At 66.4% G+C, this 55,058-nt stretch carries 58 protein-coding genes, 1 tRNA gene and 1 pseudogene (2 of these 60 cut by a window edge); 14 read left to right on the top strand and 46 right to left on the bottom strand.

The annotated features are described in order from the left end of the window. Positions 1–480 carry the end of an efflux RND transporter permease subunit gene (locus ACN9MV_RS15245; RefSeq protein ID WP_093173904.1) on the top strand. The gene continues 2,601 nt to the left of window position 1, outside the view, so 480 of the gene's 3,081 nt are visible here — the last part of the coding sequence; its start codon lies off the left edge, out of view; the stop codon is at positions 478–480. 122 nt (positions 481–602) lie between these two features. Beyond that, positions 603–1,628, top strand: a complete 1,026-nt coding sequence (locus ACN9MV_RS15240; RefSeq protein ID WP_426393170.1) for a DMT family transporter — start codon at positions 603–605, stop codon at positions 1,626–1,628. 55 nt (positions 1,629–1,683) lie between these two features. Here ACN9MV_RS15240 and chrA read toward each other — a convergent pair whose 3' ends face one another. Beyond that, positions 1,684–3,054, bottom strand: coding sequence for a chromate efflux transporter (chrA, locus tag ACN9MV_RS15235; protein WP_426392963.1), 1,371 nt, complete (start codon positions 3,052–3,054; stop codon positions 1,684–1,686). Between the two features lie 98 nt (positions 3,055–3,152). Between chrA and ACN9MV_RS15230 the strand changes: the two are divergent. Next, positions 3,153–3,278 (top strand): annotated as a pseudogene (locus ACN9MV_RS15230) (manganese efflux pump); the annotation flags it as partial. 53 nt (positions 3,279–3,331) lie between these two features. Here the strand turns inward: ACN9MV_RS15230 and ACN9MV_RS15225 are convergent. The 5 genes from ACN9MV_RS15225 to tolB form a co-directional block, all read right to left on the bottom strand. Continuing rightward, a tRNA-Lys gene (locus ACN9MV_RS15225) sits at positions 3,332–3,407 on the bottom strand. Between the two features lie 52 nt (positions 3,408–3,459). Continuing rightward, on the bottom strand, positions 3,460–4,308 hold the full coding sequence (locus ACN9MV_RS15220; protein WP_093074640.1) for a tRNA threonylcarbamoyladenosine dehydratase: 849 nt from the start codon (positions 4,306–4,308) through the stop codon (positions 3,460–3,462). Between the two features lie 19 nt (positions 4,309–4,327). Beyond that, positions 4,328–5,077: a tol-pal system protein YbgF gene (gene ybgF, locus ACN9MV_RS15215; RefSeq protein ID WP_093054675.1), complete on the bottom strand. Its 750-nt coding sequence runs from the start codon at positions 5,075–5,077 to the stop codon at positions 4,328–4,330. Next, positions 5,077–5,592 (bottom strand): peptidoglycan-associated lipoprotein Pal, encoded by a 516-nt coding sequence (gene pal, locus ACN9MV_RS15210; protein ID WP_093054673.1) that lies wholly within the window; start codon positions 5,590–5,592, stop codon positions 5,077–5,079. The genes ybgF and pal overlap by 1 nt, the downstream gene beginning before the upstream one ends. 28 nt (positions 5,593–5,620) lie before the next feature. Continuing rightward, positions 5,621–6,847 carry a Tol-Pal system beta propeller repeat protein TolB gene (tolB, locus tag ACN9MV_RS15205; RefSeq protein ID WP_218132221.1) on the bottom strand — a complete coding sequence of 409 codons (1,227 nt, stop codon included), beginning with the start codon at positions 6,845–6,847 and terminating at the stop codon, positions 5,621–5,623. A gap of 254 nt (positions 6,848–7,101) precedes the next feature. On the opposite strand from tolB, the gene msbA reads away from it, so the two are divergent. After that, positions 7,102–8,886: a lipid A export permease/ATP-binding protein MsbA gene (gene msbA, locus ACN9MV_RS15200; RefSeq protein ID WP_093054669.1), complete on the top strand. Its 1,785-nt coding sequence runs from the start codon at positions 7,102–7,104 to the stop codon at positions 8,884–8,886. 3 nt (positions 8,887–8,889) lie between these two features. Here the strand turns inward: msbA and rng are convergent, their stop codons facing one another. From rng to ACN9MV_RS15155, 9 genes are read right to left on the bottom strand one after another with little or no spacing between them, the layout of a single operon-like run. Then, positions 8,890–10,416 carry a ribonuclease G gene (gene rng / locus ACN9MV_RS15195; RefSeq protein WP_093054667.1) on the bottom strand — a complete coding sequence of 509 codons (1,527 nt, stop codon included), beginning with the start codon at positions 10,414–10,416 and terminating at the stop codon, positions 8,890–8,892. A gap of 7 nt (positions 10,417–10,423) precedes the next feature. Next, positions 10,424–11,026, bottom strand: coding sequence for a Maf family protein (locus ACN9MV_RS15190; protein WP_426392960.1), 603 nt, complete (start codon positions 11,024–11,026; stop codon positions 10,424–10,426). A 3-nt stretch (positions 11,027–11,029) separates the two neighbouring features. Next, on the bottom strand, positions 11,030–11,734 hold the full coding sequence (locus ACN9MV_RS15185) for a phytanoyl-CoA dioxygenase family protein (RefSeq protein ID WP_426392959.1): 705 nt from the start codon (positions 11,732–11,734) through the stop codon (positions 11,030–11,032). Further along, positions 11,731–12,198, bottom strand: a complete 468-nt coding sequence (gene rlmH / locus ACN9MV_RS15180; protein ID WP_426392957.1) for a 23S rRNA (pseudouridine(1915)-N(3))-methyltransferase RlmH — start codon at positions 12,196–12,198, stop codon at positions 11,731–11,733. Before rlmH ends, ACN9MV_RS15185 begins: the two co-directional genes overlap by 4 nt. After that, positions 12,195–12,857 carry a ribosome silencing factor gene (gene rsfS, locus ACN9MV_RS15175; RefSeq protein ID WP_426392955.1) on the bottom strand — a complete coding sequence of 221 codons (663 nt, stop codon included), beginning with the start codon at positions 12,855–12,857 and terminating at the stop codon, positions 12,195–12,197. The genes rlmH and rsfS overlap by 4 nt, the downstream gene beginning before the upstream one ends. Next, on the bottom strand, positions 12,857–13,489 hold the full coding sequence (gene nadD / locus ACN9MV_RS15170) for a nicotinate (nicotinamide) nucleotide adenylyltransferase (protein ID WP_426392953.1): 633 nt from the start codon (positions 13,487–13,489) through the stop codon (positions 12,857–12,859). Before nadD ends, rsfS begins: the two co-directional genes overlap by 1 nt. Next, positions 13,486–14,412 (bottom strand): oxygen-dependent coproporphyrinogen oxidase, encoded by a 927-nt coding sequence (gene hemF / locus ACN9MV_RS15165; RefSeq protein WP_426392952.1) that lies wholly within the window; start codon positions 14,410–14,412, stop codon positions 13,486–13,488. The genes nadD and hemF overlap by 4 nt, the downstream gene beginning before the upstream one ends. Next, entirely contained in the window at positions 14,412–15,710 is a 1,299-nt protein-coding gene (gene purD, locus ACN9MV_RS15160) for a phosphoribosylamine--glycine ligase (protein ID WP_093054657.1), read from the bottom strand. Before purD ends, hemF begins: the two co-directional genes overlap by 1 nt. Before the next feature lie 41 nt (positions 15,711–15,751). Continuing rightward, a complete protein-coding gene (locus tag ACN9MV_RS15155) occupies positions 15,752–16,477 on the bottom strand; it encodes a YebC/PmpR family DNA-binding transcriptional regulator (RefSeq protein ID WP_093054655.1) in 726 nt (241 codons plus the stop codon). Positions 16,478–16,595: 118 nt separating this feature from the next. Between ACN9MV_RS15155 and ACN9MV_RS15150 the strand changes: the two genes are divergently transcribed. Genes ACN9MV_RS15150 through ACN9MV_RS15135 form a run of 4 tightly spaced genes read left to right on the top strand, consistent with a single transcriptional unit; the run spans position 16,596 to position 20,007 of the window. Next, the gene (locus ACN9MV_RS15150; RefSeq protein WP_426392950.1) at positions 16,596–17,384 is read left to right on the top strand and encodes a class I SAM-dependent methyltransferase; all 789 of its coding nucleotides are present in this window, start codon (positions 16,596–16,598) and stop codon (positions 17,382–17,384) included. Between the two features lie 2 nt (positions 17,385–17,386). Continuing rightward, positions 17,387–18,424, top strand: coding sequence for a hypothetical protein (locus tag ACN9MV_RS15145; RefSeq protein WP_426392948.1), 1,038 nt, complete (start codon positions 17,387–17,389; stop codon positions 18,422–18,424). A gap of 42 nt (positions 18,425–18,466) precedes the next feature. Further along, positions 18,467–19,264 (top strand): lysophospholipid acyltransferase family protein, encoded by a 798-nt coding sequence (locus ACN9MV_RS15140; protein ID WP_093074666.1) that lies wholly within the window; start codon positions 18,467–18,469, stop codon positions 19,262–19,264. Continuing rightward, positions 19,231–20,007: a glycosyltransferase family 2 protein gene (locus ACN9MV_RS15135; RefSeq protein WP_093074668.1), complete on the top strand. Its 777-nt coding sequence runs from the start codon at positions 19,231–19,233 to the stop codon at positions 20,005–20,007. Before ACN9MV_RS15140 ends, ACN9MV_RS15135 begins: the two co-directional genes overlap by 34 nt. 38 nt (positions 20,008–20,045) lie before the next feature. On the opposite strand, the gene ACN9MV_RS15130 is transcribed toward ACN9MV_RS15135, so the two are convergent. Genes ACN9MV_RS15130 through macA form a run of 3 tightly spaced genes read right to left on the bottom strand, consistent with a single transcriptional unit; the run spans position 20,046 to position 24,578 of the window. Beyond that, entirely contained in the window at positions 20,046–21,404 is a 1,359-nt protein-coding gene (locus ACN9MV_RS15130; protein WP_426393169.1) for an efflux transporter outer membrane subunit, read from the bottom strand. 19 nt (positions 21,405–21,423) lie between these two features. Further along, positions 21,424–23,415: a macrolide ABC transporter ATP-binding protein/permease MacB gene (macB, locus tag ACN9MV_RS15125; protein ID WP_097199363.1), complete on the bottom strand. Its 1,992-nt coding sequence runs from the start codon at positions 23,413–23,415 to the stop codon at positions 21,424–21,426. After that, a complete protein-coding gene (gene macA, locus ACN9MV_RS15120; protein ID WP_426392946.1) occupies positions 23,412–24,578 on the bottom strand; it encodes a macrolide transporter subunit MacA in 1,167 nt (388 codons plus the stop codon). Before macA ends, macB begins: the two co-directional genes overlap by 4 nt. Positions 24,579–24,833: 255 nt before the next feature. On the opposite strand from macA, the gene ACN9MV_RS15115 reads away from it, so the two are divergent. Next, positions 24,834–25,160 carry a hypothetical protein gene (locus ACN9MV_RS15115; protein ID WP_426392944.1) on the top strand — a complete coding sequence of 109 codons (327 nt, stop codon included), beginning with the start codon at positions 24,834–24,836 and terminating at the stop codon, positions 25,158–25,160. Positions 25,161–25,218: 58 nt separating this feature from the next. Here the strand turns inward: ACN9MV_RS15115 and ACN9MV_RS15110 are convergent, their stop codons facing one another. The 8 genes from ACN9MV_RS15110 to ACN9MV_RS15075 form a co-directional block, all read right to left on the bottom strand. Continuing rightward, positions 25,219–25,722 carry a disulfide bond formation protein B gene (locus ACN9MV_RS15110; protein ID WP_097199365.1) on the bottom strand — a complete coding sequence of 168 codons (504 nt, stop codon included), beginning with the start codon at positions 25,720–25,722 and terminating at the stop codon, positions 25,219–25,221. Continuing rightward, positions 25,719–26,816: a sulfate/molybdate ABC transporter ATP-binding protein gene (locus ACN9MV_RS15105; protein ID WP_093173932.1), complete on the bottom strand. Its 1,098-nt coding sequence runs from the start codon at positions 26,814–26,816 to the stop codon at positions 25,719–25,721. The genes ACN9MV_RS15110 and ACN9MV_RS15105 overlap by 4 nt, the downstream gene beginning before the upstream one ends. A gap of 16 nt (positions 26,817–26,832) precedes the next feature. Continuing rightward, a complete protein-coding gene (cysW, locus tag ACN9MV_RS15100) occupies positions 26,833–27,735 on the bottom strand; it encodes a sulfate ABC transporter permease subunit CysW (RefSeq protein ID WP_093054633.1) in 903 nt (300 codons plus the stop codon). A 1-nt stretch (position 27,736) separates the two neighbouring features. Further along, complete coding sequence (gene cysT / locus ACN9MV_RS15095) at positions 27,737–28,624, bottom strand: sulfate ABC transporter permease subunit CysT (protein WP_258355121.1); 888 nt, start codon at positions 28,622–28,624, stop codon at positions 27,737–27,739. Then, positions 28,625–29,641, bottom strand: coding sequence for a sulfate ABC transporter substrate-binding protein (locus tag ACN9MV_RS15090; RefSeq protein WP_093054629.1), 1,017 nt, complete (start codon positions 29,639–29,641; stop codon positions 28,625–28,627). Next, a complete protein-coding gene (locus tag ACN9MV_RS15085) occupies positions 29,638–30,213 on the bottom strand; it encodes an RBBP9/YdeN family alpha/beta hydrolase (RefSeq protein ID WP_426392942.1) in 576 nt (191 codons plus the stop codon). The genes ACN9MV_RS15090 and ACN9MV_RS15085 overlap by 4 nt, the downstream gene beginning before the upstream one ends. Before the next feature lie 20 nt (positions 30,214–30,233). Beyond that, positions 30,234–30,875 (bottom strand): peroxiredoxin, encoded by a 642-nt coding sequence (locus ACN9MV_RS15080; protein ID WP_093054625.1) that lies wholly within the window; start codon positions 30,873–30,875, stop codon positions 30,234–30,236. 102 nt (positions 30,876–30,977) lie between these two features. Further along, on the bottom strand, positions 30,978–31,892 hold the full coding sequence (locus ACN9MV_RS15075; protein WP_093054623.1) for a LysR family transcriptional regulator: 915 nt from the start codon (positions 31,890–31,892) through the stop codon (positions 30,978–30,980). A gap of 136 nt (positions 31,893–32,028) precedes the next feature. Between ACN9MV_RS15075 and ACN9MV_RS15070 the strand changes: the two genes are divergently transcribed. After that, positions 32,029–32,676 carry an FMN-dependent NADH-azoreductase gene (locus ACN9MV_RS15070; RefSeq protein ID WP_093054621.1) on the top strand — a complete coding sequence of 216 codons (648 nt, stop codon included), beginning with the start codon at positions 32,029–32,031 and terminating at the stop codon, positions 32,674–32,676. Between the two features lie 72 nt (positions 32,677–32,748). Here ACN9MV_RS15070 and ACN9MV_RS15065 read toward each other — a convergent pair whose 3' ends face one another. Further along, entirely contained in the window at positions 32,749–33,303 is a 555-nt protein-coding gene (locus ACN9MV_RS15065) for an NADPH-dependent FMN reductase (protein ID WP_093054619.1), read from the bottom strand. A 150-nt stretch (positions 33,304–33,453) separates the two neighbouring features. Between ACN9MV_RS15065 and solA the strand changes: the two genes are divergently transcribed. The 3 genes from solA (at position 33,454) to ACN9MV_RS15050 (ending at position 36,365) form a co-directional block, all read left to right on the top strand. Then, a complete protein-coding gene (solA, locus tag ACN9MV_RS15060; protein WP_426392940.1) occupies positions 33,454–34,692 on the top strand; it encodes an N-methyl-L-tryptophan oxidase in 1,239 nt (412 codons plus the stop codon). 72 nt (positions 34,693–34,764) lie between these two features. After that, a complete protein-coding gene (gene panE / locus ACN9MV_RS15055) occupies positions 34,765–35,697 on the top strand; it encodes a 2-dehydropantoate 2-reductase (protein WP_426392939.1) in 933 nt (310 codons plus the stop codon). A 5-nt stretch (positions 35,698–35,702) separates the two neighbouring features. Next, the gene (locus ACN9MV_RS15050) at positions 35,703–36,365 is read left to right on the top strand and encodes an Asp/Glu/hydantoin racemase (protein WP_426392938.1); all 663 of its coding nucleotides are present in this window, start codon (positions 35,703–35,705) and stop codon (positions 36,363–36,365) included. Here the strand turns inward: ACN9MV_RS15050 and ACN9MV_RS15045 are convergent. Then, complete coding sequence (locus ACN9MV_RS15045; RefSeq protein WP_426392937.1) at positions 36,352–37,710, bottom strand: NAD(P)/FAD-dependent oxidoreductase; 1,359 nt, start codon at positions 37,708–37,710, stop codon at positions 36,352–36,354. The genes ACN9MV_RS15050 and ACN9MV_RS15045 overlap by 14 nt on opposite strands. 143 nt (positions 37,711–37,853) lie before the next feature. Here ACN9MV_RS15045 and ACN9MV_RS15040 point away from each other — a divergent pair, with 143 nt between their 5' ends. Then, positions 37,854–38,849 (top strand): alpha/beta hydrolase family protein, encoded by a 996-nt coding sequence (locus tag ACN9MV_RS15040; protein WP_093054936.1) that lies wholly within the window; start codon positions 37,854–37,856, stop codon positions 38,847–38,849. Here ACN9MV_RS15040 and ACN9MV_RS15035 read toward each other — a convergent pair. The 18 genes from ACN9MV_RS15035 to ACN9MV_RS14950 all read right to left on the bottom strand — a co-directional run. After that, complete coding sequence (locus ACN9MV_RS15035) at positions 38,846–40,726, bottom strand: family 2A encapsulin nanocompartment cargo protein cysteine desulfurase (protein ID WP_426393168.1); 1,881 nt, start codon at positions 40,724–40,726, stop codon at positions 38,846–38,848. The two genes, ACN9MV_RS15040 and ACN9MV_RS15035, sit on opposite strands and share 4 nt — an antisense overlap. Positions 40,727–40,792: 66 nt before the next feature. Beyond that, on the bottom strand, positions 40,793–41,725 hold the full coding sequence (locus tag ACN9MV_RS15030; RefSeq protein ID WP_093054609.1) for a family 2A encapsulin nanocompartment shell protein: 933 nt from the start codon (positions 41,723–41,725) through the stop codon (positions 40,793–40,795). 64 nt (positions 41,726–41,789) lie between these two features. Next, positions 41,790–42,059, bottom strand: coding sequence for a helix-turn-helix domain-containing protein (locus ACN9MV_RS15025; protein ID WP_081269389.1), 270 nt, complete (start codon positions 42,057–42,059; stop codon positions 41,790–41,792). Next, a complete protein-coding gene (gene epsC / locus ACN9MV_RS15020; RefSeq protein WP_093054607.1) occupies positions 42,056–42,973 on the bottom strand; it encodes a serine O-acetyltransferase EpsC in 918 nt (305 codons plus the stop codon). The genes ACN9MV_RS15025 and epsC overlap by 4 nt, the downstream gene beginning before the upstream one ends. 37 nt (positions 42,974–43,010) lie before the next feature. Beyond that, on the bottom strand, positions 43,011–43,493 hold the full coding sequence (locus ACN9MV_RS15015; protein WP_426392935.1) for a rhodanese-like domain-containing protein: 483 nt from the start codon (positions 43,491–43,493) through the stop codon (positions 43,011–43,013). A gap of 128 nt (positions 43,494–43,621) precedes the next feature. Beyond that, complete coding sequence (locus ACN9MV_RS15010) at positions 43,622–44,569, bottom strand: TauD/TfdA dioxygenase family protein (RefSeq protein WP_093174171.1); 948 nt, start codon at positions 44,567–44,569, stop codon at positions 43,622–43,624. 45 nt (positions 44,570–44,614) lie between these two features. Next, entirely contained in the window at positions 44,615–45,436 is an 822-nt protein-coding gene (locus ACN9MV_RS15005) for an ABC transporter ATP-binding protein (RefSeq protein ID WP_426392934.1), read from the bottom strand. A gap of 20 nt (positions 45,437–45,456) precedes the next feature. Further along, entirely contained in the window at positions 45,457–46,248 is a 792-nt protein-coding gene (locus tag ACN9MV_RS15000) for an ABC transporter permease (RefSeq protein ID WP_258355135.1), read from the bottom strand. Next, positions 46,248–47,087 carry an ABC transporter permease gene (locus ACN9MV_RS14995; protein ID WP_426392932.1) on the bottom strand — a complete coding sequence of 280 codons (840 nt, stop codon included), beginning with the start codon at positions 47,085–47,087 and terminating at the stop codon, positions 46,248–46,250. Before ACN9MV_RS14995 ends, ACN9MV_RS15000 begins: the two co-directional genes overlap by 1 nt. Then, a complete protein-coding gene (locus tag ACN9MV_RS14990; protein WP_093173953.1) occupies positions 47,084–48,448 on the bottom strand; it encodes an LLM class flavin-dependent oxidoreductase in 1,365 nt (454 codons plus the stop codon). Before ACN9MV_RS14990 ends, ACN9MV_RS14995 begins: the two co-directional genes overlap by 4 nt. Further along, entirely contained in the window at positions 48,445–49,539 is a 1,095-nt protein-coding gene (locus tag ACN9MV_RS14985) for an ABC transporter substrate-binding protein (protein ID WP_093174173.1), read from the bottom strand. Before ACN9MV_RS14985 ends, ACN9MV_RS14990 begins: the two co-directional genes overlap by 4 nt. 178 nt (positions 49,540–49,717) lie before the next feature. Continuing rightward, complete coding sequence (locus ACN9MV_RS14980) at positions 49,718–50,281, bottom strand: hypothetical protein (protein ID WP_426392929.1); 564 nt, start codon at positions 50,279–50,281, stop codon at positions 49,718–49,720. Further along, positions 50,278–50,940, bottom strand: coding sequence for a peptidoglycan recognition protein family protein (locus tag ACN9MV_RS14975; protein ID WP_426392928.1), 663 nt, complete (start codon positions 50,938–50,940; stop codon positions 50,278–50,280). Before ACN9MV_RS14975 ends, ACN9MV_RS14980 begins: the two co-directional genes overlap by 4 nt. 269 nt (positions 50,941–51,209) lie before the next feature. Continuing rightward, a complete protein-coding gene (locus ACN9MV_RS14970; RefSeq protein WP_007829250.1) occupies positions 51,210–51,425 on the bottom strand; it encodes a TOBE domain-containing protein in 216 nt (71 codons plus the stop codon). Positions 51,426–51,479: 54 nt separating this feature from the next. Beyond that, a complete protein-coding gene (locus tag ACN9MV_RS14965; RefSeq protein ID WP_093054585.1) occupies positions 51,480–52,076 on the bottom strand; it encodes a malonic semialdehyde reductase in 597 nt (198 codons plus the stop codon). A gap of 17 nt (positions 52,077–52,093) precedes the next feature. After that, on the bottom strand, positions 52,094–53,383 hold the full coding sequence (locus ACN9MV_RS14960) for an O-acetylhomoserine aminocarboxypropyltransferase/cysteine synthase family protein (protein WP_426392926.1): 1,290 nt from the start codon (positions 53,381–53,383) through the stop codon (positions 52,094–52,096). A gap of 38 nt (positions 53,384–53,421) precedes the next feature. Next, the gene (locus tag ACN9MV_RS14955; protein ID WP_426392925.1) at positions 53,422–54,252 is read right to left on the bottom strand and encodes an ATP-binding cassette domain-containing protein; all 831 of its coding nucleotides are present in this window, start codon (positions 54,250–54,252) and stop codon (positions 53,422–53,424) included. A gap of 5 nt (positions 54,253–54,257) precedes the next feature. Beyond that, on the bottom strand, positions 54,258–55,058 hold the 3' portion of the coding sequence (locus ACN9MV_RS14950) for an aliphatic sulfonate ABC transporter substrate-binding protein (RefSeq protein ID WP_426392924.1). Its footprint extends 168 nt past the window's final position; the window shows 801 of its 969 coding nt (coding positions 169–969); the start codon falls outside the window, past its right edge; it ends in the stop codon at positions 54,258–54,260.

Raw genomic sequence — 55,058 nt, 5'->3', positions numbered from 1 at the left:
GACCCGGTGGTGATCCTGGTGTCGGTGCCGCTGGCCCTCTTCGGCGCAATGATCTTCATCTTCTGGGGCTTTGCCTCGATGAACATCTACACGCAGGTGGGGCTGGTCACGCTGATGGGGCTGATCAGCAAGCACGGCATCCTGATCGTCGAAGTGGCGAACCGGCTGCAGAAACAGGGGCTGAGCAAGCTCGACGCCATCGTCGAGGCGGCCGGCACGCGGCTGCGCCCGATTCTGATGACGACGGCGGCAATGGTCTTCGGCGTGCTGCCGCTGGTCATTGCCTCGGGCGCCGGCGCGGCCGGGCGCAAGGCGATGGGCATCGTGATCTTCAGCGGGCTGTCGATCGGCACGCTGTTCACCTTGTTTGTCGTGCCTGCGATGTACCTGTTCATTGCGGCGCGGCATCAGAAGGAAGAAAGCGCGGAGAGCCCGCCGGAACAGCCGGCGTTGCCGGGGGCGGTGGCGCCGGAGGCCTGAGCCTTCGGGCCAGGTCGCACCGGTCGAGCCCGCTGCCGTGGAAGCAGCGGGCTTTTTCGTTTCAGAATTGCAGCAACGACTCTTAAAGGACTGAAGACGTGCCCCTCTTCCATCTCCCGGCAATGCGCGGCGGCCTGCTGGCCCTCGCGGCCGCGGCACTCTTCGGCATCAGCACGCCGTTGGTCCAGCGTGCGGGTGCGGAACTCGGCGCCTTCACCACTGCTGCCCTGCTCTACGCCAGCGCCGCGTTCATGGGCGCCTGGCTGCGCCAGCCGGTGGAGCGCGAAGCGGCACTGCGCCGCGCCGACCTGAAGCGGCTGTCGTGGATGGCGCTGTTCGGCGCCGTCATCGGCCCCGTGGCGCTCGCCTGGGGCCTGCAGCACACCAGCGGCACCAGCGCCTCGCTCATGCTCGCGCTCGAAGCGCTGTTCACCGCGGTGCTGGCGCGTACGCTCTACCGCGAAGTGATGGACCGCCGGGTGTGGAGCGCGATGCTGTTGCTGCTCGCGGGCGGCATGGTGCTGGTGATCGACCGGGGCCTGAGCGGCGGCGTGCAGCTGCTGGGCCTGCTCGCAGTGCTGGCTGCCACGGCTGCCTGGGGCATCGACAACACCCTGTCGCGCGCGCTGGCCGAGCGCGATCCCGGCCAGGTGGTGCTCGGCAAGTCGCTGCTGGGCGCGGGCGCGACCGCCCTGCTCGCAATTGCGACCGGCGAACCGCTGCCCGGCTGGACCGCGGCCCTGGCACTGCTCGCCATCGGTGCCAGCGGCTACGGGCTCAGCTTGCGGCTCTACCTGCTGGCGCAACGTGCCTTCGGCGCGGCGCGCACGGGCTCAGTGTTCGCCTTTGCACCGTTCATCGGCGCAGTGGTCGCCATCGCGCTGGGGGACCGTGCCTTGAGCTGGGGCATGGCGACCGGCGGCTTGCTGATGCTTGCAGGCGTTGCCTTGCACCTGGCCGAATCCCACGGCCATGCGCACGACCACGAGGCGCTCGACCACGAACACGCGCACCGGCACGACGACGGGCATCACGACCATACGCACGACCCGATGCCGGTAGGCGAGCACAGCCACCCGCACCACCACACGCCGCTGCACCACACGCATGCGCACGTGCCGGACGCGCACCACGCGCATCCGCACTGAAGAAGAACCCTCGGGCTCGATGAAGCGCATAGACCAGCCGGCCGCGCGCAGCTCCTCAGCGCAGCCCGGGCACCAGGGTCGCCAGCAGCCCGACGGCCGCGCAGGCGCCGAGCAGCGGCATCACGCCGACCTTGAAGCGAAAGAGCGCCACGGCCGCCGCCACCGCGATGACCGCGGACAGCGCGTCGAAGCGCCCACCGAAACCCTGCGGCCACAGCACGTGGTACGCGAAGAACAGCGCGAGATTCAGGATCACGCCGACCACCGCTGCCGTAACGGCCGACAGCGGCGCGGTGAACCCGAGCCTGCCGTGCGTGGCCTCGATCAGCGGCCCACCCGCGAGGATGAAAACGAACGACGGCAGGAAGGTGAAGAAAGTCACCACCGTGGCCGCCAACGCCCCGCCGACGAACAAGGCGCCCGGCCCCGCGACCTGCTGCAGCCAGCCGCCCACGAAGCCGACGAAGGCCACCACCATGATCAGCGGCCCGGGCGTGGTCTCGCCGAGCGCCAGGCCGTCGATCATCTGCGTGCCGTTGAGCCAGTGGTAGTGCTCGACCGCCCCCTGGTACACATAAGGCAGCACGGCGTAGGCGCCGCCGAAGGTCAGCAGCGCAGCCTTGGTGAAGAACCAGCCCATCTGCGCCAGCGCGCTCTGCCAGCCCTGCGTGGCCACGAGCACGCCCATCGCCAGGGCCCACAGGCCGAGTCCCACTGCCAACACCTTGGCAAGGCGGCCACGCGTGAAGCGGGCATGCGCAGGGGTCGGCGTGTCGTCATCGATCAGCGCCGGTCCGTAGCCCTGATTGGCGCCGCCATGGCCACCGCCCAGCGCGAACACGCCCGGCGCCCGGCGCGCCCCGAAATGGCCGATCAGCGCGGCCCCGATCACGATCGCCGGGAACGGTGTGTCGAAGGCGAAGATGGCCACGAAGGCCGCGCCCGCAATGCCCCACATCCACCGATTCTTCAGCGCACGCGTGCCGATGCGATGGGCCGCATGCAGCACCAGCGCAGTGACGGCCGGCTTGATGCCGTAGAAGATGCCGGCCACCGCGGGCACATTGCCGTAGGCCATGTAGATCCAGGACAGCGCGATCAGGATGAACAGCGACGGCAGCACGAACAGCGCGCCGGCAACAATGCCGCCCCAGGTGCGGTGCATCAGCCAGCCGATGTAGGTGGCCAGCTGCTGGGCCTCGGGGCCGGGCAGCAGCATGCAGTAGTTGAGCGCATGCAGAAAGCGCTTCTCGCTGATCCAGCGCCGCCGCTCGACCAGCTCGGTGTGCATGATCGCGATCTGCCCGGCAGGACCGCCGAAGCTGATGAAGCCGAGCTTGAGCCAGAAGCGGAATGCTTCAGCAAAGGAGACGGGCTGGATCGGCGCGGAATGCGCGGGAGAGGAGTCAGGCAGTACGGTGTCCACGGATAGCTCCGTTGTGAGTCGCCAGCGCTTGGACGGGACACCGTCTTACTTTGCAGACCGGGAGGCTGTTTCCCCGGGACGGAAATCGTAGCAGACTCATCGGCGTGATGGTGGGGCGCGTATTGGGCGCGGTGCTCGGCAAGCGAGCGGAGATCATTGGCGGCCTGGTGCTGATCGGGATCGGCGTGTTGATCCTCTATGAGCACCTGAACGGTCTGGCTTGATCGCGCAGAAAAAATCCCCGCGTGCACGAGGCAGGCGGGGATTCCTGAAAGTTTGGTAGGACGTACTGGATTCGAACCAGTGACCAACGGATTAAAAGTCCGCTGCTCTACCAACTGAGCTAACGTCCCAAACCTTTTTTATTCTTGCTCTTGCCGACGTTGAATCCGGCAAAGCCAAAGATTATAGCGCGACGTTTGACGCGATTTTGTCGAGCACCCAACCTGCAGCGCATTGACCGAAGGTTGCCGTCACGCTCACCACCGAGCCGTAGCCGTGGCAGTTGAGTGAACCGTCGCCTTCGATGGCGCACGACGCATCCGGCGGCGCCACGCTTTCGCGGCTGAAGACGCAGGCAACGCCGATCTTGCGGCCTTCACGCGGGGCACCATGCTCCTTGCGCAGGCGCTGACGCAACTGCGCAAGCAGCGGGTCGTGCGTGACGAGCGACAGATCGTCGATATCGACCTTGTGCGCCTGCCGCTTGCCACCCGCCGCGCCGACCGTGACGAACGCGGTGCGCGACGATGCACGCGCCCATGCCGCCATGGCCACCTTGGCCTTCACCTGGTCGCAGGCATCGATGACGGCCGTTGCCGGCCCGTTCGCAGCCTGTGCCGCGTCGAGCAGCGAGAGCCAGTTGCCGGGCTCGACGAACTCGTCGATCGCCTGCACCTTGCACTCGGGGTTGATCTGCGCGATGCGGTCGCGCATGGCTTCGACCTTGGCCTGTCCCACGGTCGCATCGAGTGCGTGGATCTGGCGGTTGATGTTCGACTCCGACACGTGGTCGAGGTCAATCATGGTCAGCCGCCCCACTCCGCTACGCGCCAGCGCCTCGACCGCCCACGAGCCCACGCCGCCGATGCCGACGACCAGCACGTGCGCATTGCGGATGCGCGCGGCACCGGCCACGCCATACAGCCGCTCGAGTCCGCCGAAGCGGCGCGCAAAGTCAGGCGCCGCGGTGTCGGTGACGACATCCGCGGCGGCAGGAGGAGTGGTGAACGCGGCAGCGATGATGGCGCTCAAGCGGAAAGCTCCGCCGGCATCAGCGCAGGCGCGAGAGGCGCTCGCGGCCGGCCTGTGCGGCTTCGGACTGCGGATAGGCCTTGGTCAGGTCTTCCAGCGTGCGGCGCGCGGCGCGCGTGTCCTTCAGCTCGATCTGGCAGTTCGCGATCGACAGCACGGCCTCGGGGGCCTTGGCATGGTCGGGCGCGAGCGAGAGCATGGAGCGGAAGTTCGCGATGGCCTCGTTGTAGTTACGCGTGGCGTACTGCGCATTCCCGAGCCAGAACAGCGCCGAGGCGTTGTAGCCGCTTTGCGGGTAGCGCTTGACGAACTCGGCAAACGCGGTCTGCGCCTGCGCGAACTGGCCCGAGCGGAACACGCCGAGGGCGGCGTCGAAGTCGGCCTTTTCCTTGGGATCGGCGGTGAACTCGCGGCCGTCCACCGACACCTTCGAAGGCTCGCTCTGCTTGAGCTTGTCGTCGATGGTGGTCTGGCGCGACTGCATCTCGCTCACCGTGCGGGTGAGCTGCTCGTTCTGGCCGGTCATGCGCGCCAGGTCGCCACGCATCTGCTCGATCTGGTTCTGCAGGTCGAGCAGGCTGCGGCGCAGCTGGCCGTTCTCGTCGGTCAGCCGCTGGTCGGTCTGCTGGCGCATGGCCTCGACGCGCTGGCGCAAGTCGAGGATGGCGCGGCGAGCCTCGTCATCCTCGAACAGTGCAGCCTGCGACCCCATCGAGACGCAGAGCAAGGCGGCAGCCAGCGCCGCGCCTCGCAGCATGGCGCGTGGCATCACCGGGTGTAGCGGATTTCGGCGCGGCGGTTCTGCGCCCACACTTCTTCACCCGAGCCCGTGACGGCAGGCTTTTCCTTGCCGAAGCTCACGGCTTCGATCTGGCTGTCGCTCACGCCCAGCAGGGTCAGCGCGCGGCGCACGGCTTCGGAACGCTTCTGGCCGAGTGCAAGGTTGTACTCGCGGCCGCCACGTTCGTCGGTGTGGCCTTCGATCGAGACGCGGCGTTGCGGGTTGGCCTTGAGGAACCTGGCGTGGCCGTCGATCAGCGATTGGAACTCGGGCTTGACCGTGTAGCTGTCGTAGTCGAAATACACGATGCGCTCGACGCCAATCGGACCTTGCGCGGTGCCCGCGGTCGGATCGATGGTGACAGGTGCCACGGTGCTGGCGCCTTGCTGGCCACCGGCCGTGCCGGAACGGTCGGTCACCGGCGTTTCGTTGAGCTTGGTGCCCGACGAGCAACCGGCGATGAGAGCCACGATGGCCAGCGAATAAATCGTACGTTTCAACATATTTTCAAACTCCTCAAATAAACCTTGGTCATTGCTTTTGAAACGGACCCCAGTCCGGTTCCCTGATGTCTCCCGCCTGTCCCGCCAGTCGTGCCTTTATTTTTCCATCGAGCGTGGTCGTCATCAGGGCTTCGCGGCCCTGCAATTGCGTTGCATAGACGATCAGCTTGCTGTTCGGGGCAAAACTTGGACTTTCGTCCGCGGAGGTGTCGGTGATTGCGCTGACGTTGCCGGTTGCCAACTCCATCACATGGAGTTTGAAGGCACCGCCCACTCGGGAGATGTAGGCCAACCACCGGCCATCGCCGCTGACAGACGGAGAAATGTTGTAGGTGCCGCTGAAGGTCACCCGCGTCGGGTTGCCGCCACCGGCGCTCATCTTGTAGATCTGGGGCGCACCGCCGCGGTCGCTCACGAAATAGATGGTGCCGCCGTCGGCCGAGTACACCGGCTCGGTGTCGATGCTGGAGCTTTGCGTCAGGCGGCGCGGTTCGCCGCCGCTGGCCGGAATGGAGAACAGCTGCGAGCCGCCATCGCGGCTGAGCGTGACGGCAAGCGAATTGCCGTCCGGCGCCCAGGCCGGCGCGCTATTGGAACCCTTGAAGTTGGCAAGCAGCCGGCGCTGGCCGGTGGCCACGTTGTGCACGTACACGACAGGCTTGCGCGACTCGAAGGACACATACGCCAACTGTTGCCCGTTGGACGACCAGCAGGGCGAGATGATGGGTTCGGGGCTGGCGAGCGCGGCCTGGGCGTTCTCGCCGTCGGCATCGGCCACCCACAGCGAGTAGCGGCTGCCGCCCTTGGTGACGTAGGCGATGCGGGTCGAGAAGATGCCCTTTTCGCCGGTCAGCTTCTCGTACACGTAGTCGGCAATGCGGTGCGAGGCAAGGCGCAGGTCACCCTGAGGAACGGTGTAGCTCAGGCCACCCAGGTCCTGCCCCTTCACCACGTCCCACAGGCGGAAGCGCACGTCGAAGCGGCCGTCGGCCAGCCGGTTGACGCTGCCCACCACGAGCGAATCGGCCGTGCGCTGGCGCCACAGCGACAGGTCGGGGCGCGAGGCCTCGTCCAGCGCCTGGCCCGAAGCGTCGACGCCGCGGAACTGGCCACTGCGTTCCAGGTCGGCCTGGACGATGTCCGAGATCTTCTGGGGCGAGCCTTCCTGGCCCTTGAAAGGAACGAGCGCAATCGGCAGCTGCGTGAGCCCGACGCCCGACACCTCGACCCGGAACTGGGCCAGTGCAGGAAGCATGGGAGTGGCAGCGAGAGCCGCGATGAGCGTGCGGCGTGCAAATAACGATGAAGAAGGAGTTGGAATTAGAGTTGGCAACGGCTTGTTCATGCGGTTCGGAGAGGTTTCCGGGTAAAAAGTTCTCCCCGGCTGTAACGGGCCACATGTTACACACTGGCTTGAAGCCGCCGTCACAAAACGTTTATCCGGCGGCGCGGTCCTACAGAAGCACCTGCGGAAGGCCCTGAATAAGGGCCCCCGTAGAATCCGCCGCCATGCAAGCACCCCCCGGCGGCGAGAACGTACGCCCTCCCCTGATGCGCCGTATGGCGCGACTCATGACCTGGTTTGGCGGCTCCCGCCAATGGTGGGCCCTCGGACTGAGCGGAGCGATGCTGGCAGCAATCACCGAACCGCTGATGGCCGCCCTGCTGAAGCCCCTGCTCGACCGGGGCTTCACGCGCGGCGAGATGCCCTTGTGGTTCGTGCCCGCCGCCGTGCTGCTTCTTTTCGCAGTACGCGGCATCGCCCAGTTCATTTCCCAGTACGCCCTGTCGCGCATCGCCAACGAAGGCATGCAGAAGCTGCGGCGGGTGTTGTTCGAGCGGCTGCTAGGCGCCGAACTCGCGCTGTTCGCCCGGCAGTCGGCCAGCACCCTCTCGAACACGGTGGTCTACGAAGTGCAGACCGGCGCGATGCTGCTGGTACAAGCGATTCTCGGACTCTCGCGCGACGGCTTCACGCTGATCGCGCTGCTGGGCTATCTGGTCTACCTGAACTGGAAGCTCACCCTCATCGTCGCCTTCCTGGTGCCCAGCATCTCCTGGATCATGAAGGTGTTCTCCAAGCGGCTCTATCGCCTGACCCAGCAGGGCCAGCAGGCCACCGACGAGCTGGCGTACGTGGTCGAGGAAAACGTGCTCGCCCACCGCGTGGTGCGCCTGCACGGCGCGGAAGGCGCGCAGGGCCGCCGCTTCGAGCAACTAAGCCAGCGCCTGAACCGGCTGGCCGTGAAGTCGACCATCGCCCAGGCCGCCACCACGCCGCTCACGCAGATGATGGCGTCGCTCGCGCTGTCGATCGTAGTGATGATCGCGCTGTGGCAAAGCGGCAAGCAGGGCTTCACGGTAGGCGGCTTCGTCGCCTACATCACGGCCATGTTGATGCTGATCGCGCCGATCCGGCGCCTCGCCGAAGTGGCCGGCCCCATCACACGCGGCCTCGCCGCGCTGGAGCGCGGACTGATACTGATCGACGACGTGGCCCCGGAGTCGCAAGGCACGTTCCAGGTCGAACACGCCGAAGGACGCATCGAACTGCGCAACGTGCAAGTCAGCTACCGCGGCGAAGACGAACAGCGCGCGCTCGACGGCGTGAGCCTGACCATCGAACCCGGCCAGGTGGTGGCCTTCGTCGGCCCTTCGGGCTCGGGCAAGACCACGCTGGTCAACCTGCTGCCGCGCTTCGTGCAGCCCAGTGGCGGACAGGTGCTGCTCGACGGGCACGACACCAGCGAATGGCAATTGAAAAGCCTGCGCGCCCAGTTCGCCATGGTGAGCCAGGACGTGGTGATGCTCAACGAGACGCTGGCGGCCAACGTGGCGCTGGGCGCCGAAATCGACCGCGAGCGCGTGCTGCAGTGCATCGAGGCGGCCAACCTGAGCGCGCACGTCGAAAGCCTGCCCCAGGGCCTCGACACGGTGCTCGGCCACAACGCCACGCAGCTTTCAGGCGGCCAGCGCCAGCGCCTCGCCATTGCCCGCGCGCTCTACAAGAATGCGCCCGTGCTGCTGCTCGACGAGGCTACCTCGGCGCTCGACACCGAATCCGAACGGCTGGTGCAGGACGCCCTGCAGCGGCTGATGCAGAACCGCACCACGCTGATCGTCGCCCACCGCCTGTCGACCATCCAGCATGCCGACCGGATCATCGTGATGGAGCAAGGCCGTATCGCCGAGCAAGGCAGCCACGAGCAACTCATGGCGCTGGACGGCCTCTACGCGCGGCTGCAGACACTGGCGGTGCGCAGCGCGCCGCCGGGGCAAGACCCGACGCTTTAGGCCTTAAAGCAGCACGATGTCGTACTGTCCCTGCCCGATCGCGGGCTCGGACTGCAGCGAAATCGGCTTGCCGATGAAGTCGCTCAGCCCCGCCAGGTGCTGGCTCTCCTCGTCGAGGAACAGCTCGATCACCTGCGGCGACGACACAATGCGGAACTCGCGCGGCGTGAACTGCCGCGCCTCGCGCAATATCTCTCGCATCACGTCGTAGGCCACGCTGCGCGCGGTCTTCACGATGCCCTGGCCGCCGCAGGCCGCACAGGGCTCGCACAGCATGTGCGCCAGCGATTCGCGGGTGCGCTTGCGCGTCATCTCGACCAGCCCGAGCTGCGAGAAACCACCGGCCGTGGTCTTCACGCGGTCGCGCGCCAGTTGCTTGCGGAACTCCGCCAGCACCTGTTCGCGGTGGTCGTCGCGACCCATGTCGATGAAGTCGACGATGATGATCCCGCCCAGGTTGCGCAGCCGCAGTTGCCGCGCAATGGCCTGCGCCGCTTCGAGGTTGGTCTTGAAGATGGTGTCGTCGAAGTTGCGTGCACCGACGAAGCCGCCGGTGTTCACGTCCACCGTGGTCAACGCCTCGGTCTGGTCGACCACAAGGTAGCCGCCCGACTTGAGTTCGACGCGCCGGCCCAGCGCCTTCGCGATTTCCTCGTCGACCGAATACAAATCGAAGATCGGCCGCTCGCCCTTGTAGTGCTGCAGCTTGCCCGCCGCCTTGGGCATGAATTCGAGCCCGAACTTCAGCAGCACCTCGAACTGCTCTCGCGAGTCGATGCGGATGGTCTGCGTGTCTTCGCTGGTCATGTCGCGCAGCACGCGCTGCAGCAGGCTCAGGTCCTGGTGCAGCAACGACATCGGCGGCATGCGCATCGAGGCGTCACGGATGCGCGACCAGGTCTTGCGCAGATAGGCGATGTCTTCGGCCAGCTCGGGGTCGGTGGAGTCCTCGCCGTTGGTGCGCAGGATGAAGCCGCCGGTGTTGGCCGGCACCACGCCGCCACTGTCGGCCGCAGCAGCCGCCTCGATCAGCGCCAGCATGCGGTTGCGCAGCGACTCGCGCTGGTCCGACGGGATCTTCTGCGACACGCCTATGTGGTTGTCCTGCGGCAAGAACACCAGCAGCCGCCCGGCAATGCTGATCTGCGTGGACAGCCGCGCGCCCTTGGTGCCGATGGGGTCCTTGATGACCTGTACCAGCAGCGACTGGCCCTCGAACACCTGCTTCTCGATGGGCACCATCGGCCCGCCGTTGCGGTGGTCGCGCTCGGGCGCCGGCGCACTGGGCCGCGAGCCCGGAGTGAACGGCGCCACGATGTCGGCCACGTGCAGGAAAGCCGTGCGCTCCAGGCCGATGTCGATGAAGGCCGACTGCATGCCCGGCAGCACGCGCGACACCTTGCCGAGGTAGATGTTGCCGACCAAGCCTCGCTCCAGCGTTCGCTCGACGTGCAGCTCTTGCACCGCGCCGTGCTCGACCAGCGCCACACGGGTCTCCTGCGGAGACCAGTTGATCAGGATGTCTTGCATGGAATTCTCAAGTATTGAAACCGGCGTTTCGAAGCAGCCCTGCTGTCTCGAACATGGGGAGGCCCATGATGCCCGAATAGGACCCGCTGATGTGCTCGATGAACGCGGCCGCCGCGCCTTGAATGGCGTAGGCACCGGCCTTGCCCAGCGGCTCGCCGCTTTCCGCATAGCGGGCGATCTGGGCGTCTGTGATGTCGGCGAAGCGCACGCGCGACACGCTGAGCGCGGCGTGGCGTTGTGCGCCATGCTGCAGCGCAACGGCGGTCAGCACGCGGTGCGTGGCGCCTGAGAGCAATCGCAGCATGCGCGCCGCATCGGCCGCGTCTTCGGGCTTGCCGAGGATGGTGCGGCCGAGTGCGACCGTGGTGTCGGCGCAGAGCACCGGCGCGTCGGCAAGGTCTCGGCGTTGAAGCCGGGCCACGGCAGCATCGAGCTTCAGGGCCGTGACGCGCTGCACATACGTTGCAGGAGCCTCGTTGGGCAGCACGGCTTCGAGCGATTCGGCGTCTTCGTCGGCATCGGCCAGCAGCAGTTCGTGGCGCACGCCGAGTTGGCCGAGCAGTTGGGCGCGGCGTGGGCTCTGCGAAGCGAGGTAGATGAAGTCCGGCAAGGTTCAGTTCTCCTGAAGGGCCGGCTGCCCGCCGGCCACAGTACGGTTCCAGACCAGTCCGTGCGGCAGGCGCGCGGGTCCGAAAAGAAAGTGAAGGACTCGGCGACGAGCCGGTGACCGGGCGCGGGAGGACGCATGCAGCAGCAAGGGGCGCATCAGCAGGGCGTCGCCCCGTGCCGCCGTGCAGGCCGTCTCGCCGTGTTCGACGCGCAAGTCCTGCGCTTCGGCATCGCTCAGCCGTCCGGCGCGGTGGCTGCCCGATACGACGCGCAACGGCCCCGCATCCACGCCGCAATCATCCAGATGCACCCGCACGGCGAGCAGCGATCGCAACACGTCGACCGGCGGCTGCACATACGGCTCGCCCTCCTTGAGGACGGCAGGCATGCCGGCGCCCGAGGCGGGAATCGAGGTGTCCTGATGCAGCGCAACCAGCCAGTTCCTGTCGGCCGTCTTGTCGAAGAGCGTGCATTGCACGGCCACCGATGAAGCATCGAGCAGGCCCATGCCGACCAGCCGTGTTTTCAGCTGAACAGCAATCTCACTGCAGTGCGGCTGGGCCAAAAGGTTGCGGCTGCCTGCCGCCTGCCCCAGCCAATGGTCGAGCGACCGCGCGGTTGCGTCCAGCAGATCAAACGGCAACAGCGCCGGCAGCAGCGCATGGCCCTTCTCCTCGAGCAACGCGACCTGCCCGTCGGCGCTTGTCATTCGCGGTGGTAAGGATGACCCGCATTGACCGACCACGCCCGGTACAGCTGCTCGACCAGCAGCACCCGCGCCATCGCGTGCGGCAGCGTCAGGTCGGACAGGCGGATGCGTTCGTGGGCCGCGGCCTTGAAGGCCGGGTCGAGCCCGTCGGGCCCGCCGATGACCAGGGCGACGTCGTCGCCCTCGCCTTGCCAGGCCTGCAGGCGCGCGGCAAGCGCCTTGGTGGTCAGCGCCGTGCCGCGCTCGTCGAGCGCGACGACGCGCATGCCGCGCGCAATTGCGCCTTCGATGCGCTCGCGCTCCGCGGCGTACAGCGTTTCAAGCGACTTGGAGCCGCGCGGCTCGGTCTTGACTGCTCGCAGCTCGAGCTTGAGCTCGGGCGGGAAGCGCTTGGCGTAGTCGTCCCAGGCAGTCTGTGCCCAATCGGGCATGCGCTGCCCGACGGCGACCACCAGCAGCTTCATGCGCGGCGGGCTGGCGCCTTCCTGGCAGCCGTCGTCGTCTTCTTTGCAGCGGGCTTCTTGGCAGCGGGCTTGCCGACGACCTTGACCGGCACGCGCGCGGTGGTGGTCTTCCGGGCGGGCGCCTTCTTGGCAGCGGTTTTCTTGGCCGGGGTCTTCGCAGCCTTGGCTTCTTGTTCTGCCGCGCGGATCGCGGTCTTGGCAGCGCTGGAGCGGCGCAGCGTCGGCGTCTTGGTGGCCGGCTTCTTCTCTTCGGTGCCGACCTTCGATGCGGTGGCGACCGCGGGCTTCGCGCCGCCGAGCTTTGCACGCACCGGCTTGTCGCCCCAGATCTCTTCGAGGTGGTAGTACTGGCGGATGGCGGGCTGCATGATGTGCGCCACGGCCGCGCCGCAGTCCACGATGATCCACTCGCCGTTGTCCTCGCCCTCGATGCGCGGCTTGCCGAAACCGGCTTCGCGCACCGCGTCGCGCACGCTGGCGGCCAGCGCCTTCGTCTGGCGGTTGGAGGTGCCCGACGCCACGATCACGCGCTCGAACAGCGGTGAAAGATGTTCTGTGTCGAATACCTGGATGTCCTGCGCCTTGACGTCTTCGAGACCATCGATGATGGCTCGCTGGAGTTTCTGGGTGTCTTTCTTGGCGGCGGCTTCAGTGGTCATCAGGCAGAGCGGTAGAGGTGGTGTTGGTCAATATAGCGTGCAACCGTGGGCGGAACCAGCGAGGAAATGTCCACGCCAAGCTCCGCGCGCCGTCGAATCTCGGTGGCGCTGTTGTTCATAGGTGGCAGTTCGAGCGCCTCGAAACGCGCGCCAGCCGGGAGGCCGGGAAGCATTTTCGGATCAAAACGAGCAGCGTTGCTCGTCGATAGTGCGCGATACGCTACAGAAACGATAGCAATGCCGAGTATATCCTGCCAGCCGTGCCAGGTCGGCAACGCGCTTGCCTGGTCGGCGCCCATGATCAGGACCAGCTGTGCGCCGGGCTGCTCGCGCTGCAATTCGTGCAGGGTGTCGAGTGTGTAGGTGGGCCCGTCGCGCAGCACTTCGCGGCTGTCGATAACGACGGTGCCTTTCAGGTCAGCGAAGGCCAGCCGCGTCATCGCAAGGCGGTCTTCCTTCGGCGTGAGCGCCCTGCTCTTGTGCCAGGCCTGCCCCGTGGGAATGACGTGCAGTTCGGCAAGATCGAGTTGCGCCAGCGCGGCTTCGGCTAGCGCGACGTGGGCGTTGTGCGGTGGATCGAACGCGCCGCCGAAAACGCCGATGCGACGCACCGCAGTGCCGGAGCGGTTCACAACCAGTCGCGCCGCACGATGAAGTCGCTATACAGCGCGGCTTCGGGGCTGCCCAGCTCGGGCTGCTGCTGGTAGGCCCAGCTGGCCAGCGGCGGCATCGACAGCAGGATCGATTCGGTACGCCCACCCGACTGAAGGCCGAAGTGCGTGCCGCGGTCCCACACGAGGTTGAACTCGACGTAACGGCCGCGCCGATAGAGCTGGAAGCTGCGTTCGCGCTCCGAGTAAGGCGTGGCGCGGCGGCGCTCGACGATCGGCAGATACGCCGGCAAAAAGCCATCGCCCACCGAGCGAATCAGCGCGAAGCCGTTCTCGAAACCGCCCTCGGCAAAATCATCGAAGAAGATGCCGCCGATGCCGCGCTGTTCGCCGCGATGCTTCAGAAAGAAATACTCGTCGCACCAGGTTTTGAAGCGCGGGTACTTGTCGTCGCCGAAAGGTGCGAGCGCGTCTCGACACACAGTGTGAAAGTGCACCGCGTCTTCCTCGAAGCCGTAGCACGGCGTGAGGTCCATGCCGCCGCCGAACCAGCAGACCGGCTCGCCTCCTGCACCTTCTTTGGGCAGCGCAGCCAGCATGCGCACGTTCATGTGAACGATCGGCACGTAGGGGTTGCGCGGATGGAACACCAGCGACACGCCCATCGCCTCGAAAGGCGCACCTGCCAACTCGGGCCGGTTCTGCGTGGCCGAGGGTGGCAGCTTCGGTCCGCGCACCTGCGAGAAGCCGCAGCCCGCGCGCTCGAACAGTTCACCGCCTTCGAGGATGCAGGTCAGCCCATGGCCCTGCAGCGGTTCGCCCGGCGCTTTCTCCCAGGCATCGCGCACGCAGGTGCCGCCGTCGGCCTTCTCGACCGCCGCGATGATCGACTGCTGCAGTCCGCGCAGGTACTCGCCGACCGCTGCCGGGTTGGTTTGCTGCATCAAGCGCCGTGGGTGTTGCGCGCGTGCACCGCGCGGAATCCGATGTCCTTGCGGTATTGAGCGCCGTCGAAGTTGACGCGCGCCGCAACCTCGTAGGCCCGCTGCTGCGCCTGCTTCACGCTGTCGGCCAGCACGGTCACGCAGAGCACGCGCCCGCCGCTGGTCTTGAGCTCGCCGTTTTCCAGCGTCGTGCCGGCGTGGAACACCACGGCATCGGGCGCCTCGGCCGGAATGCCGGTGATGCGGTCGCCCTTGCGCGGCGACAGCGGGTAGCCGTGCGCGGCCATCACCACGCCCAGCGCCACGCGCCGGTCCCATTGCAGCTCGACCTGGTCGAGCGTGCCGTCGGTGGCGTGCCAGAACACCTCGAACAGGTCGGACTTCAGGCGCATCATGATCGGCTGCGTCTCGGGGTCGCCCATGCGGCAGTTGAATTCGAGCGTCTTGGGGTGCCCCGTGGCGTCGATCATCAGACCGGCATAGAGGAAGCCGGTGAACGGAATGCCGTCTTTCTCCATGCCGCGGATGGTCGGCAGGATGATCTCGCGCATGGCGCGCGCATGCACCTCGGCCGTGACCACCGGCGCGGGCGAATACGCCCCCATGCCACCGGTGTTGGGACCTTCGTCGTTGTCGAGCAGGCGCTTGTGGTCCTGGCTGGTGGCCAGCGCGGTCACGTTCTTGCCGTCGCACAGCACGATGAAGCTGGCTTCCTCGCCCTGCAGGAATTCTTCGATGACAACGCGCGCGCCACCTTCGTTATGCGACACGCCGAACTTGTTGTCGACCAGCATGAAGTCGACGGCCTCGTGCGCTTCCTCTGCGGTCATGGCAACCACCACGCCCTTGCCAGCGGCCAGGCCGTCGGCCTTGACGACGATGGGCGCGCCCTTGGCGTCGATGTATGCGTGTGCCGCGGCGGCGTCGGTGAAAGCCTCGTACTCGGCGGTCGGAATCTTGTGGCGCTTCATGAAGGCCTTGGAGAAGGCCTTCGAGCTTTCGAGCTGGGCGGCCGCCTGCGTGGGGCCGAAGATGCGCAGGCCGTGCGCGCGGAACTCGTCCACCACGCCGGCGGCCAGCGGCGCCTCGGGGCCGACGACGGTCAGCGCGATCTTTTCTTTCATCGCCCATTCGCGCAGCGCGGCGGGCTCGGTGATGTCGACGCAGTCGTAGCGCTCGTCGGCTGCGGTGCCGCCGTTGCCCGGCGCCACGTACACACGGCTCACCCGGGCAGCCTGTGCCAGCCGCCATGCCAGAGCGTGTTCACGGCCCCCTCCCCCAATTACCAGTACCTTCATTCGCGGGCCTTCATTTCTCGCTGTGATTCAACAAACAACATTCATTCGGACAGCGAGGCGTTGTGATAAACGTCCTGCACGTCGTCCAGGTCCTCGAGCACATCGAGCAACTTCTGCATTCTTGCGGCGTCTTCGCCGGTCACGTCTACCGTGTTTTCGGCGCGCATGGTGACTTCGGCGACGTCGGGCTTCAGGCCCGCGGCTTCGAGCGCGTTCTTCACGGCTTCGAAGTCGGCGACGGCGGTGATCACCTCGATGGCACCGTCGTCGTCGGTAACGACGTCTTCGGCGCCCGCCTCGAGCGCCACTTCCATCACCTTGTCTTCATTGGTGCCCGGCGCAAAGATGAACTGGCCGCAGTGCTTGAACTGGAAGGCCACCGAGCCCTCGGTGCCCATGTTGCCGCCGTGCTTGGAGAATGCGTGGCGCACTTCGGCCACGGTGCGCACGCGGTTGTCGGTCATGGTGTCGACGATGATCGCCGCGCCGCCGATGCCGTACCCTTCGTAACGAATTTCTTCGTAATTGACGCCTTCGAGGTTGCCCGTGGCCTTGTCGATGTTGCGCTTGATGGTGTCGATGGGCAGGTTCACCGCCTTGGCCTTTTCCACCGCCAGCCGCAAACGGGGGTTGGAGCCCAGGTCGGCGCCACCGGCGCGGGCGGCCACTGTGATTTCGCGGATGGCGCGGGTCCAGAGCTTGCCCCGCTTCTCGTCCTGGCGGCCCTTCCGGTGCTGAATATTCGCCCACTTGCTATGTCCGGCCATGGCTTTCTATCTCGCTGTCCTGTGTTTTCTAAGCAGGCTCCGAGTTTACTGTCCGGCGCACACAACGCCCGCCCTGGGGCCCGGAATTCGGGCCGGGGCTTTTGGTGATAATCGTTCGATGACGCCATCGCCTTCCGTCGGGCCCGGGAATCCCGACATCCTGCCGCCGCACGCCCCTTTGCCGCTGTACTACAAGACCGAGGCCGAGCATCAGGCGTTCCTGCTGCGCATCTTCGACAGCACGGCCGCGGACTACGACCGCATCGAGAGCGTGCTGGCCTTCGGCACTGGCCCCTCGTACCGCCGTGCTGCGCTGCGGGAAGCCGGCCTCTCGGCGGGCATGCAGGTGCTGGATGTGGGCATCGGCACCGGGCTCGTGGCCCGCGAGGCGCTGAAACTCATCGGCTCCACCGGCCAGCTCGTAGGCATCGACCCCAGCCCCGGCATGTTGGGCCAGGTCAAGCTGCCCGGCATCGAACTGGTGCGCGGCGTGGCCGAAGCCCTGCCCCGGCCCGATGCCAGCAGCGACTTCGTGAGCATGGGTTACGCCATGCGCCACATCAGCGACGTGACGGCAGCCTTCAGCGAGTTCCATCGCGTGCTGCGCCCCGGCGGGCGGGTGGCGGTACTCGAAATCACCAAGCCCGAGGGCCGCTTCGCAACTGCGCTGCTCAAGGGCTACATGCGTGCCGTGGTGCCGCTGATCGCCCGCGTGGTCGGTCGCCAACGCAACACCTCGGAATTGTGGCGCTACTACTGGGACACGATCGAGGCCTGCATTCCGCCCGAGCGGGTGATGCAGGCGCTGGCCGACGCGGGTTTTCGCGACGTGCGCCGGCATGCGAGCCTCGGCGTTTTCTCTGCCTACACCGCCATCAAACCCGAACACCCCGTCGAGGCCAGCTGATAGTGCGAGCTCAGGACGAAACCCCTTCTTCCCATCTGCGCGTCGAGCGCCTGTCGCTGCCGGCCAGCCTCGCGCTGGCTGTTGACGGCAAGGCGCCCTTCGCGGCGCTCGGCTACGGCACGCCGCACGGCGTGGCCTGGATGCCGACCGTCAACGCGCGCGTGCTGTCGGCAAACGGCGCCATGGCCGACGTCTGGCACGTAAGCGGCCCGCAGCACGTCAAGTCGGGCACCACCGGCATCGCGCGCTGGCGCACCGACGGTCACTGGCTGCTCGGCGCCATCGACCTGGACGAAGCCACCGAAAAACAAGGCCTCGCCGAACTCGCGCACCGCGCCTACCGCGACCTCTTCAAGACGCTCGATCAGGCCGGCACGCCGCACCTGCAGCGCATCTGGAACTACCTGCCGCAGATCAACGCCGACGGCGGCGGGCTGGAGCGCTACCGCCAGTTCAACCTCGGCCGGCAGGAAGCGTTTCTCGAAGCCGGCCGCGCCGCCTTCGAGGGCGCGCCTGCGGCCTGTGCACTGGGCATCCACCAGGGCGCCCTGTCGATCCGCTTCCTGGCCGGCCAGCAGGCGCCGCTGCCGGTCGAAAACCCGCGTCAGGTTTCGGCCTACCGCTATCCCGAAACCTACGGCCCGCGCTCGCCGACCTTCTCGCGCGCCGCGCTGGCGGACATCGGCGACGGCAACATCGCCCTCTTCATCTCCGGCACTGCGAGCATCGTCGGCCACGAAACCGTGCACCACGGCGACGTGCTCGAGCAGACGCGCGAAACCCTGCGCAACTTGCAGGCGGTGATTGCCGCCGCCAACGAACGCGGCACCGCGAAGTTCTCGCTGGCCGAGCTCGATTGCGTGGTCTACGTGCGTCACCCGTCGGACACCGAAGCTGTACGCAGCATCATCGAAGGCACGCTCGGCGCCGACGCGCCGATGGCGCGCCACGCGGTGTACCTCGAAGCCGACATCTGCCGCAGCGACCTGCTGGTCGAGATTGAGGCCCACACGGCGGCGGCCGGCCTGCTACGGGCATGACCGGTCGTTGTCCGACCGCGCATTGCCCGATTGACTGATTCAATGACTCGCGTGCTGCGAATTCTCACGTCGATTCCGCTCGCGTTGATGCTCTACGCGCTGCTGCTGTTCCTGGGCCTGATCTCGCTGGTCTGGAACGTCGTCGCCATGCTGATCCACCCGATCATGCCGGCGGCGCCCGCGCGCGTGCTGGGACGCACGACCATCGCCTTCGCCTACCGCATGTTCTGGTGGCTGGCGTCGGTGACCGGCATGATGCGCATCGACGCCGCCTGCCTCGACCCGATGCGCAAGGAACCCGGCGTGATCTTCGTGGCCAACCACCCGACGATGCTCGATGCGCTGCTGCTGGTGGCGCGGCTGCCCCGCAGTGCCTGCATCATGAAGGCCGACCTGATGGGCAACATCTTCCTGGGCGCGGGCGCCCGGCTGGCGCGCTACATCAGCAACAAGTCGGCCCGCACCATGGTGCGCCTTGCCGTGAACGACCTGCGCAACGGCGGCCAGCTGGTGATCTTTCCCGAGGGCACGCGCACGGTGACGCCGCCGCTCAATGTGTTCCGCCCCGGCACCACGCTGATCGCCAAGCTGGCGCAGGCGCCCATACAAACGGTGTTCATCGACACCGACTCGCCCTACCTCGCCAAGGGCTGGCCGCTGTGGCGCGTGCCACCGCTTCCCATCGTCTTCACCCTGCGGATCGGCAAGCGCTTCTCGCCCACGCAGGACAGCGACGTGCTGCAGGCCGAGCTCGAACAATACTTCCGACAAAACCTGGAGCAGCGCGCTACCGACGCGTCCCCCGAATGCCAGACGCCTCGCGCACCCACCTTGTCCTGATCCCCAGCTACAACACCGGCGAGCGCCTGTTCTCGACCGTCGCCGCGGCGCGCGCGCAGTGGAACCCGGTGTGGGTGGTGGTCGACGGCAGCGACGACGGCACGGGCGAGCGGCTGCAACAGATGGCGGCCGGCGACCCGGGCCTGCGCGTGTGGGTGCTGCCGCAGAACCAGGGCAAGGGTTCGGCCGTGCTGCACGGCCTGCGCGCCGCGAAGGAAGCCGGTTTCACCCATGCGCTGACGATGGATTCCGACGGGCAGCATCCGGCGGACCTGATCCCCGAGTTCATGAAGGCCTCGCTGGCCCGCCCCGAGACGATGGTGCTCGGGCGACCGGTGTTCGACGCAAGCGCACCGCTGCTGCGCGTGCGCGGGCGGCGTGTGTCGAACGGGTGGACGCAGCTCGAAACGCTGTTCGCCGGCGTGGGCGATTCGCTCTACGGCTTTCGCGTGTATCCGGTGACGGACCTGATCGCCGTCATGGAGCGGCAGCCATGGATGCGGCGCTTCGACTTCGACACCGAAGCTGTGGTGCGGCTGGCATGGCGCGGCGTCAAGCCCGTGAACATCGATGCGCCGGTGAAGTACCTGACGGCGGAGGAAGGCGGGGTTTCGCACTTCCGCTATGGGCGCGACAACGTGCTGCTCACCTGGATGCACGCGCGGCTGATGGTCGAGTTCGTGCTGCGGCTGCCTGGGCTGGTGTTTCGCAAGCTGGCGAAGAAGGCACCGTTTCAGGACTGACGACGCTTGCTCGCTGATTTAGGTAGACCCCACCCACCCTACAGCGCGATAGCTGCCCCGCCCAGCGCCTTGTACAAGGTCATCGTCGCATTGAGCTGGTTCAACCGGTTCTGGGCCAGCGACACCTCGGCCGTACGGCGGCGGTCCTTGGCATCGAGCACCGGCTGCAACGCGGTCGCCCCAGCACGGTAGCGCACCTCCGACAACCGCTCCGCGCGCTGCGCCTCCTGCAGGGCCAGCACCAGTTTTTCGCTCTCGTCGCGCAGTTGCGTGCGTGACGACAAGGCATTCTCGACCTCCGACAACGCCGTGTAGAGCGACTGCCGGAAACCCACCACCGCCTCTTCGTACTGCGTCTGCGACACGGCCACGGTAAGCCGTGCGGTATTCCATTGCAAGAATGGCAACGCCAGCCCCGCGCCGAGCGTCGCCACAGGATTCTTCAGCAATTCGCCCAGCGCAGTGCTCGACGTGCCCAGCGACCCCGTCAGGCTCAGCGCCGGATAGAACCCGGTGCGCGTGGCGTCGACATTCGCCAGTACACCGCGCAGCCGTTGCTCGGCCGCGCGCAGGTCCGGGCGTCGGCCCAGCAGGCTCGCGGGTACGCCGGCATCGATGACCGGCAAGGCTATGTCGGGCAACCGCGCGGGCTCGACGGCCATCGACTCCGGCGGCTGGTCGAACAGAATCGCCAGCGCGTTGCGCGCCTCGACGCGCTGCTGAAGCAACTGCGTATGCGCCGCCTCCTGCGTCGCGAGGTTCTGACCTGCCTGCGCCACATCCAGCCCCGACACGGCGCCCGCCGCGTACTTCACCCGCACCAGCGCGAGGATGCGTCGGCCGTCTTCCATGCCCGCTTCGCTCAGCGCGATGCGCTGGTTCAGGTAGCCGGTCTGCCAATAGAGCCCCGCCGTAGTGCCGACGAGCGCCAGCGCAGTGGCCTGGCGGTCGGATTCGGTGGCCTTCAGCTCCCAGTCGGCGGCGCTGCGCTGCGCCGAGAGTCGGCCCCACAGGTCGAGCTCGTAGCTCAGCGTCACCAGCGAGCTCGACGCGGAACCGGCCACGCCGCCGCGCTTCAGGTCATAGCTGCGGCTGGTGCTGGCCTGCCCCACTACGCTGGGCGTGAGGTTCGTGTTCGCCAAACCAGCCTGCAATTGCGCACGCTGCACGCGAATGCCCGCCGCCGCCAGGTCGTTGTTGGTACGCAGCGCGCTGTCGATCAGCCGGTCGAGCTGCGGATCGTTGAACGCCGTCCACCAGTTGGCGGACAGCATCGCCGCCGCACTCCCCGCTCCCGGCGACTGCTGCCAGCCCTGCGGCACCTCCAGCGGCCGCTGCGCCCGCTGCTCAGGCTGGAACAGGGTGCACCCGCCGAGCACCAGCACGGCAACAGCCATCGCGGAAAGAACGCGTGCCCTACTCACGAGCCAGCGCCTCGATCGGGTCCAGCCGCGCCGCGTTGCGCGCCGGCAGATAGCCGAACAGCACGCCGATCAGCGACGCGCACAAGAACGCCGACACCACGGCGCCCATCGAAAAGATCATTTGCCATTGCTTGACGAAAAGCGAAAACAGAAAGCTGATGCCGTACGACAGCGTCACGCCGATCAACCCGCCCACCAGGCACACCAGCACCGCCTCGGTCAGGAACTGTTGCAGCACGTCGCTCTGGCGCGCGCCCACCGCCATGCGAATACCGATCTCGCGGGTGCGCTCGGTCACGGACACCAGCATGATGTTCATCACGCCGATGCCGCCCACCACCAGCGAGATCACGGCAATGAGCGACAGCAGCAGCGTGAGCGACTGGCTGGTGCGCTCGGCCGTCTTCACGATGCTGTCCATGTTGAAGGTGAAGAAATCCTTGCTGCCGTGGCGCAGCGTGAGCAGCTTGACCACGCTGTCTTCAGCGGCCTTGGTCGGCTGGTCGTCGCGGATGCGCACCGTGATGTTGTCGAAGTGCTGCTGCCCGAAGAGTCGGCTCGCGCCCGTGCTGTAGGGCAGCCAGATGTTGAGCGACTTGTTCTCGCCGAACATGCTCTTCTTTTCCTGCGATACGCCGATCACCGTGCACGGCAGGTTGCCCACCAGGATGATCTTGCCCACCGCCTCGGCGCCGTCAGGGAACAGCTTGCGCCGCGTGTTCTGGTCGATCACCACCACCTGCGACTGGTGGCGCACGTCGCTCGCCGTAAAGGCTGCGCCACTGGCCATCTGGATGTCGCGCACACGAAAGAAACTGTCGCTCACGCCGTTCACCGTGCCGTTGATGTCGACGCTGCGGTAGCGCAGCCGCAGGCTGCGCGAGGTCGAGGGCGTCACGCTGTGCACATAGGGCTGCGCGGCGAGTGCGTCGAGGTCGGACGGTATCAACGTGCGGATGCTCGAGGCCTTGTCGTCGCCGAAGTCGCGGCCCGGGTACACGTCGAGCGTGTTGGTGCCGATGGCACGGATGTCTGACAGCACGAAGCGCTTGGCGCCCTCCCCAATGGCCACGATCGACACCACCGAGGTTATGCCGATGACGATGCCCAGCATGGTGAGCGCGGTGCGCATGCGGTGCGCCATCATCGAACGCCAGGCCATGCGGAAGGCTTCTGCAAAGCGGGCCCAGCTGGTGCTGAAGCGCGCAATGCCCAGCTTGGGCTTCGTCATCGCCTCGGGAATTGGTGCGTCGGGCTGCACGGCCTGTGCCGACGCCACCACAGTGGGCACGTTGGGCCGGTCACCCACGATCACGCCGTCGGCAATCTCGATGATGCGTTCGGTGCAGCTCGCCACCTGCATGTCGTGCGTCACGATGATGATGGTGTGCCCTTGCGCATGCAGCTCGCGCAGGATGCCGATCACCTCCTGGCCGCTCCTGCTGTCGAGTGCACCGGTCGGCTCGTCGGCCAGGATCACCTGCCCGCCGTTCATCAACGCGCGCGCGATGCTCACCCGCTGCTGCTGGCCGCCGGAGAGCTGGCTTGGCCGGTGCTCGGTGCGGTCGCCAAGTCCCAGCCGCACCAGCAACTGGCGCGCACGCGTATCGCGCGCCTCGCCGTCAGTGCCGGCATACACGGCGGGCACCTCGACGTTGCCGGTCGCCGTCAGGTGCGGCATCAGGTGATAGCGCTGGAAGATGAAGCCGAAGTGCTCGCGCCGCAACTGGGCGAGCGCGTCGCTGTCGAGCGTGCCCACGTCCTGGCCCGAGACAATGTAGGTGCCCGTGCTCGGCCGGTCGAGGCAACCGAGGATGTTCATCAGCGTCGACTTGCCCGAGCCCGAGGCGCCGACGATGGCCAGCATTTCGCCGTTGCCGATGTCGAGGTTGACGTCTTTCAGTACCTGCACTTCCTGCTCGCCCGAAGGAAAGCTGCGGCCGATGCCGCGCAGGGTCAGCAGCGGCTGCTTTTCCTGCGTCATGGGCGCTTGCCCCGTCCGCCGCCGCCGTCTCCGCTTTCGCCCCGCTCCAGAACAGCCGAGGCATCGCCCGTGATGACGTTGTCGCCCTCTTTCAAACCTTCGAGCACCTGGGCCTGGAAGTTGTTGGAGATGCCCACGCGCACCTGCCGTTTTTCCACGGTCTGGTCGGCCTTGAGCACGCGCACTTCCTGGCGGCCGTCCTTGTCGCGCGGACCCAATGCGGTCAGCGGCACTGTCAGCGCCTGCTTGGCCTCGCCCAGCAGGATGGCCACCTGCGCCGTCATGTCCACGCGCAGCGTGCGCTCGGGGTTGGGCACGTCGAACAGCGCGTTGAAGAACACGGCGTTGTTGATCTTCTCAGGCGAAGGCTGCACCGCGCGCAGCGTGCCGTGGTAGCGCTTGTCGGGGTCGCCGAGGATGGTGAAGTACACCGGCTGCCCCGGCTTCACACGCACCACGTCGGCTTCGGACACCTGCGCCTTCACGGTCATGGTCGACAGGTCGGCCAGTTTCATCAGCGTGGGCACCTGGAAGGCGGCGACCACGGTCTGGCCTTCGAGCGTGCTGATGGAAACCACGTCGCCGTCGATGGGCGCGATGATTCGCGTGTACGAGAGATTCGTCTGCGCCGAGGCCACGGCCAGCTTCTGCTGGCGGATCTGCGCTTCGAGCGACACCAGGTCGGCACGCAGCGCGCGCAGTTCGGCGTCGGCGCTTTCCATGTCCTGCTTGGCGGCGGCGTCCTGCGCGAGCATTTCCTGCTGCCGCGTCCAGGTGAGCTGGGCCTGCCTGATGCGCACTTCCTTCGCGAGCTTCTGCGCCTGCAGGTTGTCGAGCTTGGCCTGCTCCTGCGCGAAGGTGTTCTGCGAGATGACGGGGTCGATCTCGGCGAGCCAGTCGCCCTTCTTCACGGTCTGCCCCAGCACCACCTTCAGCGACTTGAGCTGGCCGCTGACCTGTGCACCCACCTCGACCTGCTTGAGTGCCTGCAGCACGCCGGTAGCGAGCACTGCGTTTTCGAGGTCGGTGCGCTGTACCGCGGCGGTGAGGTATTCGGCCTTCTTGCCCGGGCTGAGCCAGAAAGAGGCGACGACCGCCAGCACGACGAGAACGGCAATGCCGATGACTAGTTTGCGTGATCGCCTGGGTTGTGTAGTGGGCATGCGGGGGAAATCAGGAAGACGCTGCGCGGCGAGTCGGCTGCGCGGAAGGGGCACGGAACCACGAGGTCCGGTGTCATCCTAGCCGCGTTTACTGAAGATTCTTTAAAGGCCCACGGGCGATCGACAAACCGATTCGCAGCGTTACGAGCGCGTGACTTTCGGCACTGGCACGACAGCTTTGGGCGTCCTACATTTTTTCGGATGCGTGGCGCGTTGCCACGCATAAACCGATAGTTCTAGGAAGGGAAAACGACCATGAAATTCCAACAGTCGAACACTCTGCGCCACGTGGCACTGGCCGGTGCGATCACCGCCGCGATGGCCTTCAGCTGCGCGGCCGGTGCCGCCAACACGAAGGCAGACACGCCCGAGGCGCAGTCGCCGCTGACGTTCACCACGCCGGTGCGCAGCCCCGAAGCCAGCGCCCCGCTGGGCCTTGCGAGCATCAGCAGCGACGTCAAGCCGACGGCAGCTCAGCCGGTGAACATGGCGATGGTCAGCAGCTGCGCCGAACGCTGGTACTGGCGCAGCCTGCTCGAAGAAATGGGATGCGGCTTTTCGGGCCAAGGCTGGTTCAACTGACGCGGACCCGCCCTCTTGGGCACGCTGCCCGCGGGGGCGGCGTTGCCTCTTTCGCCACTCAGCGCGCGCGGCGCGAGCGCACGAGCAGCGTGATGAGCAGCAGCGAGAGAACCACGAACGCGATAAACGACCAGTTCGCCAGCGTCAGGCCGAACAGCGACCAGTCGATCTTCGAGCAGTCGCCGCCGCCGCGAAAGATCATCGGCAGCGCACGCTTCAGCGGAAAGGTTTCGATCATCCCGTAGAGGTCGCGCCCGCAGGAAACGACTTCGGGCGGATACCACTGCAGCCAGCTCTGCGAGGCCGCCGTGTAGGCGCCGCCCACCGCAGCCACCAGCGCCAGCAATCCACCCACGACCCGAAGGGCCACGTTGCGGAACACGCCGGCCAGGCCGGTGAAGAGTGCCACCAGCACCAGCGCATACCGCTGCACGATGCACATGGGACAGGGTTCGAGCCCGACCACGTGCTGCAGGTAGAGCCCGAAGGCCAGCATGAGAACACAGGCCAGGCAGATCAGCCCGAACGCGCGGCGCGGCGCGCCGAAGTACCAATCGATCAAGGAGATACCCAATCTTCTTCTACGAACACCCTGGCCTTGCGCGGGTTGGCGACGACGGTGTCGCCTTCCTTCAAGCCCAGGTCACGGAACTGTTGCGCAGGGAGTTGCGCCTCGATGATGGTTCCGGAGCCCGGATTATCTGGATTCGATTCGGTGGGCTCAAGTTCCAGCCGCGCGATGGGTCCGACGACGATTGCCCGCGACAGCGTGGCAACGATGCCCGAAGCGCCGGCCACATAGCGTGTCACATCGATGTCATGCGGGCGTACATAGGCGCGCGCCTTGGCGTCGCGCGCGCCGCTGTGCTCGGGTGAATCGAGGCGCATGCCGTCGAGCTGCACCGCGCCGTTGTCGGCCCGGCCGTGGAACAGGTTCACATCGCCCAGGAAGCCGTAGACGAACGGGCTGGCCGGCTGGTCCCACACCTCCTGCGGCGAGCCGACCTGCTCGATCTGCCCCTTGTTGATGACCACCACGCGGTCGGCAACTTCAAGCGCTTCTTCCTGGTCGTGCGTGACGAAGATCGACGTGACGTGCAGTTCGTCGTGCAGCCGGCGCAGCCAGCGGCGCAGTTCCTTGCGCACCTTGGCGTCGAGCGCGCCGAAGGGCTCGTCGAGCAGCAGCACCTTGGGCTCCACCGCCAGTGCGCGGGCCAGAGCAATGCGCTGCCGCTGGCCGCCGGAAAGCTGCGACGGGTAGCGGTCGGCCAGCCAGTCGAGCTGCACCAGCTTGAGCAGGTCGGTCACCTTCTGCCTGATCTGCGCGTCGCTCGGGCGCTCCTTGCGCGGCTTCACGCGCAGGCCGAAGGCCACGTTCTCGAACACGGTCATGTGGCGGAACAGTGCGTAGTGCTGGAACACGAAGCCCACCTGCCGCTCGCGCACGTGCACGTCGGTGGTGTCCTCGCCCGAGAACAAAATGCTGCCGGCGTCGGCCGTTTCCAGCCCCGCGATGATGCGCAGCAGCGTGGTCTTGCCGCAGCCCGAGGGGCCGAGCAGCGCGACCAGTTCGCCCGACTCCACGTCGAGGTTCACGTCGCGCAGCGCGCGGAAGTCGCCGAACTGCTTGCTGATGTTGCGGATTTCGATGCTCATGATCTTGTTCTTTCTCTCAGGCCGCCGCGGCTTCAGGGGGACGCTCGGGGGGCAGTTCGGCAATGGCCTTCATCTCGCGCTCGTGGCGCCATTCGATCACCGACTTGATCACCAGCGTGACCAGCGCCAGGATGGCCAGCAGCGAAGCCACGGCAAACGCGGCCACCGACTGGTATTCGTTGTAGAGCACTTCCACGTGCAGCGGCATGGTGTTGGTCTGACCCCGGATGTGGCCCGACACCACCGACACCGCGCCGAATTCGCCCATGGCGCGCGCGTTGCACAGGATCACGCCGTACAGCAGGCCCCACTTGATGTTGGGCAGTGTCACGCGCCAGAAGGTCTGCCAGCCGGTCGCGCCGAGCACGATGGCGGCCTGCTCCTCGTCGGTGCCCTGCGCCTGCATCAGCGGCACGAGTTCGCGCGCGATGAACGGGAAGGTCACGAACACGGTCGCCAGCACGATGCCGGGTACGGCAAAGATGATCTTGATGTCGTGCTCAGCCAGCCACGGACCGAGCCAGCCCTGCGCGCCGAACACCAGCACGTAGATCAGGCCCGCCACCACCGGCGACACCGCGAACGGCAGATCGACCAGCGTGGTGAGAAAGGCCTTGCCGCGGAACTCGAACTTGGCAATGGCCCAGGCCGCTGCCACGCCGAACACGAGGTTCATCGGCACCGCAATGGCGGCCGTGATCAGCGTGAGGCGAATCGCGCTCCAGGCGTCGGGCTCCTTCAGCGCGTCGAGATACGCGCCAACGCCCTTGCGTAGCGCCTCCGTCGCAACAGCGGCCAGCGGCAGCACGAGGAACAGGAACATGAACGCGAGCGCAATGCCGATCAGCGTCCAGCGCACCCAGGCGGATTCAGTAGTGCCGGCTTGCGCGCGGCGGATGACTTTGGAAGGTGCGCTCATGTCAGGCTCCTGCGCGGCGACGCTGCCAGGCTTGCAGGCCATTGATGACCAGCAGCAGCAGGAACGAAATGACCAGCATCACCAGTGCGACCGCCGTGGCGCCCGCGTAGTCGTACTGCTCCAGCTTGCCGATGATGATCAGCGGCGTGATCTCCGAGATCATCGGCATGTTGCCCGCGATGAAGATCACCGAGCCGTACTCGCCGATGGCGCGTGCGAAGGCCATGGCAAAGCCGGTGAGCAGCGCAGGCGCAATCGACGGAAAGATCACCTTGGTGAAGGTCTGAAGCCGCGTCGCGCCGAGCGAGGTGGCTGCTTCTTCCAGCTCTTTCTCGGCGTCTTCGAGCACTGGCTGCACCGTGCGCACCACGAAGGGCAACCCGATGAATATCAGCGCGATCACGATGCCCGCTGGCGTAAAGGCCAGCTTGATGCCATGCGGCTCGAGCAGTTGCCCGACCCAGCCGTTGCCCGCGAGCAGCGCGGTCAGCGAAATGCCCGCCACCGCCGTCGGCAGCGCAAACGGCAGGTCGACCAGCGCATCGACGATGCGCTTGCCCGGAAACTTGTAGCGCACCAGCACCCAGGCCACCAGCAGGCCGAACACCGCGTTCACCACGGCCGCGATCAGCGAGGCGCCGAAGGTCAGCCGGTACGAAGCCATCACGCGCGGCGCAGTCACGGCCACCCAGAACTGGTCCCAGGTCAGCGTGAAGGTCCTGAAGACCAGCGCCGACAGCGGGATCAGCACGATCAGGCTGAGGTAAAGAATCGAGAAGCCGAGCGTGATGTGGAAACCCGGCAGCACGCGCTTGGCGCCCCCTGCCCGGTTGGCACGCGAAAAAGGCGCTCCCGCGGACGGGAGCGCCGAAGAAACAGCGCCGCTCATTTACTTGCCGCCGGGCGTATAGAGCTTGTCGAACTGGCCGCCGTCGTTGAAGTGCACCTTCTGCGCTTCGCCGAGGCTGCCGAACAGCTCCTGCACCGTGAAGAGCTGCAGCGGCTTGAAGGTCGAGGCGTACTTCTTGAGCACGGCCGGCGAACGCGGACGCAGCGCGTGCTTGGCCGCGATTTCCTGCGCTTCTTCAGAGTACAGCCAGTCGAGATACGCCTTGGCGAGCTCGCCCGTGCCCTTCTTGGCGACGGTGCGCTCGACCACGGCCACCGGGTTCTCGGCCACGATGCTGATCGAGGGGTACACCGAGTCGACCTTGCCGGTGCCGAATTCGCGGTCGATCGACACCACTTCCGATTCGAAGGTGATCAGCGCATCGCCGATGTTGCGTTGCAGGAAGGCGGTGGTCGCGTCGCGGCCGCCGCGCGCCAGAACAGGCACGTTCTTGAACAGCTTGCCGACGAACTCGGCAGCCTGGGCGTCGGTGCCGCCCTTCTTCTTGATGTAGCCCCATGCGGCCAGGTACGCATAGCGCCCGTTGCCGCCGGTCTTGGGGTTGACGATCACGACCTGCACGCCCGGCTTGACCAGGTCGTCCCAGTCCTTGATGCCCTTGGGGTTGCCGTTGCGCACGAGAAAAAGCATGGTCGACGTGGTCGGCGATGCGTTCTCGGGGAATTTCTTGTTCCAGTCTTTGGCAACCACGCCGGCATTGGCGAGGAAGTCGATGTCGGTGGAGGTGTTCATGGTCACCACGTCGGCATCGAGGCCGTCGGCCACCGCGCGGGCCTGCGCGCTGGAGCCGCCGTGCGACTGGTCGATCTTGACGTCCTTGCCTGTGGCCTTCTTGTAGTGCGCCACGAAGGCCGCGTTGTAGTCCTTGTAGAACTCGCGGGCCACGTCGTACGAGGCGTTCAGCAGCCCAGTGCCTTGGGCAAAGGCGCTGCTGCCGGCGAGTGCGGAGGACGCCAGCGCGAGCACGGCGACGAAGGTCTTTATTCTGGAAGTCATGTGGTTGCCAAGGTTTCTGAAAATTCACGGCCCGCCGGCCAGGCGGCGGGCTCGTCGGTCAAGGACTGGAGCAGGGCAAGGCCCAGCGGCCAATCCCCGTGCCCCGAGTCGACGTTGATGTGGCCCGCATTCTGCATGCGCACGAACTCGCTGCCCCAGGCGCGCGAATATGCACCAGCCAGGCGGATCGGGCAAAAGGGGTCGTTGCTGCTGGCCACCACGATGCTGCGGTACGGCAGCGCAGCGTAGGGCACAGGCGCGAAATCGGACAGAACGGCGCGGCGCTCAGGGTCGGCAGGCGCCACCAGCAGCGCGCCCTGGATGCGGGCCGCGGCATCGGGCGGCAGGTGCGCCGTGGCGATGCAGCCCAGGCTGTGCGCGGCGATCACCACCGGCCCGTCGCTTTCCAGCACAAGCTTCGCCAGCGTAGACACCCACGCCTCGCGCTTGGGCGAGGCCCAGTCGTCCTGCGCCACCCGCACCGCGCCCGGAATGCGCTCTTCCCACAGGCTCTGCCAGTGGCCGGGCCCGGAGTCGCGCCACCCCGGCACGATGATCACTCGGGTCTGCATGACGACGCTGCCCTGCCCGCTTACTTGTTGGGCTGCGGCGTGATGCGCAGGTAGGGGCGCACGGCCTTGAAGCCCTTGGGGAAGCGCTCCGCCAGTTCGGCCGGGTCCTGGATGGCCGGGATGATGACCACGTCGTCGCCGTCCTTCCAGTTCACGGGCGTGGCCACCTTGTGGCTGTCGGTGAGCTGCAGCGAGTCGATCACGCGCAGGATCTCGTCGAAGTTGCGGCCGGTCGAGGCCGGGTAGGTGATGGTGGTGCGGATGACCTTCTTCGGGTCGATGATGAACACGCTGCGAACGGTGGCCGTGGCCGAGGCGTTCGGGTGGATCAGGTCGTACAGGTCGGCCACCTTGCGGTCGGCATCCGCAATGATGGGGAAGTTGACCGTGGTGTTCTGCGTATCGTTGATGTCGCTGATCCATTCCTTGTGCTTGGTGGCCGGATCGACGCTCAACGCGATGGGCTTCACGCCGCGCTTGGCGAATTCGCCCGACAGTGCCGCGGTCTTGCCCAGTTCGGTGGTGCACACGGGCGTGAAATCGGCGGGATGCGAGAAGAACACGACCCACGAATCGCCGGCCCACTGATGGAAGTCGATGGTGCCTTCGCTGGAATCCTGGGTGAAATTGGGGGCGGTGTCGCCGAGTCGCAGAGTAGCCATGGACGCTCCTGGATGGATGGGAGCCTCGGATTGTGCGAACCCTTGCTTCAATGCCAAACGAATATCTGCTTGTTTGGATATGACGTTTTTCGCATAACGAGCCTAGAACATCCGCATATCTTCGCTCTGGAGATGCTCCATCAGGAAGTCGATGAGCTTCCGCACAGCCGGCACCAACGCCCGCCGTGCCGGAAACACCATGTGCGCGATCACCGGTGGCGGCCCCCAACCGGGTAGCAGCCGCACCAGCCGGCCGGCATCGATGTCGGCGCGGCACATGTAGTCAGGCAGCATGGTCGCGCCTATGCCGCCCAGCGTGCCGAACTGCAGCGTCGCGAGGTCGTCCGCCACGTAATGCGGGGTGTGGGAGTGCACGTAGCTCTCTCCCTTGGGGCCCTCCAGCCGCCAGTCGCTGCGCCCTTCCCCGTTGACCGACATGGCCGCCGTCGGCAGCTTGCCGAGGTCGGCCAGCGTTTCCACCGGCCCGTAGCGCGCCAGCAGCGCCGGGCTCGCCACCAGCACGCCGCGGCTGTGGCCGAAGGTCTTTGCCACCAGCACAGCGCTGTCCTCGATGACGAGCCGCACACGCAGCGCGATGTCGATGCCCTCCTCGATCAGGTCGACCGGCCGGTTGATCACCCGCATGTCGATGCGCACTGCCGGGTAGCGCGCCATGAACACCGGCATCAGCTGCGCCAGGCCGCTGTGCGCGATGGTGACGGGGCAGCTCAGCCGCACCAGCCCGCTGGGCTCGTTCTGCACCTGCGCCACCGCCTCGGCTGCCGCCTGCGCCGCGTCGCGCATGGCGGACGAATGCCGCAGGTAGATCTCGCCCGCCGGCGTAAGCGACAGGCGCCGGGTGCTGCGCTGCATCAGCTGCACGCCGAGACGCTCTTCCAGGTCGGCGACGCGGCGCGAGAGGCGCGACTTGGGGATGCCTAGCGCCCGGCTGGCGGCTGCGAAGCCGCCGCGCTCGGCCACTTCGGCGAAGAAAACCATGTCGTTGAGGTCTTGCATGGTGGTGATTGTCCTGCAGATAGAACGATCTAGGCAATTTTTGGGTACTTATCGATCACTAGATCCAAAAATAGAATTCTTCCATCCGCCGGCCACTTTGAGCGCCGACAGCCAACACAGAAAGTGATTGATTGAAATGAAGCTGCTCCACATTGACTCCAGCATCCTCGGCGCCCACTCGACCTCGCGCCTGCTCTCGGCCGAAGTCGTGACCGCATGGCGCGCCGCCCACCCCGACACCACCGTCGAATACCTCGATCTGGCCGTCGACACCCCCTCGCACTTCAGCGCCGACGCGCTGGGCATCAAGACCGGCTTGCAAGAACAGCCGACCGAAGCCCAGCAGCGTGAAAACGCCGTGTCCGAAAAGCTCGTGAGCCAGTTCCTGGCCTCGGACGTGGTCGTCATCGGCACGCCTTTCTACAACTTCTCGATCCCGACGCAACTCAAGGCCTGGATCGACCGCCTGGGACAAGTCGGCCGCACCTTCAAATACACCGAGAAGGGCCCCGTGGGCCTGGCCGGCGGCAAGACCGTCATCGTGGCCTTGTCCCGCGGCGGCATCTATTCGACCAGCGAAGGTGGCCAGGCCATGGAGCACCAGGAAAGCTACCTCAAGGCAGTCTTCGGCTTCTTCGGCATCACCGACGTGCGCGTCGTGCGCGCCGAAGGTGTGGCGATGGGCGACGAAGCCCGGAACAATGCCCTGGCAACGGCCCGCGCCGACATCCTGGTGGCGACGGCGGAAGCCGCGAACCAGCGCGACGCTGCTATCGCTGCCTGAGTTCTGCTCCGACACCAGCAAAAAAGCCGCCCATCGGGCGGCTTTTTTTCGTCCGGGGACGCAGCTGATCGATCAGGCCGAGTGGCTCTTCACCCAGGCCACGTACTTGTCCATCCAGCCCTGCAAGAACTTCTTCGAGCCTTCGTTGCCGACGTGGCCCTTGTCGTCGAACAGGTCATCCTTGGCCTGCAGGAACACTTCGGGCGCGCCCATCGTGGGCACGTCAAGATAGGCCAGGATGTTGCGCAGGTGCTGCTGCGCCAGCGCGGTGCCGATGGCCCCCACCGAGATGCCGACCACGCCGGCCGGCTTGCCCGCCCAGGCGCTCTGGCCATAGGGGCGCGAGGCCTGGTCGATGGCGTTCTTCAGCACGCCGGGAATCGAGCGGTTGTATTCGGGCGTAACGAACAGCAGGCCGTCGGCCGCCGCGATCTCGGTCTTCAGGCGCTTCACCGGCGCGGACTGGTTGCCGTCGTCGTCCTGGTTGTACAGCGGCAGGTCGTCGATGCGCAGGGTTTCGAAGGTGAAGTCCGAGGGCGCGAGGTGCGCCAGCGCGAGGGCCAGCTTGTGGTTGAACGAATCCTTGCGCAGGCTGCCGACAATGACAGCGATCCGGGTCTGGGCCATGGGTGAAACTCCTTGAGTGAGGGGGGCGGAATGACGAACGCGATTATGCGAAGCGCCCAAGACCTTTTCGGGAAAAGTTCATGCAGAGCCGGACGAACGGCGGCAAGATAAACCGCATCCCCCAACCCCATCGAAGCGCAGGACGCTCCCGTGACCCAGTCTCAGTCTTCCTCTTCCTCCTCTTCTTCCCATTACGACGTCATCGTCGTCGGCCTTGGCGCCCTCGGCGCCGCGACGCTCTACCAACTCTCGCAGCGCGGCGTGCGCGTGCTGGGCATCGACCAGTTCTCGCCGCCGCACGACCAGGGCTCCTCGCACGGCGATTCGCGCATCACGCGGCTGGCCGTCGGCGAAGGCGACGAGTACGTGCCCTTCGTGCAGCGCTCGCATGCCATCTGGCGCGAACTCGAGGCCCGCACCGGCAAGCCGCTGATGACCACCACCGGCGGCCTGATCCTCGCGCCGCGCGACCGCGTGGCGGAACACCACGGCAAATCCGATTTCGTGCGCCGCACCATCGCCTGCGCCGAGCGCTTCGGCATCGCGCACGAAGTGCTCGACGCAGCCGGCATCCGCGCGCGCTTTCCGCAGTTCCACCTGCAGGGCGACGAGATCGGCTATTACGAGCACGACGCCGGCTTCGTCCGCCCCGAAGACGCCATCGGCGCCCAGCTGGCCGTGGCCCGCGCCTCGGGCGCTCAAACACTCACCGGCGAGCGCGTGCAAGCCGTCGAGCCCATCGGCAACGGCGACACCGTGCGCGTGCGCACCAGCACCGCAAGCTTCACGGCCGACCGCGTGGTCGTCGCGGCCGGCGCGTGGCTACCCGCCTTCCTGGGCGCACAGGCGCGAGCCGACTGGCAAGCCGACTTCTCCGTGCACCGGCAGGTGATGCACTGGTTCGACACCGGCAGCGCCACAGCCGACTTCGCACCCGGCCGCTTCCCCATCTTCATCTGGATGTTCGGCGACGGGCCGGAAGACTACATGTACGGCTTTCCGTCTTCCGACCCGTCGCAGCCCGCGCTCAAGGTGGCGACCGAGCAATACGTGGCCGCCACCACGCCGGACACCATCGACCGCACCGTGAGCGCGGAAGAAACCGCCGCCATGTACCGCGAGCGCGTGGCCAGCCGCTTTCCGCAGATCGGCGGCCGCGCCCTCAAGGCGCGCGCCTGCATGTACACCGTGACGCCCGATCGCCGCTTCGTGATCGACGCGCTCGATGGCCTGCCCCGCATGCTCATCGCATCGGCCTGCTCGGGCCACGGCTTCAAGCACTCGGCCGGGCTGGGCGAAGCCATCGCCGACCAAGTGCTGGACCGCCCGAGCGAGCTCGACCTGCGGCCCTTTGCCCGCCAACGCCTGCTGGAGAAAGCGCCAGCCTGAAGCAGGCCCGGGCGATCCCGGGCATCATCGCCTTCGATCTTTTTTGTCTGTCTGACTCAGGAGCGAAGCGCGATGAGATTTCTGGTGGTGGGTGCCGGCGCACTCGGTGGTTACTTTGGCGGCCGTCTGCTGGAGGCGGGACGCGACGTCACCTTCCTGCTGCGCCCGCGCCGCGCGGCGCAACTAGCGAAGACCGGGCTGGTGGTGCAGAGCCCCTTCGGCAACCTGCAACTGCCAGCCCCGAAGCACGTGCTGGCCGACGGCATCGATGGCCCGTATGACGTGATCGTGGTCGGCAGCAAGGCCTACGACCTCGATTCGACGATGGACTCGTTCGCGCCGGCAGTCGGCCCCGACACCGTGATCCTCCCGCTGCTCAACGGCATGAAGCACATCGACCGGCTGGCCGAACGCTTCGGCAGCGAGCGCGTGCTGGGTGGCCTTTGCATGATCTCCGCCACGCTCGACGACGAGGGCCGCGTGCTGCATCTGAACGACATGCACGGCCTGAGCTATGGCGAACGCGCCGGCGGCCGCTCGGCGCGCGTCGATGCCATCGCAGCGCAGTTCGCGGGCGCGAAGTTCGACGCCACGGCCAGCGAAAACATCATGCAGGACATGTGGGAAAAGTGGGTCTTCATCGCCTCGGCGGCGGGCCTCACCAGCCTGATGCGCGCGTCCATCGGCGACATCGTGGCCGCTGGCGGACAGGACGTGGCGCTGTCGATCTTCGACGAATGCTGCGCCATCGCCACGCACAACGGCTTCGCGCCGCGGGCCGCAGCCGTGCAGCGCGGTCGCGCCATCATGACGACCGCCGGCTCGCCGATGACCGCGTCGATGTACAAGGACATGGTGCGCGGCGCGGCGGTCGAGGCCGACCACATCGTCGGCGATCTGCTGGGCCGCGCGGCCCCCGGCAACTTGCCGGTGCCTTCGGTGCTGCGCACGGCCTACGTTCACCTGAAAGCCTACGAAGCGCAGCGCGCCCGTACGGCAACCTGAGCGTCATGCGCGACGCGCTGGCGTTCCTGCACACGGCGCAGGTGCATGTGCCGACCTTCGAGCAGCTTGTGGCCGAGATGGCGCCCGGCCTGCGTGTGCGGCATCTCGTGCAAGCAGACCTGCTGGCCGACGCGCGTGTCGTGGGCACCGACGACACAGACCTGATCGCCCGCGTTCACCACGCCATGCACGAAGCCGCCTCCAGCGGCGCGAAAGTCGTGGTGTGCACCTGCTCGACCATCGGTGCCATCGCCGAACAAATGCCCACAGGCAATACCTTCAAGGCCCTGCGCATCGATCACGCCATGGCCGACCGCGCGGTACGCACCGGGCCGCGCGTGCTGGTTGTGGCAGCGGTCGAAAGCACGCTCGCTCCAACGATGGAACTGGTGCGTTCCGCCGCGGCAAACGCAGGCATCGCGGTGCAGCCGAACACGTTGCTGGTCGAAGAAGCGTGGCCCCATTTCGAAGCAGGCGACAACGCGCGCTACATCGAAACCCTGGCCCGCGCCATCCGCGCTGCGGCAGGTGGGGCCGACATCGTAGTGCTGGCCCAGGCCTCGATGGCCCCCGCGGCCGCCCTGCTCGCGGACCTCGGTATCGACGTGCTCAGCAGCCCCACGCTGGGTGCCCGGCACGCCGTGGCGCTGGCTACTAGTCTGACTTGAGGATCGTCTCCCCCTTCAGCATCCCCATGTCCCGGATGTTGAAGCGGTGCCGCTTCCACCCCTCCCAGGTCCGCCGCATGTGCGTGACGGAGATGAAGTAGTACAGAAACTTGAACATGCCGAGTGGCCCGCGCGTCGGCGTGCCGCGGTAGATGTCGCCGGCCAGCAGCGACATCAGCCCCTCCTTGACGCGGAACGGATTGCCCGGGTGCATGAACATGTCGCGGATGGTCGGGTTGGTCACGCGGTAGATGAACCACGAGTACTCGCGCGGGCCCTTGCGCATCATGGCCTCGAAGTCCTTGCGCGCGGCCGCCAGTTCGGCCGGCCGGTCGAGCGCCTTCGCCACCAGTTCGGCGCCGTCGAAGGCACTGTGCATCGCGAGGTACACGCCCGAGGAAAACATCGGGTCGATGAAGGTGAAGGCGTCGCCCAGCAACAGGTAGCGATCGCCCGTGGCATGCGTGCTGGAGTACGAGAAGTTGCCGGTGGCGTGCACCGCGTCGTCGACCAGCGTGGCGTTCTTCAGGCGCTCCACCAGCACCGGGCAGGTGGCGATGGTGTCGTAGAAGAACTCCTTCAGCGGTTTGTCGCGCGTCTTCAGGTAGTACGGCCAGCAGACCGCGCCCACGCTGGTGGTGCCGTCGGCCAGTGGAATGAACCAGAACCAGCCGTGCGGAAACCAGCAGATGCTGATGTTTCCTTCCTTCTTGCCTTCGAGCCGTTCGGCATTCGTGAAGTGGCCAAACAGCGCGGTGCTGTTGTGGTCGGGGTTCTTTTCCTTGCAACGGAATTTGTTGGCCAGCAGCGTGTCGCGGCCGGTGGCGTCGACCACGAAGCGGGCGCGCCAGCTGCGACGCACGCCGTCGTCCATTTCGGCCTGCACCGTGGCGCCGTCGGCATCGAAGGCCACGTCGCGCACTTTGCAGCCTTCGATGGTCTGCGCGCCGCGCGTGGCCGCGTTGCGGAACAGCAGCTCGTCAAGTTCGGAGCGGCGCACCTGCCAGGCGGAGTCGAGCGACTTGTCCATGCCCTCGGCAAATTCCACATAGCTGCGGTGCTCGTGTTCGGGCGAGACGAACTCGATGCCGAACTTCGGCATGCCGATCTTGTCGACCTGGTCGCGCACGCCGAGCTTCTCGAACAATTCGACGTTCCCGGGCAACAGCGATTCGCCGATGTGAAAGCGCGGGTGATGCGCCTTTTCGAGCAGCACCACCTTGCGGCCCTGCTGGGCCAGCAACGCGGCGATGGTCGAGCCGGCGGGGCCACCGCCGACAACCATCACGTCGCAGGATTCATCGGCCGTCTGAGGGGCGGAGGAAGAAGCTTGGGGCAAGGACATGCGTGGACAAGCGACATTGTTAACAAAGGTCAAGCATAGCGCGCCGGCCGCTCGAAGAAAGATAGCAAAGTCGGCTAAGCGGCGCCCGCCGGGCAGCAGCACACTGCAGGCCGACTCCCATCCTCATGCAGGACCGACTCGCCATGCCCATTCTTCGCTTCCTCTTCCTCGCCGTCTTCTGCCTTTCGGCAACGCTTGCCCAGGCCGCGGGCTTCAGCACCATCGAGATACCTGCCGACCAGAAAGGCCCGGCGCTGCACGGCGGCGTGTGGACGCCCTGCGCCGCGCCAGCTGGCGAAATCAGGCTCGGCCGCTCCACCATCTCTGGCGTACGTGATTGCCCGATCGACGGCAGCCGGCTGCCGTTGATCGTGCTGTCGCATGGGTATGGAGGCTCGTTCCTCGGCCACTACGACACGGCACAGGCGCTGGCCGACGCGGGCTTCGTGGTCGCCGCCATCAGCCACTCGGACGACAACTCCCAGATCCGGGGCGGCCCGGGCGACAAGATTTCGGCACTCGCAACGCGCACGACCGACATCGCGCGGCTGATCGACCACATGCTTCAGCAGTGGCCCGCGCATGACAGGCTCGCCGCCGGGCAGATCGGCTTCTATGGGTTTTCAAGGGGCGGCTATACGGGCCTTGTGCTCAGCGGTGCACGTCCGAACTTCGAGCGGCTCCCGCCCTTGCCGTCGTCCCCCTGCGCATCGACGCCGGAAGGCCCGGCGTGCGCGCTGATGCGGCAGAGATTCCAGGAACTGCTCGCCTCGCCGCTGACCCGTGACACCCGCATCAAGGCCGCCGTGATCGCCGACCCGCTCAGCATGGTCTTCGATGCCGACAGCCTGAAGAATGTGACGATACCGATCCAGCTCTGGGCTTCCGAGTACGGCGGCGATGGCGTCACGCCCGAGAACGTGGCCGCGGTTCGCCGCAACCTGCCTGCGCCGCCCGAATGGCATGTGGCAACCGGCGCCGCGCACTTCGCTTTCCTCGCACCGTGCTCACCTGCCATGGCCAGCGCACTGCCCGAGATCTGCCGCGACGGGCCGGGCTTCGACCGCGTGGCGTTCCATGCCGGGCTCAACGCCGAGGTGCTTGCCTTCTTCAGGCAGCACCTGGCGCCAAAGCCCTAGCCTGCGCGCCGCTGCGACGACAGCCGCCGCACCACAGCCACGAGCCGATCGACCTCGTCGAAGGTGTTGTAGAACGCCAGCGAGGGCCGCACCGTCGTCTCGACACCGAAGCGCCGCAGGATCGGCTGCGCACAATGGTGCCCTGTGCGCACCGCAATGCCCTCGTCGTTCAGCGCATGTCCCACCTCCTCGGTGGTGTAGCCGTCGAGCACGAAGGACATCACGCTGGCCTTGTCGGCCGCCGTGCCGATCAGCCGCACACCCGGAATCGCACCGAGCTGCCGCATGCCATACACCAGCAGGTCATGCTCGTAGCGCGCGATGTTCTCGATGCCGATCTTGTTGACGTAGTCGATGGCGGCGCCCAGCCCCACGGCGTCGGCGATGTTGCCGGTGCCGGCCTCGAACTTGTTCGGGATCGGCTGGAACACGGTCTTCTCGAAGGTCACGTCGGCAATCATGTTGCCGCCGCCCTGCCACGGGGGCATGTCTTCGAGCACTTCGCGCTTGCCCCACACCACGCCGATGCCGGTGGGGCCGAACACCTTATGGCCGGAGAACACGAAGAAATCGGCGCCGATGTCCTGCACGTCCACCCGCATGTGCGAGACCGACTGCGCGCCGTCGACCAGCGCCTTCGCGCCCGCACGGTGCGCCAGCTCGACGATCTCCTTCACCGGCACCACGGTGCCCAGCGCGTTCGAGACCTGCGTGACTGCGACGATCTTCGTGCGGTCGTTGAGCAGCTTGCGGTATTCGCCCAGCAGCACCTGGCCCGAGTCGTCCACCGGAATCACGCGCAGCTTCGCGCCCTTGGCGGCGGCGAGCTGCTGCCACGGCACGATGTTGGCGTGGTGCTCGAGGTTCGACACGATGATCTCGTCGCCCTCGCCCACGTGCTGCCCGCCCCAGCTCTTGGCCACGAGGTTGATGGCCTCGGTGGTGCCGCGCACGAAGATCACCTCTTCGACTTCCGGCGCGTTGATGAACTTGCGAACGCGTTCGCGCGCGCCTTCATAGGCGTCGGTCGCGCGCGCGGCCAGCTCATGTGCGGCGCGGTGGATGTTCGAGTTCTCGTGCTCGTAGAAGTACGCGATGCGGTCGATGACCGACTGCGGCTTGTGCGTAGTGGCCGCGTTGTCGAACCACACCAGCTGCTTGCCGTTCACCCGCTCCTGCAGGATCGGGAAGTCGCGCCGCACGGCATTGACGTCGAACGGCGGATGCTGGCCGCTGCCGGCCAGCGGCACGGCATCGGGGCCGCGCGGATCGGGCTTGGCCGGCGTGACGAAGCCGTTGGGCAGGCGCACCGCATCGACGAAGTAGAACTGCGCATCGCGGCCGGCCGACGCCGATGGCGGGCTCGGTGGCGAGACGGGCGCGGCCGTTGGCGGCAACGCAAGACCCGCGAACGGATCGTGGATCGCAATGCCATCGGTCGCACCCGCCGATGGATGGCCGTAGCTGTTGCCCACGAAGTAGAACGGCGAGGCCGCGGCCTGCGGCGTCGCGGGCGCATTCACCTGTGGCACGCCTTGCACCGTGCCACCCGAGCGCGGCTCGAAAGCCGGCGCCACAGACAGCACCGTGTCCGGCACGCCATTGCCCGCCACCGCGTGCGGCAGCAAGGCCGGCGCGCGGTTCGCAAGCGAAGGCAGTTGCGTGGGCGATGCCGGCAGCACGTTGGCGCCGGGAATCTGCCCTTGCGGAATCGGCGTGCCCGGCACGCTCGGCCCGAAGCCGGCAGGGCTCGCCAGTGGCGAACCCGGCGGCGCAATGTTGGCGGGAAACTGCGCGCCCGGCACCAGCCCGCTCGCCACACCGGGCAGCGAACTTGGCGGCGTGCCCGGCAGTGCGGCGAACATGGCGCTCGCCATGCGCGCGAGGATGGCCGGATCGAACGGCGCCTCGCCCGGAATCGATGGAGTGCTGCTCACCGCGGCTTACTTGTAGGTGTCGGTGTAGTCGTGGTACTTGCCGATCTCGACGTCGTCGAGCACCGCCAGCGCGTCGGTGGTCAACACCGCGAGCGAGCAGTACAGCGAGATCAGGTACGACGCGATCGCATGGTTGTTGATGCCCATGAAGCGCACCGACAGCCCCGGGCCCTGTTCGCCCGACAGGCCGGGCTGGAACAGCCCCACCACGCCCTGGCGCTTGTCGCCCACGCGCAGCAGCAGGATCTTGCTCTTGCCGTCAGCCACCGGCACCTTGTTCGACGGAATCAGCGGAATGCCGCGCCAGGTGATGAACTGCGAGCCGAACAGGCTCACCGTCGGCGGCGGCGTGCCACGGCGCGTGGCTTCGCGGCCGAAGGCGGCAATGGCCAGCGGGTGCGTGAGGAAGAACGCGGGCTCCTTCCACACCTTGGTCAGCAGCTCGTCCAGGTCGTCGGGGGTGGGTGCGCCAGTCAGCGGGAAGATGCGCTGCTCTTCCGTCACCTGGGCCAGCAGGCCGTAGTCAGGGTTGTTGATGAGCTCGCTCTCCTGGTTCTCCTTGATCGTCTCGATCGTGAGGCGCAGCTGCTCCTTGATCTGGTCGTGCGGGCTGCTGTAGAGATCGGAGATGCGGGTGTGCACGTCGAGCACGGTGCTCACGGCATTGAGGTAGTGCTCGCGCGGGTTCTCTTCGTAGTCCACGAAGGTGCGCGGCAGCTGGTTTTCTTCTTCACGCGAGGTGCAGGTGACCTTGATCGACTCGGGGTTCTTGACCTTGTTGACGCGGTAGATGCCCGCCTCCACCGGCACCCATTGCAGCAGGTGCGTCAGCCAGCGCGGGCTGATGGTCTCGAGCTGGGGGACTGTCTTGGTGGCATTGGCTAGCTGTCTTGCGGCGTTGTCGCCAAGGGCGGTCGTACCACCAACTGTTGCGCTCATGGATCAGGGCTCCGGGTGTTAAGGAAAAAGTGGCCGCCAGTGTCCGGCGGCCACGGGTTTTCCCTCAACAGGCTATAGCCGCCAAATTGATCCTTCTTGCAAGGCGCGATTGCTCCAGTTGCTCGCAGCGCATGAGCAGGCCGACCATGTTGATGCCCAGCGCGGTCGCGAGTTTTTGCGCGGTGACGATCGATGGAATGACACGGCCACGCTCGATCTCGCCCACGTAGGAGCGGTTCAGATCGGAGCGCTCTGCCAGCTCCTCCTGCGACCAGCCCTTGCCCTCGCGCAACTGGCGGATGGTCACGCCGAAGTCTTCTACAAATGCTTTCATGCTGCCCCACCCGCTTTCGGTGCGTTCTGCAGGCTGGCCTGCGTGACGCTCGCGCCTGGCGGCACGTCGTCGGTAATCCAGACATTGCCGCCGATGACGGCGCCCTTGCCGAGGGTGACGCGCCCGAGAATCGTCGCGCCCGCGTAGATGACCACGTCGTCTTCCACCACCGGATGCCGCGGCAGGCCCTTCTGCAGGTTGCCTTCGGTGTCGGTCGGAAAGCGCTTGGCGCCGAGCGTGACGGCCTGGTAAAGCCGCACGCGCTTGCCGATGACGGCCGTCTCGCCGATCACGACGCCCGTGCCGTGGTCGATGAAGAAACCCGCGTCGATCTGCGCGCCCGGGTGGATGTCGATGCCCGTCTGCCCATGCGAGAGCTCGGCCACGATGCGCGCCAGCAGCGGCAGGCCGAGCTTGTAGAGCTCATGCGCCAAGCGGTGATGAATCATCGCGAGCACGCCGGGGTAGCACAGCAGCACCTCGTCGACGCTGCGCGCGGCGGGGTCGCCCTGGTAGGCCGCGAGCACGTCGCTGTCGAGCAGGCGGCGCAGGCCGGGCAGCGCGTTCGCGAACCGGCGCACGGCTTCGGTGGCCGTGTCGTCGATCTCGCTCGCGGGGCGCGGCTCATGACGCGCGTTGAAGTTCAGTTCCAGGCGAGCCTGCACGAGCAGCGCCTGCAGGGCGGCATCGAGCGTGTGGCCGACATAGAAGTCTTCGCTCTCGTGGCGCAGGTCCGGCGGGCCGAGCCGCATCGGAAAGAGCGCACCTTTCAGCGACTCGACGATCTGCGCGAGCGCGTCGCGCGACGGAAACTCGCGCGCACCGGGCTCCCGCGATCGACGCTGCGAATCGCGCCACTCGTCGCGCACGCCATGCAGCGCACGCACGATGTCGCTTACCTCGAAATGGGCCATGTGTTTTTCTCCCGGGGAACGTCTTGTGTTGGGGATTTCAGTCCTGCACCCACGGCAGCTTATGGAAACGCCAGCCGTCTGCACCGCCACGGTGCTGCTGTGCGTCGATCTCGCCCTCGAAACCTTCGAGCACGTTGAAGACGTTCGTGAAACCTGCCTTGGCAGCCGCCTCGGCGGCCAGTGCGGAGCGCTTGCCGCTGCGGCACAGCAGCACCACCACGGCGTCCTTGCCGCCGTCTTTCGCCAGCTTGGCCTCGAGTTCGCGCACGAAGCGCGGGTTGCGCGTGAGCGCCGTGCCCGTGGCCCAGGCCACGTGCAGGCTATCGGGCACGTGGCCGACAAACTTGCGCTCTTCGCCCGAGCGCACATCGACCAGCACGGCATGGCCGTTCTGCACCAGTTCCCAGGCCACCGGTGGCGTCACGCCGCCGGCATAGGGCCAATTGCTTTCGGCGGCCTTGGCGCGCGCCTGTTCCAGTGCTTCGGGCAAGACGAGTTCTTCTTCAACTTCCACTGACATGCTGTGCGGCTCCTGTTGTGCGTTGGATACGCCTTGATGGCGATAACCACCACTGTAGGAGCCGCACGCCGAAGCTCAAACAACTGAAAAGTCGATTCCTAACAACCATCCGATCTATAGAAACAGGCTCAGGCAGCCGCTTCCGCAGCTTCGGCAGCGCGCACGGCCGGGGCCGTCCGGTCCACGCTCGTCGCGCCATCCACGCCATAGGGCACGTCGCCCGCGATAGTCACCCGCCGCACCACGCGGTGCTGGTCGCCGTAGTCATTGATTGCGTAGTGCTGCGTGGCGCGGTTGTCCCAGATCGCCACGTCGCCCTGCGTCCAGCGCCAGCGCACCGTGTTCTCCAGGCGGTGCACATGGCTCTGCAGCACGCTCAGCAGATGGCCCGAGTCGTGCGTCGAATGGCCGGCCAGCCTCTTCACGAAATGGCCCAGCACCAGGCTGCGCTCGCCGGTTTCGGGGTGCACGCGCACCACCGGGTGCTCGGCTTCGAGCAGGCGGCGCGTGAACACTTCCTTGTAGCGACGGGCGCCCTCGTCGTCCAGGTCGACCGGCAGGCGCGCGGCGGCGTAGTCGTAGTCGTTGCCGTGGATGGCGCGCAGGCGGTCGGCCAACGCCTTGAGGTCATCGGGCAGGCTCTCGTAGGCCGCCACCGTGTTGGCCCAGACGGTGTCGCCGCCATAGGCCGGGATCACAACCGCACGCAGGATCGACACCTGCGGATAGGCGACCTCGAAGGTCACGTCGGTGTGCCACGAATTGGCGCGGCCGCCATGGCGTGAGTCGAGCTCCAGCAGCCGCGTGCCGTCCTTCGAGGGCACGGTCGGGTGCGGCACCAGTTCGCCCCACAGGCGCCCGAAGGCTTCCTGCTGCGCATCGTCCAGGTGCTGCTGGCCGCGGAAGAACAGCACCTTGTGCTTGAGCAGCGCGGCCTTGATGGCACCGAACACCTCGGGTTGCAGCGCGCCCGAAAGACGCACGCCGCGCACCTCCGCGCCGATGTGGCCGGCCTGCCGGACGATGTCGAGTTCGTTGTCCTGCGCAACGACCGGGGAAGAAAGAATGGCGCTCATCGAAGGTCCTCTTTGGTTGATGGAAGAAAGGAAAGAAACAAAGGCTCAATAGGCAAAGCGCAGACCGGCAGGCAGACCACCCACCGGATACAGCGGCGCTTCGGCCAGCGGCGGCGTGCCCGCGAACTCGCGCAGCACCTCTTCCTTGACGTGGGTGAAGGCAAGGTCCACGCGGTTGCGCGGATGTGCAAGCTCCACCGGCACGATGCGGCGGATGCGCCCGGGGCGCGGCTCCATCACCACCACCTTGTCGCCAAGGTAGACGGCCTCCTCCACGTCGTGCGTGACGAGGATCATGGTGATGCCCTCGGCCTGCCAGATGCGGTGCAGCTCCTGCTGCAGACGCGCGCGCGTCATCGCGTCGAGCGCGCCGAACGGCTCGTCGAGCAGCAATATCTCGGGCCGGTTCACCAGCGCCCGCGCAATCGCCACGCGCTGCGACATGCCACCCGACAGCTGATGCGGATAGGCACTCTCGAAGCCCTTGAGCCCGACCAGCTCGATGTGCGCCTGCACCTCCTTGCGCTTCTGCTGTGCACCGAGCCCGGCATTGAGCAGGCCCAGCGCGATGTTCTCCCGCACCGTGAGCCACGGAAACAGCCGGTGCTCCTGGAACACGATGCCGCGGTCAAGGCTGGTGCCGACGATGCGATTCCCGTCGATCAGCACCTCGCCGCGGTAGTCCGCTTCGAGGCCGACGACCAGCCGCAGCAGCGTCGATTTGCCGCATCCGCTGGAACCCACGATGCTGACGAACTCACCCGGCGTGATGGTCAGGCTGATGTCGTCGAGCACCTTCAGCGGTGCGCCCTCGACCTCGTATTGCTTGCTGAGCTGGCGTATTTCCAGCGTGGCGGCGTGTGCCATTGCGTTGTTCTTTCTCTTGTTCAGAAGCCGGCCACGGAACGTCCGCGCCAGGCCAGCAGGCGGTTCTCGATGCGCGTGGCGATCCAGTTGAGCGTGAAGCCCACGAGCCCAACCACGATCACGCCGAAGATCACCAAGTCCATGCGGAAGTGGTCGCGCCCGTCGATCATGGTGTTGCCGATGCCCTTGCCCGAGACCAGCAGGTACTCCGCCCCGAGCGTGGCAAGCCATGCGTAGATCAACGCCAGGTGAATGCCCGCGAAGATCGACGGCGACGCGCTCGGCAGCACCACACGCGTGAACAACTGCCAGCGGTTGAAGCGCAGCACCCGCGCCACCTCGACCAGGTCGCCCGGCACGCTGCGAATGCCCTCGAAGGTGTTGAGCACCACCGGAAAGAAAGCCGCGAGCGACAGAAAGGCCACCTTGGCCGCGTCACCCAGCCCGAACCACACGGACAGCAGCGGAATCCATGCGAACAGCGAGATCTGCTTGAGCGTGTGGAAGCCCGGCCCCACAAGGTTCTCGAACAGCCGCGACAGGCCCAGCGCCGCGCCGAACAGCAGCCCCGCGCTCGCGCCGATGGCAAAGCCCGCCAGGTCGCGCCACAGGCTGGCGGAGAGCCCTACCCACAGCTCCCCGCTCGTGGCCTGCTCCACCGCCTGTTGCCAGACGCTGTCGATAGACACCAGCAGCGGCGAACTCGACCAGCCGAAGCGGAAGGCTGCCCACCAGAGCGCGACCAGCAATGCAGGCAGCACCCAGCCGCGCAGGGGTTTCGGCACGCGGCGAAAGAGGTTCCCGGCACTCATCAGAACCCCGCCCGCCGCCAGCGCAGCAACCGCGTCTCGATCAGCGCGAGCATCTTGTCGAGCACGAAGCCGACCAGCCCCACCATCACCACCGCCGCCAGCACCACGTCGAGCTGGAACAGCTGCCGCCCGAACACGATCATGTAGCCCAGCCCTTCACTCGACGCCAGCAGCTCGACCACCACCAGCGCGAGCCAGGCGTGCGTGAAGCCGTAGCGCACGCCGTTCCAGATGGGCGCTGCCGCGGCCGGGAACACCACGCGCGACAGCAACTGCCAGCGGCTGAACCGGAACACGCGCGCCACCTCGATGTAGCGCGTGGGCACGTTCTGGATGCCCTTGTAGGTGTTGAGCGCAATGGGCACCAGCGAGGCCTTGGCAATCAGGATGATCTTGAGCGCCTCGTCGATGCCTACCAGCAGCATCAGCAGCGGCAGCCATCCCAGCACCGGCACCTGCGCGAAGGCCTTGAACAGCGGATAGACATAGTCCTTGAAGGTCGGCGACAGCCCCATCGCAGTGCCGATCAGCAGCCCGCCCACCAGCCCGACGCCGAAGCCCGCGAACACGCGCCAGAGGCTGATGCGCAGGTTGTCGAGCAGCTCGCCGCTGCGCAACGCATCGGCGAAAGTCGCTGCCACCGCCTCGGGCGACGGCAGCACCTGCGGCGCGATCCATTCGTTGCGCGCCGCGATGTGCCACAGCAGCAGCACGGCCAGCGGCACCGGCCAGGCGAGCAGCAGGCGTGCCGTGCCAGGCAGCCATCGGCGCCATGCCGCAAGGGGCGACGTTCGCCCGACGACCGGGAGCGACAGCTCCGGAGGCAGCACCGCACTCATGCGGCCGCCTTGAGATCACGCGCCAGCAGATGCCGGTTCGCGGGCCGCGCCAGTCCCAGGTTCTCGCGCAGCGTGCGGCCTTCGTACTCATGGCGGAACAGGCCGCGGCGCCGAAGCTCGGGCACTACCTGCGTCACGAAGTCGTCCAGCCCGCCGGGCAAGGTCGGCGGCATGACGTTGAAGCCGTCGGCCGCCTCTTCTTCGAACCACTGCTGCAGCTGGTCAGCGATCTGCGAGGCCGTGCCGTGAATCGACCAGTGACCGCGCGCCGTGCCCACGCGCTGGTAGAGCTGGCGGATGCTCAGGCCCTCGGTGCGCGCCAGTTCGGTCACGAGCCGGAAGCGGCTCTTGGGCCCGTTCGGCTCTGGCAAGTTGCCGGGCAGCGGGCCATCGACCGGGTAGCCCGTCAGGTCGATACCACCGATCACCGTCGACAGCAGCGCCACGCCCACGTCGGGCGGAATCAGTGATTGCAGCTCCTCGAGCTTTTCCTTCGCATGCTGCTCGCTCTGCCCCACCACGGGGAACACGCCCGGCAAAATCTTGAGCCCCTCGGGGTCGCGGCCATGGTGCGCCAGCTGCGCCTTGAGGCCGCGATAGAAAGCCTGCGCGCCCGCCAGCGACTGCTGCGCGGTGAAGATCACCTCCGCCGTCGCAGCGGCCAGCGCCTGCCCCGCCTCCGAAGCACCGGCCTGCACCACCACTGGGTGCCCCTGCGGCGGCCGCGCGACGTTGAGCGGGCCGCGCACGCGAAAGTGCTTTCCCTGGTGCGCCAGCACATGCAGCCGACTGGGGTCGAAGTATTCGCCGGCCGCCTTGTCGTGCGTGAAGGCATCGTCGTCCCACGAATCCCACAGCCCTGTCACCACATCGACGAACTCCCGCGCGCGCTCGTAGCGCAGCGCGTGCTCGGGATGCCGATCGAGGTTGAAGTTCAGCGCCTCGGCCTCGTTGGACGAGGTGACGACGTTCCAGCCCGAACGTCCGCCGCTCAGGTGATCGAGCGAGGCGAACTTGCGCGCCACGTGATACGGCTCGTTGTAGGTGGTCGACACCGTGGCGATCAGGCCCAGCCGCTCGGTCACGGCCGCGAGCGCCGACAGCAGCGTCAGCGGCTCGAAGCCAGAGACCCGTGCGCTGCGATGCAGGGTGCGCGACGCCGACGCGTCGCGGATGCCCACGCTGTCGGCCAGGAACACCGCATCGAACTTCGCGCGCTCCGCCGTCTGCGCCAGCGCCTTGTAGTGCGCGAAACCGAGCCCGGCCTGCAGCGGCACATCGGGGTGGCGCCACGCCGCCACATGATGGCCGGTCGCCATCAGGAAGGCATTGAGCTTGATCTGCCGCTTGCTGCTGCTCATCGCGCCACCGCCACTTGCTTGCCGCTGACTTCGCCATTGGCCTCGTACACCGGCCAGTAGTTCTCCAGCTTCAGCTCGCGCAGCGCTGCGTCGAGAAAGCTGCGGTCGAACCAGTTGTCGATCTCGGCCTTGCCGCGCACCAGCTTGAGCGCCAGCGCCTGTTCGGCCGAATCCTTGTAGCGCTGCACCAGGAACGGATCGAGCAGCGGCGACAGGCGCACGCGCAGCGGCTGGCCGATGAAGTCCTCGCGCCAGTATTTCTCGGCCACCTCGGCCTTGCCCCATTGCCTGAACACTTCGTCGCGCTGCGATTCGTCGGAGTAGCGCCGCGCCACCGTCACCAGCGACTTGACGATGCGCTGCGTGGCCTTGGGATAGCTCCGCGCGAAATCGTCCGAGGCCAGCAGCACGGTTTGCCGCGTGTACTTGAACGAATCCTCGGAAGCCGAATAGATCACCTTCGCCGCGCCCTTGTCGCGCAGCACGAACAGCTCGACATAGCCGAACGCGCCGTCGATGTCCCTGGTGGCCAGCGCGGCCTGTGCGCCCGGCAAGTCGAGGTTGATGAGGCGAACATCGCTTTCCTTCAGCCCGTGCGCGGCCAGCGCGCGCACGGCCGCGAGGTGCAGGTTCGTGCCCTTGTAGAGCGCGATGCGCTTGCCGCGCAGGTCCTCGATACGCTTGACCGGTGAATCCGGCGGCACCGCGAGGTAGAGGCCATTGCGCACGCCCGAGCCCGCGATGATCCGAGTCTTGACTCCGCCCGCGCGGTGCACGATGGAAGGCAGGTCACCCTGCCAGGCCAGGTCAAGCTGCTTGTTGACCAGCGCCTCGTTCACGGCCGGGCCCGCGCCCTTGAAGAACACCCACTCGATCTTCGTACCGTCAGCCTTGAATTCTTCTTCAAGCCCGCCGAAGGCATGCAGCAGCGCCGCAGACGACCCGCCGAAGCGTACCGGGTTGCCCACGCCGCCGGTGGCCACGCCAATGCGAATGGTGGCCGGCGTTTCGGTATTGGCGGCCAGCAGGCGTGGTGCGGCGGCGATCAAAGGCCACGCAGCAGCGTGACGAAGAAACGAACGTTTGAGCATGAGCGGCAACCTTGGCTTCGATGAATCCAGAAGATTCTGCGAGGCGGGTGCGCGAGGCGGAAGGAAGCTGTTCGCGCTTTCTAATGCGCCCCGCGACTAAGGGTGATTGCCGTTTGGAGACAGCCAAAAGAAAACCCGCCGTAGCGGGTAATCAGGGGAGAGCGCCTTGGTTGGTATGTCAGGGCTTGTCGCGTTCAGCTCGCCCCCACTTCAGCCGAAGCTCCGCTTCGCTGGCAGAGAGCTGCCCTTCCGCCACCAGCCTCTTGAGCCTTCGCTCATCCGCGCGGTTCAGTGCATCTTTCAGGAGAGCCATCTTGCGCTCCCGGCAAGGGCTGCATTCGTAGAAACTCGTCGGACTCCCCGTGAGCTTCATCTTTGCGTCGTACTCAAGTGCAAGAGTTCGCCCATTGGGTTCAATACCCATGGCGAGGATTTTTCCGTTCTTGAAAGTGACGAGGGCACTCCCTTCGCACCCTGTGGTATCGGTTCTTTCCGGGTCGTAGGCTCTCCATGAAACCCGACGCATGTGCCGCAAGGCATAGAGGACGTCCTCTTCTGTCAAAACGACGTCGTCGCAATTCAGAGAGTCCTTGTTCTCCCATGCCGTTCGGCCTGTGGGCTCCGTGACATCCACCTTCTGAACATAGCTGACGGGATATCGCCTGTCGGACGCCTGTGCCGGAAATGCCGCAGCCACAACCAGCAATGCTGCCGAAGTCAGGAGAGTTGTGGCTTTACTCATGGCGTTGGTACCTGCAGATTCCAATTCGCGCCCTGGGCCTCCGTCGGGTTCTTGCGGCTGACCACAGGGTGACGAAATACTTCCTCGTGACCTATTTGGATCGATTCCTGAAGCACGCGGGCAAGCCACGAGAGCGACTGATTCTGCGCCGCAGTCGGTTCGTCATATATGCCGTGCCTGACGCGCAATTTATCGAGAGTCAGTTTTTCTTCTTTTTCTACAGGTTTAAACCCCGTGGGCAACCTGGCCCTGCCGACAAGCTCGATCCCAATTGCCTCCATATTTCCTGGATAGCGCTCACCGGGTGGTTTCCGCATTTCGATCTGGTGCATTCCTTCTACCCCCACATTCGCAAAATCGCGTGGCTTGCATTTCATCGTCGCCAGACATCGCGCCCGCAACGGCCCCACATGATTCGTACGCTGATAAATCGCCGCCGTCTGATAGATGGTCCCATCCTTGTCGATGAGAAAGTGCGCTCCATTCGCCTTAGGCTGCTTGTAGCTGTTCAATGAAGACGCCGAAGTATCGGCGTCGGTCTGGTGCACGACGATGCCGGTGATTGCTCCGACCCGTTTCCCTCGTTCAATCTGTGGACTGCGAGCATGCCTGACTCGCGCGTGACTGAGCATTCCGTGTTCGTCAATTTCAACGAGCATGAGGTTCCTCCCTGATGTGTTTGCTTGATTACCGACTCTTCGCGAGGTGTGTCCGCGCATCGATGAACAACACGGATCACGACCTCGCGGCGCATGCTATGGCGAGGTATTCAAAAGGGAGGAGGAGCTTTAAAAGATTCGATCGATTCCCGAAATTCAGCACAGTCGACGAATGGATGGCCTGTAAACCACTGCAAACACACGGCCCCAGAAACGAAAAAACCCGGCGCCATGACAGCGCCGGGTTGTCGCAGATGCCCGAGGGTCCGTCAGAGCTTCGCGATCGAAACCTCGGTCGACTTCACGAGCGCGACCACGTCGGAGCCCACCTTCAGTTGCAGCTCGTCGACCGAGCGCGTGGTGATGACGGAGGTGACGATGCCCCAGGCGGTTTCGACATCGACTTCGGAGACGACGTCGCCGCGGATGATTTCGCGGACCTTGCCCTTGAACTGGTTGCGTACGTTGATGGCTTGGATGGACATGATGGTTTCTCTTTCAGGTTGAAGCAGGGATGGATGGATGAATGGGCCGGAGCGTCAGACGATCTCGGCCACGTCGTCGAACGCCAGCCGGGGGCCGCGCTCGAAAGTGCCGGCGTGGTCGGCCACGCCGAGGTTGACGAGGAAGTTGGCGCGGTAGCGCCCGTCTGGGAAGAAGGCCTTGTCGACCAGGTCGGCGTTGAAGCCCGACTGCGGCCCTGCGTCGAGCCCGAGCGAGCGCGCCGCCAGGATCAGGTAGGCGCCCTGCAGGCTGCTGTTGCGGAAGGCCGTGGCCTGTGCGGCTTCGGCGCTCTTCTCGAAGAAGGGCTTGGCGTCGTAGGCCGGGAACTGCGTGGGCAGGTGCTCGTAGAAGCGCGTGTCGTGCGCCACGATCACCGTGACACCGGCCGCCAGCGTCTGCGCGGTGTTGCCCGCGGACACGGCTGGCTTCAGCTTCGCCTTGGCTTCTTCGCTGCGCACGAACACGTAGCGCGCCGGCTGGGCGTTGTAGGCGGTCGGGCCCCACTTCAGCAGGTCGTAGAGCTTGTGGATCAGTTCGTCGGTCACGGGCACGGGCTTGAAGGCGTGCACGGTGCGGGCCTTGCGGAACAGCTGGTCCAGCGCGGCTTCGGGAATGGATTGCAGTGTGGTCATGTCTTCAAAAAGGTGTTTCAGTTCGACGCTGCTGCGAGCGCTTGGTCGAGGTCGGCGATCAGGTCGTCGATGTGTTCGATGCCGACCGACAGGCGCACGGTGTCTTCGGTCACGCCGGCCTTGGCCAGCTCCTCGGGTGACAGCTGCCGGTGCGTGGTTGAGGCGGGGTGCGTGGCCAGCGAGCGCACGTCGCCGATGTTCACGAGGCGCGTGAAGAGCTTCAGCGCATCGAGGAACCTCGCCCCTCCCTCGCGACCCGCACCGATGCCGAAGGTCAGCACGCCGCTGGAGCGGCCGCCGAAGTACTTCTTTGCCAGCGGGTAGTCGGGGTGGTCTTCGAGCGCCGCGTAGTTCACCCAGTTCACGGCCTTGCTCTGCTTCAGGTGCTGCGCCACCGCGAGTGCGTTGCTGCTGATGCGGTCCATGCGCAGTGCCAGCGTCTCGATGCCCTGCAGGATCAGGAAGGCGTTGAACGGCGAGATGGCTGCACCGGTATTGCGCAGCGGCACCACGCGCGCGCGGCCGATGTAGGCGGCCGGGCCCAGCGCCTCGGTGTAGACCACGCCGTGGTAGCTCACGTCGGGCTCGTTCAGGCGCCTGAAGCGCTGCTTGTGCTCGGCCCACGGGAACTTGCCCGAATCGACGATGGCACCGCCGATGCTGGTGCCGTGGCCGCCCAGGTACTTGGTGAGCGAGTGCACCACGATGTCGGCGCCGTGTTCGATAGGCCGGCTCAGGTACGGCGAAGGCACTGTGTTGTCGACGATCAGCGGCACGCCATGGCGATGCGCGATCTCGGCAATGGCCGCGATGTCGGTCACGTTGCCTGCCGGGTTGCCCAGTGATTCGACGAACACCGCCTTGGTCTTCTCGTCGAACAGCTTCTCGAAGCTCGTCGGATCGCGGTGGTCCGCGAAGCGCGTGGTGATGCCGAACTGCGGCAGCGTGTGGGCGAACAGGTTGTAGGTGCCGCCATACAGCGCGGTGCTGCTGATGATGTTGTCGCCGGCCTCGGCGATGGTCTGGATCGCGTAGGTCACGGCCGCCTGGCCCGAGGCCAGCGCCAGCGCCGCAATGCCGCCTTCGAGCGCGGCCACGCGCTGCTCCAGCACGTCCTGCGTGGGGTTGTTGATGCGGGTGTAGATGTTGCCCGGCACCTTCAGGTCGAACAGGTCCGCGCCGTGCTGCGCGCTGTCGAAGGCATAGGCCACCGTCTGGTAGATCGGCGGCGCCACTGCGCGGGTGGTCGGTTCGGGCGAGTAGCCGGCGTGCACCGACAGGGTTTCGAATTTCCAGTTCTGCGACATGCGACTGCCTTTCAAGGGGGCGGATGGATGAAAGAAGCTCAGATCGCCCAGCGCAATGCATGCGCGGGGGTGCTGAGCCAGCTTGCGTCGGTGCTCTCTGGCGCGGTGTCTTCCGGCTTCTGCAGCACCCTGTCGAGGATTCGTTTTTCAATGGCCGCGAAGGCCGGGTCGCCCTGCGAGCGCGGGCGGGCCAGCGCGATGTTCTCGTCGAGCGCGATGCGGCCGTCTTCGATGAGGATCACGCGGTCGGCCAGCGCCACGGCCTCCTGCACGTCATGCGTCACCAGCAAAGCGGTGAAGCGGTGGCGCTGCCACAGGTTCTCGATGAGGCGGTGCATCTCGATGCGCGTCAGCGCATCCAGCGCCCCCAGCGGCTCGTCGAGCAGCAGCAGGCGCGGGTGATGCACCAGCGCGCGGGCCAGTGCCACGCGCTGCCGCTGGCCGCCCGACAGGCGCGCCGGCCATTCGTTCTCGCGGTCGGCCAGGCCGACTTGCGCCAGCACTTCCTTGCCGCGCGCCTTGGCGTCGTTGGGCAGGCCCAGCGTCACGTTGTCGAGCACGCGGCGCCACGGCAGCAGGCGCGCCTCCTGGAACATGATGCGGGTGTCGTCGTGCAGGCCATGCACGGCCTTGCCATCGGTATAGAGGCCACCGGCGCTCGCCTCCTCCAGCCCCGCGATGAGCCGCAGCAGCGTGCTCTTGCCGCAGCCGCTGCGCCCGACGATGGCGATGAACTGGCCCGGCTCGATGGTCAGGCGCGTGTTGCGCAGCACTTCGCGCGCACCGTAGCGCTTGTGCAGGCCGCGCGCTTCGAGGCGCACGCCGCCGGCGATGGCCTGGGGTTGGATGTCTTTCAGGACGGCACTCATGGGCTTCAGGCTCCGGGTTTGAACAGCGCCACGTTCAGCGCATCGATTTTTCGGGGGAGCAGCTTTTCCGTGAAGAAGGCATCGGCGATGCGCTGCTGCTCGGTCAGGGCCTCGGCCACCACCGGACGCACGGCATAGCTGCGGCGGCTGTTGGCCTGCTCGATGGTTGCGGCGTCCAGGCCCCACACGGGCGACAGCAGCGCTGCCGCGTCCTTCGGGTTCTGCTTGACCCACTTGCCGATCTTCTCGAGCTCGGCGTAGACCACGCGCAGCACGTCGGGCCGGGCCTTCGCGAACTTGGTGCTCGCAAGGTAGTAGCGCTGGTACGAAGCGATACCCGCGCCATCCGCCAGCACGCGCACCTTCGACTGGCGCTGCGCGGCGGCGAGGAACGGGTCCCACACCACCCATGCGTCGATGGCGCCCTTCTCGAAGGCGGCGCGGCCATCGGCGGGCGTGAGGTAGGCGGGCTCGATGTCCTTGAACGACAGGCCGGCCTTGTCGAGCGCGGCGATCAGCAGGTAGTGCGCGCCAGCGGCTTTCGCGAAGCCGATCTTCTTGCCCTTCAGATCGGCCACCGTCTTGATTGGCGAATCTTCACGCACCACGATGGCCTGTGCAGCGGGCGACGGTGCCTCCTGCGCAATGAAGGTCAGGTCTGCTCCGGCGGCCTGCGCGAACACCGGCACGGTGTCGGCCACGTCGGCGCTGATATCGAGGTTGTCGAGGTTCAGCGCCTCCAGCAGCGGCAGGCCGCTGGTGAATTCGTGCCAGCTCAGCGTGACGTTGAGCGGCGCGAGCTGCTT

The organism is Variovorax sp. R-27, assembly GCF_049913215.1.
GTDB lineage: Bacteria > Pseudomonadota > Gammaproteobacteria > Burkholderiales > Burkholderiaceae_C > Variovorax.
Note: the sequence above shows the minus strand (reverse complement) of the source record. Positions and strands in the feature narration are given on the sequence as shown.

Coding starts and splice junctions, on each gene's coding strand:
- ACN9MV_RS15240 (WP_426393170.1), top strand. CDS start 603: ATGCGCGGCGGCCTGCTGGCCCTCGCGGCCGCGGCACTCTTCGGCATC.
- ybgF (WP_093054675.1), bottom strand. CDS start 5,077: ATGCCACGCGCCATGCTGCGAGGCGCGGCGCTGGCTGCCGCCTTGCTC.
- pal (WP_093054673.1), bottom strand. CDS start 5,592: ATGTTGAAACGTACGATTTATTCGCTGGCCATCGTGGCTCTCATCGCC.
- tolB (WP_218132221.1), bottom strand. CDS start 6,847: ATGCTTCCTGCACTGGCCCAGTTCCGGGTCGAGGTGTCGGGCGTCGGG.
- msbA (WP_093054669.1), top strand. CDS start 7,102: ATGCAAGCACCCCCCGGCGGCGAGAACGTACGCCCTCCCCTGATGCGC.
- rng (WP_093054667.1), bottom strand. CDS start 10,416: ATGCAAGACATCCTGATCAACTGGTCTCCGCAGGAGACCCGTGTGGCG.
- ACN9MV_RS15185 (WP_426392959.1), bottom strand. CDS start 11,734: ATGACAAGCGCCGACGGGCAGGTCGCGTTGCTCGAGGAGAAGGGCCAT.
- rlmH (WP_426392957.1), bottom strand. CDS start 12,198: ATGAAGCTGCTGGTGGTCGCCGTCGGGCAGCGCATGCCCGATTGGGCA.
- rsfS (WP_426392955.1), bottom strand. CDS start 12,857: ATGACCACTGAAGCCGCCGCCAAGAAAGACACCCAGAAACTCCAGCGA.
- hemF (WP_426392952.1), bottom strand. CDS start 14,412: ATGCAGCAAACCAACCCGGCAGCGGTCGGCGAGTACCTGCGCGGACTG.
- purD (WP_093054657.1), bottom strand. CDS start 15,710: ATGAAGGTACTGGTAATTGGGGGAGGGGGCCGTGAACACGCTCTGGCA.
- ACN9MV_RS15155 (WP_093054655.1), bottom strand. CDS start 16,477: ATGGCCGGACATAGCAAGTGGGCGAATATTCAGCACCGGAAGGGCCGC.
- ACN9MV_RS15150 (WP_426392950.1), top strand. CDS start 16,596: ATGACGCCATCGCCTTCCGTCGGGCCCGGGAATCCCGACATCCTGCCG.
- ACN9MV_RS15140 (WP_093074666.1), top strand. CDS start 18,467: ATGACTCGCGTGCTGCGAATTCTCACGTCGATTCCGCTCGCGTTGATG.
- ACN9MV_RS15135 (WP_093074668.1), top strand. CDS start 19,231: ATGCCAGACGCCTCGCGCACCCACCTTGTCCTGATCCCCAGCTACAAC.
- ACN9MV_RS15130 (WP_426393169.1), bottom strand. CDS start 21,404: ATGGCTGTTGCCGTGCTGGTGCTCGGCGGGTGCACCCTGTTCCAGCCT.
- macB (WP_097199363.1), bottom strand. CDS start 23,415: ATGACGCAGGAAAAGCAGCCGCTGCTGACCCTGCGCGGCATCGGCCGC.
- macA (WP_426392946.1), bottom strand. CDS start 24,578: ATGCCCACTACACAACCCAGGCGATCACGCAAACTAGTCATCGGCATT.
- ACN9MV_RS15115 (WP_426392944.1), top strand. CDS start 24,834: ATGAAATTCCAACAGTCGAACACTCTGCGCCACGTGGCACTGGCCGGT.
- ACN9MV_RS15105 (WP_093173932.1), bottom strand. CDS start 26,816: ATGAGCATCGAAATCCGCAACATCAGCAAGCAGTTCGGCGACTTCCGC.
- cysW (WP_093054633.1), bottom strand. CDS start 27,735: ATGAGCGCACCTTCCAAAGTCATCCGCCGCGCGCAAGCCGGCACTACT.
- cysT (WP_258355121.1), bottom strand. CDS start 28,624: ATGAGCGGCGCTGTTTCTTCGGCGCTCCCGTCCGCGGGAGCGCCTTTT.
- ACN9MV_RS15090 (WP_093054629.1), bottom strand. CDS start 29,641: ATGACTTCCAGAATAAAGACCTTCGTCGCCGTGCTCGCGCTGGCGTCC.
- ACN9MV_RS15085 (WP_426392942.1), bottom strand. CDS start 30,213: ATGCAGACCCGAGTGATCATCGTGCCGGGGTGGCGCGACTCCGGGCCC.
- ACN9MV_RS15080 (WP_093054625.1), bottom strand. CDS start 30,875: ATGGCTACTCTGCGACTCGGCGACACCGCCCCCAATTTCACCCAGGAT.
- ACN9MV_RS15075 (WP_093054623.1), bottom strand. CDS start 31,892: ATGCAAGACCTCAACGACATGGTTTTCTTCGCCGAAGTGGCCGAGCGC.
- ACN9MV_RS15070 (WP_093054621.1), top strand. CDS start 32,029: ATGAAGCTGCTCCACATTGACTCCAGCATCCTCGGCGCCCACTCGACC.
- ACN9MV_RS15065 (WP_093054619.1), bottom strand. CDS start 33,303: ATGGCCCAGACCCGGATCGCTGTCATTGTCGGCAGCCTGCGCAAGGAT.
- panE (WP_426392939.1), top strand. CDS start 34,765: ATGAGATTTCTGGTGGTGGGTGCCGGCGCACTCGGTGGTTACTTTGGC.
- ACN9MV_RS15050 (WP_426392938.1), top strand. CDS start 35,703: ATGCGCGACGCGCTGGCGTTCCTGCACACGGCGCAGGTGCATGTGCCG.
- ACN9MV_RS15045 (WP_426392937.1), bottom strand. CDS start 37,710: ATGTCCTTGCCCCAAGCTTCTTCCTCCGCCCCTCAGACGGCCGATGAA.
- ACN9MV_RS15040 (WP_093054936.1), top strand. CDS start 37,854: ATGCCCATTCTTCGCTTCCTCTTCCTCGCCGTCTTCTGCCTTTCGGCA.
- ACN9MV_RS15035 (WP_426393168.1), bottom strand. CDS start 40,726: ATGGCGAGCGCCATGTTCGCCGCACTGCCGGGCACGCCGCCAAGTTCG.
- ACN9MV_RS15030 (WP_093054609.1), bottom strand. CDS start 41,725: ATGAGCGCAACAGTTGGTGGTACGACCGCCCTTGGCGACAACGCCGCA.
- ACN9MV_RS15025 (WP_081269389.1), bottom strand. CDS start 42,059: ATGAAAGCATTTGTAGAAGACTTCGGCGTGACCATCCGCCAGTTGCGC.
- epsC (WP_093054607.1), bottom strand. CDS start 42,973: ATGGCCCATTTCGAGGTAAGCGACATCGTGCGTGCGCTGCATGGCGTG.
- ACN9MV_RS15015 (WP_426392935.1), bottom strand. CDS start 43,493: ATGTCAGTGGAAGTTGAAGAAGAACTCGTCTTGCCCGAAGCACTGGAA.
- ACN9MV_RS15010 (WP_093174171.1), bottom strand. CDS start 44,569: ATGAGCGCCATTCTTTCTTCCCCGGTCGTTGCGCAGGACAACGAACTC.
- ACN9MV_RS15005 (WP_426392934.1), bottom strand. CDS start 45,436: ATGGCACACGCCGCCACGCTGGAAATACGCCAGCTCAGCAAGCAATAC.
- ACN9MV_RS15000 (WP_258355135.1), bottom strand. CDS start 46,248: ATGAGTGCCGGGAACCTCTTTCGCCGCGTGCCGAAACCCCTGCGCGGC.
- ACN9MV_RS14995 (WP_426392932.1), bottom strand. CDS start 47,087: ATGAGTGCGGTGCTGCCTCCGGAGCTGTCGCTCCCGGTCGTCGGGCGA.
- ACN9MV_RS14990 (WP_093173953.1), bottom strand. CDS start 48,448: ATGAGCAGCAGCAAGCGGCAGATCAAGCTCAATGCCTTCCTGATGGCG.
- ACN9MV_RS14985 (WP_093174173.1), bottom strand. CDS start 49,539: ATGCTCAAACGTTCGTTTCTTCGTCACGCTGCTGCGTGGCCTTTGATC.
- ACN9MV_RS14980 (WP_426392929.1), bottom strand. CDS start 50,281: ATGAGTAAAGCCACAACTCTCCTGACTTCGGCAGCATTGCTGGTTGTG.
- ACN9MV_RS14975 (WP_426392928.1), bottom strand. CDS start 50,940: ATGCTCGTTGAAATTGACGAACACGGAATGCTCAGTCACGCGCGAGTC.
- ACN9MV_RS14970 (WP_007829250.1), bottom strand. CDS start 51,425: ATGTCCATCCAAGCCATCAACGTACGCAACCAGTTCAAGGGCAAGGTC.
- ACN9MV_RS14965 (WP_093054585.1), bottom strand. CDS start 52,076: ATGACCACACTGCAATCCATTCCCGAAGCCGCGCTGGACCAGCTGTTC.
- ACN9MV_RS14960 (WP_426392926.1), bottom strand. CDS start 53,383: ATGTCGCAGAACTGGAAATTCGAAACCCTGTCGGTGCACGCCGGCTAC.
- ACN9MV_RS14955 (WP_426392925.1), bottom strand. CDS start 54,252: ATGAGTGCCGTCCTGAAAGACATCCAACCCCAGGCCATCGCCGGCGGC.